The following is a 54,206-nucleotide window of genomic DNA, read 5'->3' as shown; positions in this document are numbered from 1 at the left end:
GGCTCACTGATCGCCGCCGACCATCTGCGCGAACGGGGCGGCAGCAGCATCAATATCGGCAGCGTCGCCAGCGACCTCGCCTTCCCGTTCCAGGGCATGTACTGCGCCAGCAAGCACGCGATCAAAGGATTCACCGACGCCTTTCGCATGGAACTGGTCCACGAGGGCGCGCCGATCTCGGTGACGCTGATCAAACCCACCTCCATCGACACGCCGCTGCCGCATCGCGCACGCAACTACATGGACCACGAGCCGATGCTGCCGCCGCCGGTCTATCGACCGGAAGAAGTCGCCAACGCCATCCTGCATGCCGCTGTCCACCCTGAGCCTGACATCGTCGTCGGCGGCAGCGGCAAGGCCCTGACCAGTCTCAAGGAGTTTGCGCCAAGCGCCTACGATCTTCTGGCACCGGCCATCATCGCCTTCCAGAAGCGCCGCGAGACACCGCGCAATCCATCCGGCGCGCTGCATGAACCGAGGCAGGACAGGGAGACGCACGGCGATCAGCCCGGCTACGTCCGCCGGACAAGCACCTACACGCGCGCGTCCCTCCATCCGGCCTCCACGGCCATCCGGCTCGGCCTCGGCCTCGCAGCGACCGCCTTCGTCGCCCGGCAGAACCGCCGCCGCGGGCGTCCGCTCTGATGGAGACCAGACCTGTTGCCAGCCCCGTCGGGCGCCTCTCGCCGTCCGTCGCATCGCGCCTCGTTCCGCGATCCACCATCGATCTGGATGACGGCCGGACGCTGGCCTACGCCGAAGCCGGGCAGGGACCGCCCCTCGTGATCATCCACGGGACGCTGATGTCCCTGGAGGATATGTGGCTCGGGCCGGTGCCGTATCTCGCCGAGCATTTCCGGGTCATCGCGGTCGACCGCCCAGGACATGGATTCAGCCGGCGCCAGGGCTACGCCGACGCCCATTCCTGGCGGCAGGCCGCCCTGATCCGCGACGGCGTGCAGGCATTGGGCCTGAAGCGGCCGGTCATCGTGGGCCATTCGTTCGGGGGCGCGGTGGCTCTCGCCTACGGCCTTCAATTTCCCGATGAGATCGCGGGCGTCGTCGCATTGGCGCCGATCTGCTTTCCCGAGCCGCGGCTGGAACACCTCATGTTCGGCCCTCGGGCGGCGCCCGGGGGCCGCATCGTCTCGGATCTCCTCGGACGTTCCGTCGACCCCGCATTGCTGCCGCTGCTCTGGAACATGATGTTCCTGCCGGGTGCGATGCCCCCCGGCTATGCCCAGGCCTATCCGTTCGGACTGGCGGGGAATGCGGAACAACTGGTCGCCGAGGGCGAGGATGCAGCGGGGCTGATGGCCGGCCTGACCCGGAGCGTTCTCGCCTACCACGCCTGCAAGGTTCCGGTCCGAATCCTTGGCGGCGATGCAGATATCGTCGTCAGCACACCGCTCCATGGATACCGGGTCGCCCAATGCATTCCGGGAGCCGTCTTCGAAGCGCTCCCGCGGACCGGTCACATGCTGCATCATCAGCATCCCGAGGCTGTCCTGCGCGCGGCCCGTGCGATCACCGGGGAGGTCGGCGAAAAACGCTGAGACAATTCGCCCGCCAGGCGAACTTGCTCAAACTTCGTCAACCCCAAGCCATTATTGCATCGCAGTAAGGCTTCAACCGCGCTGCAAAACGACGGCCTGGACGAACGACCCTCTCATCAATCCGCCGGCGGCTCAAAGACGGGCCTCGGGCGATCAGGCAAGGATCTCATCCCGTGAGCTTCACCGTCAGCGCGCGCGTCTCCGACCGTCGCTTCAGCTTTCACCACAGCTCGATCCTGAGCGCGGTGGATCAAGGCTGGTCGTTGATGGTGGCGGGAATGACGGAGGTGCTGATCACGGACGCCTCTGGACGGGCCCATTGCCCGCACAGCCTGCATCGACATCTGTTCGGCGGGCCTGGACCGGCGGCGGCCCCGGCCGTAACGAAACTCGCGGCCTGAGCCGCCGGCATCCTCGTATCGGCCGGCGTCTCCGTATCAGGTCGCGTCAGCGTTCGATGGTCTTGCCACCGAAGGTCGAGAACGATTCGTCGATGACGTCACGCTGGCCGGAATCGGCTTCGACCCGAACCTGAATCGCGCCGGTCAACGCCGGCTCGCCCTCGGTGTCGGCCTTGTTGCGGCCGTCCTCGAGATCGGCGCCGGCCTGCTCCGTACCGGCACTGTTGCGATCGCCCGCCGAGACCACCGTGATCGCTTTCCGATCGATGCCGTGCTCCTGAACGAGGTGCTCCACGCTCATCTCGGCATCGCGGCGCGTTTCAAAGTCGGCGGTGAAGATCGGCGGCATTCGGAGGCTCCGTGTGGGAAGGACGATGGCTGGTCCCTGTCAATCGAGCAGGATTGGCGACGTTCCGCTCACGGCTCATGCCGGCTCGATGTAGTGCGGGACGAACAGGGCGGTATTCGTCGTCACCGGACCCGCGCCCTCCCGGACGCATAGCCCAGCGGGTTCGTCACCGATGATCCAGGATCCGACGAGCGGCCGCCTCCCATCGAAGCTCGGGAGCGGCGCCAATGCCTGGAGGATATGGCCCTCCGCCCCGTAGGGACCTTCGGGCTGCGCAACCAGCGCTCCGTTCTCGAACATCAGGATGTTGCCGCCTTCCCGCGACAGGAGCGGCTTGCGGACGAAGCTGTCGCCCAGACAGGCTCGGGCAGGATCGGACTCGAAATAGGCCGGCAACAGGTTCGGGTGCTTCGGTTCGCGGGCGTAGAGGTGGGGGAGCAGACCCTTGTTCGACAGCACCGCTTTCCACGGGGGCTCCAGAAAGCGTGTCTCGGTCCTGCCCAATGCCGCCGCGAAGGTGTCTTGGAAGGCCCATTCCCACGGATACAGCTTGAACAACCGGCTGATGGGGAGACAGCGCCGATCGACGAAGCGGCAGCGCTCGTCGAGCCCGATATCTGCGAGGTCGAGGAATCTGCATGCCAAGCCCGCCTGCCGGGCACAATCCTCCAGATAGGCTACGGTCCCGCGGTCCTCGGCGGCATCCGCGAATGCGGCGAAGGCCAGGGTTCCGTCTCCGGGAAGGTCGCGAAAACGCGCGATCAGCCGCTCGTGCACCGAGTTGAACTGATCAGTGCCGGTCGGAAGGCGACCGCGGGCGAGGAGGTCTTCGAACCACAGCCACTGAAAGGCGCCGGTCTCGTAGAGGGCCGTGGGCGTGTCGGCGTTGTATTCGAGGAGCTTGGCCGGTCCGGTACCGTCATAGGACAGATCCAGGCGCCCATAGAGGGATGGATCTCCCCGGCGCCAGCTGTCGCGCACCACGTCCCAGGCGTATTCCGGAATCTGGAGTGACGCGAGGATGCGCGCGTCCTCGACCGCCGTATCGACGAAGTCCAGACTCAGGGCGTGCAGGTCCGCGCTCGCCGCCTCGATGTCCTGTTCGATCTCCGCGAGGGAGAAGGCATAGGCGTAGCTCTCGTCCCAATAAGGCGAATCGTTCAGGGTGTGGAAGTGAAAGCCGTTCCGCGCCGCGACGTCCCGCCAGTCCGGACGCTCGCCGATGGAGACGCGGCGCATCAGCCACCCCCGTGTAGCGCGGCTTCGGATTCGCCGCAGACCTCCCTGCCCGTGCCGCCGAAGCCTCCGAAGACGGCGCGCCGGACAGACGCAGCGGGCACCCGAGCGGCGCTGCTCGCCCCATCGGCAGCCGGATAGATCGGACATCCCCAACTTGTCCGGTAGCTCGACGTGGATACCAGCCCGAGGCTTCGCTGCGGATCGGCGTTGCGGAAGAGCGGCTGGGGTTCGAGTTTCTGTGCCGCCGTCAGACCGACCGCGTAGGCCGCCATCTGGGGGACGAACATGTCGCCGAGCGGTTGTGTCGCCGCATCCTGCCGGCGGCATTGTCCGACGCCGTGCTGCGCTTCGCATAGATCCAGGGTCCGATACGCCGGTGCCGCCGTTGCGTAGGTCTCGAGGGCTTTTGCGTAATCCGTTCGGCACTCCTCCGCTGTCCGGACCCGGCCCGCGCTGCAGGCCTCGGCGTTCGGATAGATCCGGATGTCCTCCATCCGCTGCGTCGGATCGATCCTCGCCAGGGCCACCGCTGCCGCGCCCGCACCCGCCAGGAGGATCAGCGTCACGGTCTCGGAGCGCTTGAGACCCCGGCTCTCTCCGGTGCTGTCCGTTTCGTCCTTCGAAGACATTCCCGTTCAGACCGCGTCTCGCGGCCAGCTCCTTACCGCTCCGTTCGGACGGCTGGATGAGGATGTGGTGATGAGCTTGACCGCCGGGAAGGCGTTGCGGCAAGCGATGCCCGAAATCGGCTCAGTAGGTCATCGCCGCAGCGTCGACGATGCCGCCCGCCAGGGATGTTGCCGCGAGCAGCGTGGCGCTCGCCGTCTCCCCGTCCTCGATGCGGCGGGACACATCGGGGAGGAGCAGTCGTGTGGCGAGATAGACCGCCACCTGCACGATCAGCGCCACCAGCCCCCAGACGATGCAGTCGAGGATCGACTGGGCATTGTGAATCGAGACAGCGAGCGGCAGCGTGTAGCCGACCAGACTGCCCCCGAGGGCGATCGCCGCTGCGAGATTGTTCTGACGGATCAGCGCCAGTTCGCGATGTCCCGTCGCTTGAAGATAGACGGCGAGATAGACGGCGATCAGCCCGAGAGAGACCGTCAGATAGGTCAGGAACGGACCGAGCCCCGCGATCGAACTCATGCGGCGCCCCCTCCGCGATCAGACCAGACGGCTCTGGACCATCGCGGCGCCGATGAAGCTCTCGAACAGCGGGTGCGGCTCGAAGGGCCGGGATTTCAGCTCCGGATGGAACTGCACACCGATGAACCACGGGTGCCCGACATGCTCGACGGTCTCAGGCAGGAGCCCGTCCGGCGAGAGGCCCGAGAAGCGCAACCCCTTGGCCTCCAGGCATTCGCGATAGGCCATGTTGACCTCGTAGCGGTGGCGATGGCGCTCGGAGATATCGGTGCTGCCGTAGATCTCGGCGATCTTCGAATCCGGGCGCAGGCTCGCCTGGTAGGCCCCGAGGCGCATGGTTCCACCGAGATCGCCGGCCGCGGCGCGACGCTCCAGCTCGTTGCCCTTCAGCCATTCGGTCAGGAGGCCGACCACCGGCTCGGTGGTCTCGCCGAACTCCGTCGAGTTGGCATCCACGACGCCGGCGAGCGAGCGGGCGGCCTCGATCACCGCCATCTGCATGCCGAAGCAGATGCCGAAATACGGGATCTTGCGCTCGCGGGCGTAGCGGGCCGCGCGGATCTTGCCCTCGGCACCGCGCTGACCGAAGCCGCCCGGCACCAGGATCCCGTGAATGCCTTCGAGGAACGGCGCGGGGTCTTCGCGCTCGAACACCTCGGCCTCGATCCATTCGAGGTTGACCTTGACCCGGTGAGCGATGCCGCCGTGGGTCAACGCCTCGGTGAGCGACTTGTAGGCGTCCTTAAGGCCTGTGTACTTGCCCACGATCGCGATGGAGACTTCCCCCTCGGGGTTCCTCACCCGCTCCGAAATCGTACGCCAGCGCGACAGATCGGGCTCGTCCTGCGACGGCAGGCTGAAATGCGCCAGCACCTCCCGGTCCAGCCCGGCCTCGCGGTAGGAGAGCGGCACGTCGTAGATCGAGGCGACGTCGCGCGCCTCGATCACGGCGGTCTCGCGCACGTTGCAGAACAGGCCGAGCTTGCGCCGCTCATCGGCGGGGATCGGGCGATCGCAGCGGCAGAGCAGCATGTCGGGCTGGATGCCGATGGAGCGCAGCTCCTTGACCGAGTGCTGCGTCGGCTTGGTCTTCAGCTCGCCGGCCGAGGGAATGTAGGGCAGCAGGGTCAGGTGCACGAAGGCCGTGGCCCCACGCGGCAATTCCTGACCGAGCTGTCGGATCGCCTCGAAGAAGGGCAGGCCCTCGATGTCGCCGACGGTACCGCCGATCTCCACCAGCACGAAGTCGAAAGCCTCGTTGCCTTCGAGGACGAAGGTCTTGATCGCGTTGGTGACGTGCGGGATCACCTGGATCGTCGCGCCGAGATAGTCTCCGCGCCGCTCCTTGGTGATGATGTCGAGGTAGATCCGCCCGGTGGTGATGTTATCGGCCCGCGTCGCCGGCAATCCGGTGAAGCGCTCGTAATGCCCGAGGTCGAGGTCCGTCTCGGCACCGTCGTCCGTGACGAAGACCTCGCCGTGCTGCGTCGGGCTCATCGTGCCCGGATCGACGTTCAGGTAGGGATCGAGCTTCCGCAGGCGGACCTTGTAGCCTCGCGCCTGCAGCAGAGCAGCGAGCGCTGCCGATGCGAGACCCTTACCGAGCGAGGAGACCACGCCGCCGGTGATGAATACGTACCGCGTCATGGGCCTCGGTCCATAAACAAGGGAGAACGATTCGCCAAACAACAAAAACGCCTATCCCCCGCGATGCGAGCGCATGCGCGTCGAGGACGTCGTCCGATCGGCATTCCAACGATGATCGGCGTCCAATCACTTGGACGCCGCATCTCTCAACGAACTGTGTTCTCGGCTGAACAAAAGGGGCTCAGCGAGCCCGTCGCGTTTCCGTTACGACCCAACGATGGATCGAAGCGCGCCCCGACGCTCGATCAGCGGGACTGCGGCGCCTGCGGCACGGCCGGTTGAGCCGGGGCCGTCTCGGGAACCTGGGCAGGGGTGCCGGGCTGAACAGGAGCCGTGGGCTGGGCACCGCCCTGGCCCCGCAGGGTGTCGAGCAGGTTGCCGGCGTTGGGCTGCGTCGCCGGCTGGCTCGTTCCGGTCCCTTCCAGGATCGACCGCGGCGCGGCACTCCGGTGAGATAGGATCGCCAGCGCCATGCTGGTGGTGAAGAACAGCGCCGCGAGAATTGCCGTCGCGCGCGTCAAGGCGTTGGCCTGACCGCGACCGGTCATGAACCCCGCAACGCCGCCGCTGCCGCCGCCGCCGAGTCCGAGACCGCCCTCGGAACGCTGGAGCAGGACCACGGCGATCAGGCCGAGGACGACGATGAGATGGATCGAGATCAGAACGGTCTGCATCGGGTTTCCGGAAGCTTCATCTCCCGCACGCCGATCGCCGGGGAAGCGGATCGAGCACGGGTGCACCACGGGCCGGAGAGTCCTGGCGCCGCCGACATATCCGCGGGGCCATACACCAGATGGCCCCGCGCGCCAACCGGACCCGTGTGCCGACGCGATCCCTGAAGGCCCTCAAGCCGGAGCCGAGCGCTTTCCGGACCGAGCCGAGCCGGGCCTACCGCGTTTTTCGATCGGAGTAGGGTCCGCCTCGCTCGAAGATGACGGGGCTTCGAAGCCAGACCATGGAGGATGAACGCGTTGGCCAAGGCTCGTTCGTACTTTCGAGGATTCCTGCTGGGCATCGTCGCGTCCGCGGCGTGTCTGGCCGCCCTGCCGATCCGAGCCGCCGACGCCCAGAGAGAGGTCGAAGCTGCTGTGGATGCCCTGACGCAGGCCATGCTCGCCGCCGATCGGACTGCGCTGAACGCGCTCGTTCTCGACGGACTGAGCTACGGCCACTCGAGCGGCGCCGTGCAGGACAAGGCCACCTTCGTCGAGGCACTCACCCGCCGGCGCTCCAGCTTCCCCGGCATCACGCTGGCGAATCGCACCGCCTCCGTCGTCGGGGAGAACGCGGTGGTCCGGCACGCCTTCGACGGCGAAACGATCGCGAACGGCAAGACCGTGCCCGTGCATATCGGGGTGCTTCAGGTCTGGCATCGGGACGGTGGAGGCTGGCGTCTGTTGGCACGGCAGGCGTTCAAGCTGTGAAGCGCACCGGGCGTCGCAGAAGTCAGTCCCGGCGGCGGTAGCGATAGCCGTACAGGCTCCGGGTGAACCCCAGCCCCGCATAGAGAGTGCGGGCCGGCAGATTCTCGGCGACCACCTGAAGACACGCACTGGTCGCGCCTCCCCGGCGCGCCCACGCCATCAGGGCCAGGATCAGGCTGCGCGCATGTCCCGCACGACGGTGAGCCGGATGGGTCGCCACGGACTCGAAGACGAGGATCCCCCGGTGCACGGCCCCATAGGCGACGGCGACCGTCCGGGCCCCTTCGACGCGCCGAGCGAATATTCTCGGCAGGATCAGGCACCCGACCGAGGTACGGTAGCACTTCCGGGCCACCTCCGACGTCACGCCCTCACAATCGCCGTGGGCCGCCAACCACGTCGTATCCGGTGTCTCGGTGAGGCAGACATCGCCGATATCTTGGGCCGTGCCCGGCGAAAGCTCCGCAAAGAGCGTGCAGGTTTCACCCTCGCGCCGGAATCCGAGACGGTCGAGGGCGAGATCCATGTCGGGGACGAGATCGGGCACGCGGACGATCAAGGGCTGGCCGAGGCTTCGATAGACGGCTTCGGCCTCAGCGACGACGGCAGCAGAATCGTCGCGCCAGCCGCGCAGGGGATTGAGCGAATTCGTCCGCCGCGTCGGGCCACCCGACGCGCGCAGGACCCAGCCCCCGAGAGCGATCTCCCGCGGCGAGGGCCGGGCGTTGCGGCAAGCCTCCTCGACGGCCCAGGCGCGATCCTCGTCCGACCGCCAGATCATCTCACCCGTCGCGTCATCCGCATGAAGCTCCACCCGCGAATCGTCGAAGGGGCGGGCGTCCGGTTTACCAACCGCAGATCAGCGCAGGTAGGCCCGGGCGATTCCGAGGAAGTCGTCGGCGACGAGGCTGGCGCCGCCCACGAGGGCACCGTCGACGTTCTCCACGGCCATCAGTTCGCGCGCGTTGCTGGGCTTGACCGAGCCGCCGTAGAGGATGCGCACCGCCTGCGCCTCGGCACCGATGAGCTGCCCCAGCATTTCACGCAGCGAAGCGTGAACCTCGGCGATGTCGGCCGGAGTCGGTGTCAGGCCGGTACCGATCGCCCAGACCGGCTCGTAAGCGATCACGGTGTCCTTGGCGGTGGCCCCCTTCGGCACGCCGATCGCGAGTTGCGCGCGCACGATATCGAGGGTCCGTCCCTCCTCGCGCTCCTCCTTCGTCTCGCCGACGCAGATGATGCCGCAGAGACCTGCGCGTCGGGCAGCGAGCGCCTTGGCATGGACGCCGTCATCGGTCTCGTGATGATAGGCGCGGCGCTCTGAATGACCGACGATGACGTAGGAAGCGCCGAGATCCGCCAACATTTCCGCCGAGATGCTACCGGTGAAGGCGCCGTTCGGCTTGGCGTGCAGATTCTGGCCACCGATGGCGATGGGCGAGCCGTAGGCCGCAGCGACGCACGAGGCGATCAGGGTTGAGGGTGGGCAGATCAGGACGTCGACCGTCTCGAGCAGGTCGGCGGTCAGGCCATTGCGGACGGCCTCAACCACGGAGACCGAGCTGCGCAGCCCGTTCATCTTCCAGTTGCCCGCAACCAGCGGCCGTCGCCCCGACTTCGTCATCCCGTTCCTCGCTGATATGGCTTCGCTTCGCGGTTGAGCCGGCCCTAACAGAGCCTCGGGGGCCGCGCAAACTGCGAACGCCCTTTGCGGTGACAGCCCGGATGGTCTATCGCGGGCGACTTTCCCAGGAATGACAGGCGCCCCCGGGCGCCTACGCGACGGGTACCCGGACGTTCGATGCTGCAGAACATGCGCAAGGCCAGCCAGCACTGGCTCGGCAAGATCATCCTCACGGTGGTCTTCACCTTCCTGATCGCCGGCGTGGCGATCTTCGGCGTCGAGGAATTCTTCCGCGCGGGCTCGTCCACCAGCGTGGCCACCGTCGGTCGGGCGCAGATCTCGGCCGAGACCGTGCGCAGCGCCTATCAGAACCAGCTTCAGCGCTATCAGAGCCAGACCCGCCGCACGCTGACTCCGGACCAGGCTCGGGCCCTCGGCATCGACCGGCAGGTGCTGGCGCAGCTCGTCAGCGAGGCTTCCCTCGACCAGCAGACCGTCGCCCTCGGACTGAGCATCCCCGACGCGGCCGTTCTGCGCGCGATCCAGGAGGAGAAGAGCTTCCAGGGCGCCGACGGCAAGTTCGATCCCGCGCTGTTCAACCAGACGCTCCAGCGCGCCGGCATCAACGAGGCGACCTTCGTGCGCGAGCAGCGCGCCGTCGCCGCCCGCCTGCAACTCGCCGAGGCAGTCGCGGCCGATCTGCACGTCCCCGAGGCCCTGCGCGAGGCGGTGCACCGCTACACCACGGAGCGCCGTTCGGTGGCCCTGTTGATGCTGCCGCCATCCGTGGCCGGCGACATCCCGGCGCCGTCGGAGGAGGCGGTGAAGGCGTATTACGAAGAGAATAAGTCGGCCTTCCGCGCTCCGGAAGCTCGTGCCGTCACCCTTCTGGTCCTCGATCCGCAAGCGATGGCCAAGCCGGAGAGCGTGACCGCCGAGGACATCGCCAAGCGCTACGACACCGAGAAGAGCCGCTACGGCACGCCGGAACGCCGCACGATCCAGCAGATCGTCTTCCCGGACCAGGCTGCGGCCGAGGCGGCCCGCAAGGCGGTCGAGGCGGGCGAGAAGCCGTTCGAAGCGGTGGCCGCCGAGACCGGCGCCGATCCGAAGAACCTTTCCCTCGGCACCCTGTCGAAGGCCGAGCTGTTCGATCCCGCCGTGGCCGACACCGCCTTCGGCCTGCCGCTGAACACGGTGAGCGCACCGGTGAAGGGTCGCTTCGGCACCGTTCTCCTGCGCGTCACCGCTGTACAACCTGAGACGGTGAAGCCGCTGGCCGACGTCTCGGCTGATATCGCCAGGACAATCGCTCTGGAGCGGGCCAACAGCGGCATCGACGCGACGCATGACGCGATCGAGGACCAGCGCGCAAATTCGAAGCCTCTGGCCGACATCGCGAAGGAGCGGGACCTTCCGCTGAAGACCATTCCGGCCGTCACCGCACAGGGCCTCGATCCTGCGGGTAAGACCGTCGAAGGCATCCCGGACCGGGATACCACCCTGACAGCCTTGTTCCGGGCCGAGATGGGCGGCGACAACGAGCCCCTGCGCACCAAGACCGGCGGATACGTCTGGTATGACGTGACCGGCGTCGACCGAGCGCACGACAAGCCCCTTGATGAGGTCCGCGAAGAGGTCGTCAGCCGCTGGCGCGCCGCTGAGGTCCAGAGCCGCCTCGTGGCGAAAGCGAAGGAATTGTCGGCGCGCCTCGACAAGGGCGAGACCGTCGAAGCCGTGGCGGTGGATGCCGGACTGAATGTCCAGACCCTGACAGACCTGGCCCGCAACCAGGCGCAGGGCGACCTGACGGCCGAGGTGGTCAATCGTGTCTTCGCCACGGCCGTCGACAAGTCGGCCTCGGCCGAGGCCGGTGAGAGCCGCGCTCTCTTCAAGGTCACCGCCGCGACGATGCCGGCCTTCGTGCCAGGCTCATCGGAGGACGATGCGATCACCAAGCGCTTTCAGCCGACGATCGCCGACGACGTCCTCGGCGAGTACATCGGCGACGTGCAGACCTCGGTGGGCGTGACCATAAACCAGGCGGCCTTCCGTCGGGCTATCGGCGGTGGCGAGTACTGATTTGGCGATGACCCAGGTGTCTGACTCCCAGGATTCCGCCTTCACGGCCTTCGCGGACGCATATGGTGCTGGCCGTCCCGCACTCCTGAGCATCACCCTGGTGGCGGACCTCGAGACCCCGGTCGCCGCTTTCCTGAAGCTGCGCGCGCAGCACGCCGGGACGGCCTTCCTGCTCGAATCTGTCGAGGGTGGGGTGGTGCGTGGGCGCTATTCGATGATCGGCCTGGACCCCGACCTGGCGTGGCGCTGTCGGAACGGACGGGCTGAGATCGCCCGAGGGCCCGATCTCTCCGAGTTCGTCACGGAGGATGACGCCCCCCTCGCAAGCCTGCGCAACCTGATCGCCGAGAGCGCCATCGGTGCGGAGGGTGACACCGATGTGTTGCCGCCCATGGCAGCCGGCCTATTCGGCTATCTTGGCTACGACATGGTCCGCGCCATGGAGAATCTCGGCGCGCCGAATCCCGATCCGGTCGGCGTGCCGGACGCGATCCTGGTGCGTCCACGCATCATGGTCGTCTTCGACTCGGTCCGAGATCTGATCACGGTGGTCGGCCCGGTGCGCCCGGCGCCGGGCACCGGCGCTCGCACTGCCTATGAGACGACGCTCGCCCGACTGGAACGGGTCGCCGAAGTTCTCGAAGGCCCCCTCCCCGTCGAGGCACGCATTGACCCGCGAGCCATCGCGCATCCCGAACCGGTCTCGAATACGACACCCGAGGCATACCTGGCGATGGTGGCCCGGGCCAAGGAATACATCGTCGCCGGCGACGTATTCCAGGTCGTGCTGTCGCAGCGTTTCGAGGCGCCCTTCACCCTGCCGGCGCTGGCCCTCTATCGCTCTCTGCGCCGGACAAATCCCGCCCCGTTCCTGTGCTACCTCGATTTCGAGGATTTCCAGCTCGTCTGCTCCTCGCCGGAGATCTTGGTGCGGGTGCGGGACGGCCGCGTCACCATCCGGCCGATCGCCGGCACGCGCCGGCGCGGCGCGACGCCGGCCGAGGACAAGGCCTTGGCGGAAGAGCTGCTCGCCGATCCGAAGGAGCGTTCCGAGCACCTCATGCTGCTCGATCTCGGGCGCAACGACGTCGGGCGGGTAGCACGCATCGGCAGCGTCACGGTGACGGGCTCGTTCTTCCTCGAATACTACAGCCAGGTCATGCACATCGTCTCGAACGTCGAGGGCGACCTCGACCCGAAGCATGACGCACTGGCGGCACTGGCTGCCGGGTTTCCGGCCGGCACCGTCTCGGGAGCGCCGAAGGTGCGCGCCATGGAGATCATCGACGAGCTGGAGCGCGAGAAGCGCGGCCCCTATGGCGGCTGCATCGGTTATTTCGGCGCACGCGGCGAGATGGATACCTGCATCGTGCTCCGCACGGCCCTGGTGAAGGACGGTCGCATGCACGTCCAGGCCGGAGCCGGTATCGTCTACGATTCAGACCCGACGTCCGAACAGCAGGAATGCGTCAACAAGGCCAAGGCGCTGTTCCGGGCCGCCGAGGACGCCGTGCTGTTCGCCAGCCGCGCGCGCCGGGGGCAGTAGCGCTCGGCACGGGCATGTGTTGACCCCTCGAAGGAGTCCGGTCAAACCGCTCGCATGCCTGCGCGTGAGCCGCCCATGTCCGACGTCCTCGTCATCGACAACTACGATTCCTTCACCTGGAATCTCGTCCACCTGATCGGCCCCCTGTGCGGCTCGATCGACGTGGTGCGCAACGATGCGATCACCACCGAGGAGATCCGGGCGCGCCGGCCGGACGCCGTGGTGCTCTCGCCCGGCCCCTGTTCTCCCAACGAGGCTGGCATCTGCCTCGACGTCGTCAGGGATCTGTCGGCCGAGATCCCGATCTTCGGGGTCTGTCTTGGCCTGCAGGCCATCGGTCAGGCCTTCGGCGGCGATGTCGTGCGGGCCCCGACGCCGATGCATGGTAAGGTTTCGAGCATCCAGCACCGCGCCTCCGGTATCTTCCGCGGCCTCAACGGGCCCTTCGATGCCACCCGCTATCATTCCCTCGTCGTCGAGCGTGGCGGCTGTCCGACCGATCTCACCGTCACGGCGGAAGCCGACGGCCTGATCATGGGGCTTCAGCATACCCAACGGCCCGTGCACGGCGTGCAGTTCCACCCCGAGAGCATCCTCTCGCATCACGGCTCGCAGATCCTTCGGAATTTCCTCGACATTGCGGCGGCGTGGAACGCGGCGCGTGACAAGGGACGCGACGGCGTGCATTGACGGGACACGTCGTCCCTCAGGAATAATCCCGGCCTCAGCACCGGAATGCCGCGTCCGAGCTCCATGGAATCCTTCAAGCCCCTCCTCGCGAAGGTCGCCATGGGTGCGAGCCTCACGCGCGACGAGGCCCGCCGGGCCTTCGACGATCTCCTCTCGGGAGAGGTGACGCCCGTCCAGGCCAGCGCCTTTCTCGTCGCCCTGAAGGTCCGCGGCGAGGCACCGGACGAGATCGTCGGTGCCGTGGAGGCCATGCGTGCGCGGATGCTGCCGGTGCGCAGCGTCCCGGGCGCCGTCGACGTGGTCGGCACCGGCGGCGATCACTCGGGCAGCTACAACGTCTCGACCCTGGCCGCGATCATCACCGCCGCCTGCGGCGTGCCGGTGGCCAAGCACGGCAATCGGGCCGCCACCTCGCGCTCGGGCGCCGCGGACGTCCTCGCGGCACTCGGCGTACGCATCGGGCTCGCCCCCGACGAGTTGAGCCTGTGTCTGGCCGAGGTGGGATTGTGCTTCATGTTCGCGCAGACGCACCATGCCGCCATGCGCCACGTGGCCCCGGTGCGCGCGGAACTGCCGACACGGACGATCTTCAACATGCTCGGCCCGCTGGCCAATCCGGCCAGCGTGCGACGCCAGCTCTTCGGGGTCTCCTCCCCGGCCTGGGCCGAGCCGCTGACGGGCGTGCTGGCCGAACTCGGCAGCGATCGGGTCTGGACCGTACATGGCAGCGACGGCCTCGACGAGATCACCGTGACCGGTCCCACCGCCGTGGTGGCGCTTGAGGGAGGCCGGGTCTCCCACTTCACCATTGATCCACGCGAGGTCGGCCTCCCGCTCCATAGCCTGGACGACCTGCGGGGCGGCGACCCGACGCACAACGCCGTCGCCCTGGCGCAGGTGCTGGACGGTGCCCGCAACGCCTATCGCGACATCGCCGTGCTGAATGCCGGCGCCGCGCTCGTGGTGGCCGAGGCTGCACACTCCCTTTCCGAAGGCGTTGCGCGGGCCGGCGAGGCCCTCGACAGCGGCGCTGCGCGCGCCACACTCAAGACCCTGGTCCGTCTCTCGAACCTTCGCTCGAACGCCTGAAAGTCCGTCATGTCCGAGCCCAAGTCCGAGTCCAAGTCCGAGGCCATGTCCAAACCCGGTTCCGAGCTCCGGCCCGGCCCGGTTTCCGAGATCGCTCCCGCCGAGCGCAAGGACGTGCTGGCCCGCATCGAGACCTACAAGCGGCGCGAGATCGCCGAGGCGAAGCTGCGAGTCCCGCAGACCAAGCTCGAGAAGCGCATCGCCAACGTCTCGCTCCCCCGCGGCTTCGCAGACGCCATCGCCAGGCATATCGCCCAGAAGCGACCGGCCCTCATCGCCGAGGTGAAGAAGGCCTCCCCCTCGAAAGGCTTGATCCGCGCCGACTTCGACCCGGCCGTCCTCGCCGCCGCCTATGAGGCCGGCGGCGCGACATGCCTGTCGGTGCTGACCGATACGCCCTCATTCCAAGGCAAGCCCGAGTATCTCACCGACGCACGCGCTGCCTGCTCGCTGCCGGTCCTGCGCAAGGACTTCCTGTTCGAGCCCTATCAGGTCTTCGAGGCGCGCGCCTGGGGAGCCGACTGCATCCTCGTGATCATGGCCTGCCTCGACGACGAGGAAGCCGCCGCCCTCGTGGAGACCGCGCACGATCTCGGCATGGACGTTCTCGTCGAAGTGCATGATTCCGAGGAACTGGCGCGCGCGCTCCCCCTCGGTACGCGACTGGTGGGCATCAACAACCGCAACCTCAAAACCTTCGAGGTCTCGTTCGAAACCGCGATCCGCCTCGCCGAGGGTGTGCCGGCCGACCGGATCGCGGTGGCCGAGAGCGGCATCGCCGGGCATGCCGACGTGGTCCGCCTCGCGGAAAACGGTCTGGATACCATCCTGGTCGGCGAGAGCCTGATGCGCGAGGCCGACGTCACAGCGGCCACCCGACGCCTGCTCTTCGGCGACGCGAAGGCCTGAGGACGCCGATGGCCGAGCTCACCCATCTCGACGCCTCCGGCGCGGCCAACATGGTCGATGTCTCGGAGAAGGAGGCCACCGCTCGCACGGCACGAGCCACCGGTTCGGTGGTGATGCTGCCCGAGACCCTGCGCTTGATCCGTGAGGGCGACGCCAAGAAGGGCGATGTCATCGGCACCGCGCGACTGGCCGGGATCATGGCGTGCAAGCGCACGCATGAACTCATCCCCCTCTGCCACCCTCTGCTGCTCTCGAAGGTCCGCGTCGACTGCGAGCCCGATGACAGCCTGCCGGGCCTACGGGTGACGGCGGAGGTGAGGGTGCTCGGGCCGACCGGCGTCGAGATGGAAGCGCTGACCGCCGTCTCGGTCGCCTGCCTGACGATCTACGACATGGTGAAGGCAGCCGATCGCGGCATGCGCATCGAGGGCATCCGGCTGCTCGCCAAGGATGGCGGGCGTTCCGGCGCCTATCACGCCGAGGATCACGCTTGAGCGGCACGCCTCCGAGAGGAAAGGGAGCCGGGAGCATGATCCCGGTCGCCGAGGCGCTGGCGCGGGTGCTCGCCTCCATCCCGGGTCCGGTCGAGTCCGAGACCGTTCCCATCGCGCAGGCCGCCGGACGCACGCTCGCGGCCGACCTGTTCGCGACCCGTACGCAGCCGCCCTTCGCCGCATCGGCCATGGACGGTTACGCCGTCCGCAGTGTCGACCTCGCCGAGGCCCCTGCCAGCCTGCGGATCATCGGCACCAGCTCGGCCGGCCACGGCTTCGCCGGTACGGTGGAACGCGGCGCAGCGGTGCGGATCTTCACCGGCGCGCCCGTGCCGGAGGGGGCCGATGCGATCCTGATCCAGGAGAACGCAGAAGCGACGCCGGAGGCCGTCATCGGACGCGAGCCCGTGCCCGCTGGGCGGTTCATCCGCCCGAGCGGCCTCGACTTTCGAACCGACGATCGTTTGCTTGCCGCCGGCGATCGCCTGGATTCGCGTCGGATCGCGTTGGCGGCGGCCGGAGGCCACGGCATCCTCCCGGTCCGGCGGCGTCCGCGCGTGGCGATCCTCGCCACCGGGGACGAGTTGGTCACGCCGGGCGAACCGGCGCGGTGGGACCAGATCGTCGCCTCGAACGGGCTCGCGATGGGAGCCCTGGTGCAGGAAGCCGGCGCCGAGGCGATCGATCTCGGAATCGCCGGAGATACGCTCGCTGCCCTCGACGAGGCGATCCTGCGCGCGGTGTCGGCCGAGGCCGATCTGCTGATCACACTCGGGGGCGCCTCCGTCGGCGACCATGACTTCGTGCAATCCGCACTGCGGACGCGTGGCCTGGAGCTCGGCTTCTGGCGCGTCGCCCTCCGGCCCGGGAAGCCCCTGATGCACGGGCGCCTCGGTCGGATGGCCGTCCTCGGCCTTCCCGGAAATCCCGTGGCCTCGGTGGTCTGCGGCCTGCTGTTCGTGGTTCCGGCGATCCGCGCGCTCCTCGGCGATCCGCACGCGTCCGCCGACCTGTCCGAACCGGCCATCCTCGGCTGTGACCTTGCGGAGAACGATCTGCGCCAGGATTACCTCCGGTCTCGGATCGCGACGTCGCCGGACCGACTCCCGGTGGTGCATCCCGAAAATCGGCAGGATTCCTCGATGCTCTTCATCCTGGGTTCGGCCGAGGCGCTGCTGATCCGTGCTCCGTACGCGCCGGCCGCCAGGGCGGGCGAACCCTGCCGCATCCTGCGCCTCGACCGACGCCTGCTCTGAGAGCCGAGAGCGGCAAGACGGCTCAGCGCAGGTAGGTGACGCTGTAGAGCGTGCGGCGGAGAGACTCTTCGTCGACCCAGACCCGCCCGTTCTCACAGGCCTCGCGCATGCCCGGGCGCATGCGGGCGCAGTACTCCCCAGTGTTGTCCTGAACCCGGTACTCGCAGCGACCACCGATCTTTCGGCGACCGATGACCGGGCTGGCGTGGTCCGCGTGGAGATCCGGGTCCTTCGGATCGCGATCTTCCAGGAGGTACCAGCTGTAGCCGATGGTCGGGACACGGCCATGGTCGAGGGCGTAGTCGATCATCGACAGGATGCGGCCGATCGCGCGCGGGCCGGGCGGCGTGCCCGAGTCCCGCATCTCGACGAACTCGGCCTGATTGGCGGCGACCCGGTAGGACACCGGCAGAAGCGGCACCGGCAGGGGCTTCCGTCGGCAGCGCGCCTCGACATGGGCGATCCAGCCCGCATTGAAGGTATCGGTCTGCGGGTGGCGCAGGTGCGGGACCGTTCCGGCCAGGCTGCGAAAACTCATCCGGCCAGGCGCGAGACGGCTCCGGTAGCGCAGGCGCCGCAACGTCGGGTTGACGTAGCGATAGCCATCGTTGGAGGGCAGGTCGCGATCCTCGCAGAGGCCACCGATGTTGTAGAGCAGGGCCGCCGTATCCTCCTCGCCGCCCTCGATCTTGTCGAAGTACGGCAGCAGCTTCGGGTTTCCGAGACTGGACATCTCGGCGGCGTTGCGGCTCCAGGCGATGTCGGCCCGCCAGGTCGGATGCGCCGCCAGGTGCTCGCGCAGGGCCGGAATCCCGGTCAGGCGCTCCGGGTCCGCGAAGTAATATTTCGTCGCGACGTCGAGCGGTGCGATCTGGCGTCCGAGCCGATGCGAGATCATGTCGGCAGTGGCGTAGGCGAAGCAGATCGCGCTCTCGCCCTGGTTCAGCGGCATCTCGCGCGGCGACGGCGACAGGGCGACATCGCGCGTCCCCTCGTGCTCCTCGAAGGGAATGCTGGTTTCGACCGGCCCGCAGGTGGAATTGCGGACGTAGGTCGGGTGCAGAGGCAGGATGCGGAGATCGAACTGCGCATGGACCGGGACCGCGCCGCACGCGAGCGACCCGAGCACGACCGTCGCCGGAATTGCTCCGCGCAGGCCCTGTCCCCCACGCATCGGTCAGTCCTTTCGGCGCAAGCGGCTCGCGAAGAAGCCGTCCAGTCCGCCGCGCAGATCCGGCGTCGGACCATTGAGGTGCGCGGGCAGCGTCCGCAGGTCGCCGGCGGCGTCGATGAGGTCCGCTAAGCCGCCGACTTCACGGGCCTGGACGGGCATGCGCTCGAAATCCGGATTGCGGGTAAGGAAAGTCGCGACCTGATACTCGCCCTCCTCTCGCTCCAGGGAGCAGGTGCAGTAGACGAGGCGGCCGCCCCGCCGCACCAGCGCGGCGGCCTTGTCGAACAGGCGCTTCTGCAGACCGATCAAGCGACTGATATCGCTCTCCGTCTTGGTCCAGGCCACGTCGGGATGCCGACGCAGGGTGCCGGTGGCCGAGCACGGCGCATCGAGGAGGACCGCGTCGAACGCGGATTCGTCGGGCAGCGCCAGCGCATCGCCCACGCGGATCTCCACCTCCAGTCCGAGGCGGGCGAAGTTCTGCGAGAGGCGTTCCAGGCGCGGGCTCGACCGGTCGACGGCCAGCACCGCGGCACCGGCCGCCGCGAGTTGCGCGGTCTTTCCGCCCGGGGCGGCACAGAGGTCGGCGACGCGCTCGCCCGGGCGGACGTCGAGGAGTCTGGCGGGCAGGGCCGCGGCGGCGTCCTGCACCCACCACTGACCCTCGGCATAGCCCGGCAGGTCGGCGACGGCGGCATGGACATCGTGCAGGCGTACGCTCCCGGTCGGGAGGGCCACGCCGCCGAGGCGCTCGGCCCATTCGGCGGCCGCACCGCGCACGGTGAGGTCGAGGGCCGCCCCCTGGAGATGGGCCGCCGCGATGGCACGGGCCGTGTCCTCGCCATAGGCGGCGCGCCAGCGGCGGGCGAGCCAGTCCGGCGTGTTGTCGGCCAACGGGTCGCCGGGATCGGCCACGATCGCGTCGCGCTCGCGCACGATCCGACGCAGGACCGCGTTCACGAGGCCAGAGAGGTGCTGGAGTTGCGGATCGGCCTTGGCGAGGCGCACGCCGAGGTCGACGGCCGCATGGTCGGGCACGTTGAGGTCGAGGATCTGCACGGCCCCGGTGGCCAGGAGCGCCACGAGGCGGGGCTGGTCCTCGGGAAGCCCCTGCGACATCCGGGCTGCGAGCACCCGGCGCAGGAAGCCGAGGCGCCGGAAGGTGGCGGTGGCGATGGCCCGGGCGAGGCCGGCATCGGCGGCGTCGAGGCCGGCGTTGCGGCTCGCCTGCGCCAGGGCGTCCTCGAGGGCGAAGCCGCGGGTCTTGCCGATGAGGTCGGCCACCGCGCCGTGGGCGACCTGGCGCGCCGCGAGACCCGCGACGCTGCGGTCGATCGGCGCCGTCGGCGCATCCGTGTTGCGGCGTGTCGCCATGAATGCCACTTCCTAAGCCAGGGGCCCGTTCGCGACGGGCCAATCCCCGATTGCCCTTCCACCCGCAAGACCGAGATGCAAGCCATGACCAGCCCGGAACCGACGGAAATCGTTGCGGAAGCGGCACCGACCGAGCGGCGGGCCCTGACACCGGAGGCGGCACGGGCGCTGGCGGAGGCGGCCGAGCGGCGGGCGGCGATCGATGCGCGGGCGGCGGAGATCGCGGCCCAGCGGGAGCGCCAGGGCCGGGGCGGGCTGGAGCCGGTGCGCTACGACGACTGGGAGATCAAGGGCATCGCCGTCGACTTCTGACGGCGTTTCGCCGCCGGAACGGCGGCGATTCCCTCTCGTTGTTCCGGCCACCGACACAATGGCAGGGAGACGGACGATGGCCATCAAGGTTTCGAGCAAGAATGCGGGCGCCGATGCGCATGGCGAGGTCGCCCTGGCGCGCGGCCAGACCATCGCGATGCGGATGTGGCGCGACGAATCCCCCAGTGCGGACAAGCCCTTGGCGAAGAGCCCCTACGAGACGGTCGGCTACGTGATCGCCGGCCGGGCGGAGCTGATCGTCGAGGGCGAGACGGTGCTGCTCGAGCCCGGCGATTCCTGGCTGGTGCCGGAGGGCGCCGAGCACACCTACCGCATTCTCGAGGCCTTCACGGCGGTCGAGGCGACGACGCCGCCGGCGCGCTGAACGGCCCTGGAATACCCGCGCGGTCGCGTCGAGGTCGCGCGGGTCGGGAGGCTATCGGGTGACGTAGACCTGCGTCCCCACCGAGACGCGTTCGTAGAGGTCGGCGATGTCCTGATTGTACATCCGGATGCAGCCGTAGGACGCGTAGGTACCGATGGAGTTCGGCCGGTTGGTGCCGTGGATGGCGTACTCGCCGCCGGCCAGGGTCATCGCCGCGACCCCCATCGGGTTCGAGGGCGAGCCCCCGGCGATCACGGCGGGCAGGCGCGGGTTGTCGCGCTTGACCTCGCGCGGGGGCGACCAGGCCGGCTCCACGTACTTGCCGTCGATCTGGGTGGCGCCGCTCCACTGCTTGCCGGGCTTGCCCACCGCGACGGGGTAGCGGATCGCGGTGCCGTCGCCGTTGACGAGGTAGAGCCGGCGCTCGGCGGTGCGCACGATGATCGAGCCCGGGCTGACGCCGTCGTGGAAGGCCACGACCTCCCGCGCCTGGACCGGGGCGCCGAGAAGCGCGGCACCCAGGAGACCCGCACCCAGGGCGGCGCCCGCCATCGCCACCACCCGCTGACCGTACCCGACCATGACCCGAACCTCCGAAAGCGTGACCGTTTGCCCGATCATCAATCGCGGAGGCGGGTTCTCGTTCCGGTAAAGCGAAGTGCTGGCGCCGGGGTAATACCCGGCAATCCTCCGGCGCGGTAAAGCAGGGCGGCCGGAACCCGATCGAATCCTCGGTTTCGACTTACGACTTCGTTGACCTTACCGGTTTGCACAAGGTCAACGCTCGATCAGCGCCATGCCGCTGCCGAGGCGCTGCTGCCAGCCGTGGCGCACGAGTTCCGGGTCCTCGTGCTCCTCCACGGGAAAGCCGACGCAGAGATAAGCGACCAGGCTCCAGGCACAGGGCACCTCCAGGGTCTCGCAGACCGTGCCGGGCTCGAGAATCGAGACCCAGCCGACCCCGAGCCCGTGGGCGCGGGCGGCGAGCCAGAAGGTCTGGACCGCGGTGACCACGGAGTAGCGTAGCATCTCCGGCATGGTGGCGCGCCCGAGGCCGTGCCCGGTGGCGGTGGCCTCGTCGCAGAACACAGCGAGATGGACCGGGGCTTCGCGCAGGCCGGCGAGCTTCAGGCGGACATAGGCCTCGCGCTGGTCGGCGGCGTAGGCCTCGGCGGCGGCGGCGTTGCAGCGCTCGAAGCTGGCGACGACCGCGGCGCGGCGGGCCGGCTCGGCGACCCGGACGAAGCGCCAGGGCTGGCTGTTGCCCACCGAGGGGCTGAAGCTCGCCAGATCGAGGCAGCGGCGCAGCAGCGCCTCGTCGACCGGGTCGGTCCGGAACCGGCGCACGTCGCGGCGCCAGGCGAACAGGGTCGCGAGCGTCTGGCGAAACTCGGCATCGAAGCTGACCACGACCCGTCCCCGGCGAAGAAGACCCCCTTCATAGACGGAGTTTCTCCGCGCGGCTGTCTTTTTGGAAACGGGCCGGCCCGGGGGCCAAAAAAAGGGCCGCACTCCGAAGAGGCGGCCTGAAGTCCTTGGGTCTCGAAACCTCTGGGATGTCGGTGCCGCCGATCCGGGCGCCGGCCGAAGAGCTGGGGAGCCGGTGTGATCGGACGCCGCGCCGGGACGGAACCGACGAAGTTTCGGCCACAGGTGTCGCGCCTCATCAAGGCCGACGCTGGGCCTGATGGCGGCGAAATCATGGTGATGTGTTTCGCGGCCGGGGCGCGAATCGCCGCCCTTGCGGCGGTGAAAGCCCGGCACCATGATGGAGGATCAGTCCGGAACAGGAGTGACGATGAGCGAGAGAACCGGTGCCGATCCGCGAGGGCCCGAGGCGGCTGCCCGGGTCATTCCCTTCCCGACTGCGCCGGTCCCGCCCCAGATCGCCTTCGACCGCGCGGAGCTGCGCGTGCTGTTCAACCTCTATGGGCGGATGGTCTCGCAGGGCGAGTGGCGGGACTACGCCCTCGATTTCCGGCGGGACAAGGCGGTGTTCTCGATCTACCGGCGCAGCTCGGAAATGCCGCTCTACCGGGTGGAGAAGGACCCGAAGCTGGCCCGGCGCCAAGGCGCCTACGCGGTGGTGGCGGCCTCGGGCCTGGTGATGAAGCGCGGCACCGACCTCGCCCGTGTGCTGGCCGTGCTGGAGCCACCGCTCCGGGCGGTGTGACGGGGACTCGCGACGCGACGGTGCCGGCGGCTCCGTCGGACAGCAGGATTCGGCTAGCCGGGGACGCGGACGAGACGCCCGGGTACAGCACCCCGTCATCCCGGGGCCGCGCAGCGGAACCCGGGACCCGGACGCGCAGGTCGTACCCAACCCGGCGACGTCGGCGGCTCTGGATTGCTCGCCCGAGGCGCTCCGAACCGATGGCGGGTTTCGCTTGCGACCGATCGGCCTCGCGCGAACGAGCCTCGACGGCGCACCGCCCAGCAAAAAGGCCCCGGCGGTGTCCCGCCGGGGCCTTCTTCGATTGTCCAGCTGGCCGGTTCGCTCAGCGGCGGTCGCCGAGGAGCGAGAGCAGCATCTGGAACATGTTGATGAAGTCCAGGTACAGGGTCAGGGCGCCGTTCACCGACAGCTTGGCCGCGCCCTCGGCATCGGCGCCGCTGTAGAGGAACATCTCCTTGAGCTTCTGCGTGTCGTAGGCGGTGAGGCCCGCGAAGATCAGCACGCCGATCACCGAGATCGCGAACTGAAGCGCCGAAGAGGCGAGGAAGATGTTCACCAGCGAGGCGATGATCAGGCCGATCAGGCCCATCACCAGGAACGAGCCCATGCCCGACAGGCTGCGCTTGGTGCTGTAGCCGTAGAGGCTGAGACCGCCGAAGGTCGCCGCCGTGATGAAGAACACCCGCACCACGCTCGCGCCCGTAAAGACGAGGAGGAGCGAGGACATCGAGGCGCCCATCACCGCCGCGAAGGCGAAGAAGGTCAGGCGCGCCGAGGCCGCGGACATCCGGTCCATCCGCATCGAGAAGATGAAGATGAAGGCGAGCGGCGCCAGCATCACGACCCACTTGAGCGGGCTGGTGTAGAGCAGCTGGCCGAACGGCGTCAGGGCGACGCGGCCGGTCGCCGTCTGGGCGACGGCGGCCATGTTGAGGCCGAGCGCCACGAGACCGGAGATCCCGAGGCCGATGACCATGTTGTTGTAGACGCCGAGCATGAAGGTACGCAGGCCCTGGTCGATCTCGACCTGGCTGCCGGCATACCCGGTCGGCTGGGCGCCGTACCGGAAGGGGCTGTTATCGAATGCCATGGGAGTTTCCCTTGGAAGCTCTCTCAGCGTGTGATTTCGGAATGAGGCTCACGCACAGGACCTCTTGGCGCCAAGCGACGCCTCGTGAGCAAATATGTTCGGTCACGCTGCCCCGCACAAGGGGCCGGCCAAGGCTGAAACGCCTGAATCGCACCGGGCTTTGCTGGTATTTTGTTCGGGTCGGACGGGATTAAAACGCCGCCTGACCATGCGAGACTTTCATCGCGCAGGATTAACCAAGTCGGTGCCGCCGCTCCACCCGCGATGCGGCGACACGCCGTCGCCGGCCGGCGGGCGGAAAGCCGCGCGGGCACCGTCGCCCAGGATGGCTCGCCCCGCGCCGAACCGTGACCTGGTCAGGCCGCGACCTTGTCGAGGCAGCACTTCTTGAACTTCTTGCCGCTGCCGCAGGGGCACGGGTCGTTGCGGCCGACATGCTTGAGCGGGTTCACGACCGGCTGGCCGAAGCCCTCCGCCGCCCAGGCGAGGTCCGTCAGGGGGTCGTCGAGGATGCCGAAGCGCTCGGGGTTGAAGCGGGCGGGATCGCGGTGCCTCACCGTCTCGCGCAGGGCTTCGGGGAACCAGGTCGGATCGCTGTTCGTCGGGGTGAGGCGGCCATCCTTGCGGGCGGCGACGACGCGGGGCTCCAGCTCGGGAAAGCCCATGAGGGCGATCGCCTCCTCCCAGCCCGCCCAGGCCGGATCGACCTCCACGGCGGCCCGCTTGTCGTCGAAGCGGACCAGCAGGTCGTGGACCTGGTCGCGCGGAATGCGCCCGACCTCGCTCAGGTAGGCCACGGCGGCGAAGGCCTCGTTCCGCACGATGGAATCGACGGTGCTGTCCAGCAGCATGGTGAAGACCGGCTCGACGTCGCCGTCGAAGACGCTGATCAGGACCTTGGTCAGGGTCGTGGTCATCACGTCGCCGAGGAGGGTGTCGAGCGTGTCCCCGTCCGCGTGGAGCAGCCGGATCAGCGGCCGGTAGGCCCGGGTGTCCTGGGCGGCGGCGAGGATGTGCAGGCCCCAGAACAGCAGTTCGGCCTCGGCCTCCGTCAGGCCCGGCGCCCGGGATGACCGATCCAGGACGTCGAGCACCGCGTCGGCGATGCGGTCCGGCTCCGCCAGCGCCGCGCGCATCTCGGGCACCGGCAGATACGGGGCGGCCGAGAGCGCGGCGACGAGATCCGGATCGAGCATCGTTGGCCTGTCCTGTCAGGAGGAGGGAGGTTTCAGGAGCGGAGCGTCGCCCCGGTCTTGCGTGCGACCTCGGCGACGATCCGGGCGCTGACTGCCTCGATCTCCGCATCGGTGAGGGTGTGGTCCACCGGCTGGAGCCGGACCGCGATCGCCACCGACTTCGAGCCCTCCGGAATGCCGACGCCCTCGTAGACGTCGAACACGTCGATGCCGGTGACGAGCTTGCGCTCGGCGGCCTGGGCGGCCTTCACCACGTCGCCGGCCGCGACGTCGCGGCCGACCACGAAGGCGAAATCGCGGGAGATCGGCTGGAAGTCCGACAGAGCGAGATTCGGCTTAACCTTGGTGGCACGGTATTTCGGAAGCGGCACCGCGTCGAGGGTGATCTCGAAGGCGACGAGCTGGCCCTTGAGGTCGAGGGCCTTCATCACGCGCGGATGCACCTCGCCGAACGATCCGACCGGGTTCTTCGGGCCGAACTGCAGGGTGCCGGAGCGGCCCGGATGCAGCCAGTCCGGCCCGCCGGCCACGACCTGCAGGCCGCCGGTGGGGATGCCCAGAGCCGCCAGGAGCGCCAGGGCGTCGGCCTTGGCATCGAAGGCGTCGACCGTCGCGGTGCGCCCGTCCCAGTGGCGGCCGGCGCCGGCCTGGGTGGCGGTGCCGCGGCGGATGGCGGCCGCCCGGATGGTCTGCCCCTCGGGCTGGTCGGTGGCGAAGCACTGGCCGACCTCGAACAGGGCGACGTCGGGGCTGCCGCGGTCGGCGTTGCGCTGGGCGGCGCGCAGCAGGCCGGGCACCAGGCTCGGGCGCATGTCGGAGAGATCGGCGGCGATGGGGTTCGCCAGCGCCAGGTCGGCCCCGCCGCCGCCGAACAGCACGGCGTCGTCGTGGGGGATGAACGACCAGGTCACGGCCTCGACGAGACCGCGGCTGGCCAGCGCCCGCTTGGCGAGGCGGGTGCGCTTCTGCATCACGGTCAGCACCGGCTTGCCCACAGCCGCCTCGATGCGCGGCAGGGGCTTGGGCTCGATGCGGTCGAGCCCGGCGATGCGCACGATCTCCTCGACGAGGTCGGCCTTGCCCTCGACGTCCGGGCGCCAGGAGGGGGTGAGCACCTTCACCCGGTCGCCGGAGCCGGCGACGTGGAAGCCGAGGGCCTCCAGGGTGACCTTCATCTCGGCGCGGGACAGCTCGATGCCGGCGAGCCGCCGGGTCTCGGTCCAGGGGAAGTCGATGACCCGCTCGGTCTGGGGCGGCTCGCCGACGATCACGGGCTGGCTCGGGCTGCCGCCGCAGATCTCGAGGACGAGGCGGGTGGCGAGGTCGAGGCCCGGCAGGGTGAAAGCCGGGTCGACGCCGCGCTCGAAGCGGTAGCGCGCATCGGTGATGACGCCGAGGCGGCGGCCGGACTGGGCGATGTTCACCGGGTCCCACAGGGCCGCTTCGATGAGCACGTCGGTGGTCGCCGCGTCGCAGCCCGAGGCCTCGCCGCCGATGATGCCGCCGATGGATTCGACGCCGTTGTCGTCGGCGATGACCACGGTGTCGCCGGTCAGCGCGTAGGTCTTGCCGTCGAGGGCCTTCAGGGACTCGCCGTCGCGGGCGCGCCGGACCACGAGGCCGCCCGCCACCTTGGCGGCGTCGAAGACGTGGAGCGGCCGGCCGCGGTCGAAGGTCAGGTAGTTGGTGATGTCGACGAGCGCGTTGATCGGGCGCAGGCCGAGTGCCCGCAGGCGCGCCTGCATCCAGTCCGGCGAGGGGCCGTTCTTCACGCCGCGCACGAGGCGCAGGGTGAAGTAGGGGCAGAGGCCCGCGTCGGGCGCTTCGAAATCGAGGGTGACGGGCACCGGGCAGTCGCCCTCCCCGCGCACCGGCGGCAGCGGCGGCCGCTTGAGGTCGCCGAGGCCGGTCGCAGCGAGATCGCGGGCGATGCCGTGGATGGCGGTGCAGTCCGGCCGGTTCGGGGTCAGGTTGATCTCCACCACCGGGTCGTCGAGCTTGGCGTAGAGCGCGTAGGGCTGGCCCGTGGGCGCGTCCTCGGCCAGGTCGAGGATGCCGCTCGCTTCCTCGCCGAGGCCGAGCTCGGCGCCCGAGCACAGCATGCCGAGGCTCTCGACGCCCCGGATGGTGCCCACCGCCAGGGTCTTGTCGAGGCCGGGCACGTAGGTGCCGGGGGGCGCGAACACCGTCTTCATCCCGGCCCGGGCGTTGGGCGCGCCGCACACCACCTGCACCGGCTGCCCGGTGCCGGCATCCACCGTGCAGACGCGCAGGCGGTCGGCGTTGGGGTGCGGCTCGGCGGTGAGCACGTGGGCGACCACGAAGGGCTTCAGGCTCGCGGCCTTGTCCTCGATGCCTTCGACCTCGAGCCCGATCCGCGTCAGGGTCTCGGCCACGGTGTCGAGGGACGCCTCGGTGTCGAGGTGGTCCTTGAGCCAGGAGAGGGTGAGTTTCATCGGATCGGCTTCTCGGCTCAGATCTGTCGGGGCTTGGCGATGAGAAGGATGGCGAGTTCGAGGCGTTGCGGTTTGTCGAGGTCTTCGATCAGCGCGACCGTCTGCCTAGCGGAGGCGAGGATCGTCTGCGTCCGCTCCAGCGTGACGGGAAGCGCGGGCGAGGCGTAATCGGCCGCATGTCGGTCGTCCTGAAGCTTGGTGAAGGCGGCTCCGATCGCGAGAGCCGTGGACCCGATCCGTTCCGCCGCCTTGCCCGCCAAGCGCGTCTTGGCCGATCCGTGATCCACGGAGCGATAGATCGGATCGTGCGTGCCCGTCCGGCTCCAGCCGACTAGTTCATCGGCGCAGAGATAACAGAGGGCGTGGAACACGGCGTAGTAAGCCGTGCTGACGGCCCGGCGCATCGCCGCCTTCCTGACGTTCCGCGTGCCCGACGCGAGCGCGAGGCCGTCCGCGACCTCAAGGAGATTGTAGACCAGAGGGTTACCCAGCTTCGGCATCACTCGGTCTCGGTCGCGTCGCCGGGCGGCAGATCGTCCTCCGGTCCGGAGAAGCTGAGATAGGGAAAACGCTCTTCGCCGTTGGCCAGGAGCCGGCTCCGCAGCAGCCCCATCGCCCTGACCGCGGGGCGCTCGACGGCGGGCACGTCCGAAGGCCGGAAATGGGCGACGATCGCCAGCGCGTCGTCGCCGGCGTGATCCACATAAGGGCGCACCTCCGCTCGGTCGAACCCGAACGGACCCAGTGCTTCGGTCAGGGCCCTGTTGACGATGGCTTCGATGTCCGTCGCGGTCATGATTGGGGTCTCCCCGATCCTCTAGCCCGTCAGCCCGGCCACCAGGCTCGGGATGTCGAGGGGCCGGAAGCCGTAATGGTCGAGCCAGCGCACGTCCGCCTCGAAGAACGGGCGCAGGTCCGGCATGCCGTATTTCAGCATGGCGATCCGGTCGATGCCGACGCCGAAGGCGAAGCCCTGGACGCTGTCGGGGTCGAGGCCGCAATTGCGCAGCACGTTGGGGTGGACCATGCCGCAGCCGAGGATCTCGAGCCAGTCGGTGCCCTCGCCGAAGCGGATCTCGCCGCCCTTGCGCGAGCACTGGATGTCCACCTCCGCCGAGGGTTCGGTGAAGGGGAAGAACGAGGGCCGGAAGCGCATCTTCACCGCCTCGACCTCGAAGAAGGTCCGGCAGAACTCCTCCAGCACCCATTTCAGGTTGGCGATGTTGGCGGCCTTGTCGATCACCAGGCCCTCGACCTGGTGGAACATCGGCGTGTGGGTCTGGTCGGAATCGTGCCGGTAGGTCCGGCCCGGGCAGATCACCCGGATCGGCGGCTGCTGCGACCGCATCGTCCGGATCTGCACCGGCGAAGTGTGGGTGCGCAGCACCTTGCGCTGGCCGTTGCGGTCGGGGGCCAGGAAGAAGGTGTCGTGCATCTCGCGGGCCGGGTGGCCGGGCGGGAAGTTGAGGGCCGTGAAGTTGTAGTCGTCGGTCTCGATGTCCGGCCCCTCGGCCACCGAGAAGCCCATATCGGCGAAGATCGCGGTGATCTCGTCCATGACCTGACTGATCGGGTGGACGCGGCCGCGCACCTCCGGCGCCTCGCGCACCGGCAGGGTCACGTCGATGCGCTCGGCCGCCAGGCGGGCGGCCAGCGCCGCCTCCGCCAGGGCGTCCCGCCGCGCCGTGAGCGCGCCCTGGACCCGGTCGCGCAGGCCGTTGATCAGGGGGCCGCGCGCCTTGCGCTCGTCGGGGGTCATCGCCCCGAGGGTCTTCAGGAGTTCGGAGACCGACCCCTTCTTGCCGAGCGCCGAGACGCGCACGGCGTCGAGGGCGGCCTCGTCGGCGGCGTCCGCGACCTGACGGAGCAGGTCGCCTTCGAGGGTGTCGAGATCGGTCATCGGTTCAACTCACCGGCTGCGGCGCCGACCCGCACGGGGCCGGGCGGGCTCGATCGGCATCGGGGCAACGGAATCGGGGCAACGGCCCGGGGCGAGGGTTTTCCCGGTCCCCGGCCGCAACGCAAGCGGTCGGGGGTCGAAAACCCGCGGCGGCGGCCCGAAAGACGAAAGGCGCGGCTCCCCGGGGGCGCCGCGCCTTTCGTGAAGAACAGCGCTCGGCTCGGGCGAGCCGGGCTCGCCTCAGGCCGCCTTGATTCAGGCCGCCTTGGCAGCCGGGAGGGCGGCCTTGGCCAGCTCGACCACGGCGGCGAACGAGGCGGGCTCGTGGATGGCGAGCTCGGAGAGGGCCTTGCGGTCCACCTCGATGCCGGACTTCGACAGGCCGTTGATGAAGCGCGAATAGGTCAGGCCATGCTCGCGGACAGCAGCGTTGAGGCGCTGGATCCAGAGGGCGCGGAACGTGCGCTTCTTGTTCTTCCGATCGCGGTAGGCATACTGCATGCCCTTCTCGACCGCCTGCTTGGCGATCCGGATCGTGTTCTTGCGGCGGCCGTAATAACCACGGGCGGCCTTGAGGACTTTCTTGTGCTTCGCGTGACTGGTCACGCCGCGCTTGACGCGGGCCATGGGAATTCTCCTGGATTACGAAAAAAGCAGTGTCGGCGTCGTGAAGGCTTACCGGCTGTTGGGCAGGAAGTACTTCTTCACGTTGGCAGCATCGCCCTCGAACAGGGTCGTGGTGCCGCGCAGGTTGCGGATCTGCTTCGTCGTCCGCTTGATCATCCCGTGGCGCTTGCCGGCCTGGGCATACATGACCTTGCCGGTGCCGGTGATCTTGAAGCGCTTCTTGGCGCCCGACTTGGTTTTCAGCTTGGGCATTTGGCTCTCCTGAACGCGCAGCGGCTCCGATCCGGATGGATCGAAGAGATGCGCTCGGTTGATGCTTCTGATGGAGCAGCACGAACCGCCACGGCAGCCCGATCGGCCGGGCGGTTCAACGCGAGGGGGCTATGACAGAAAAGCGACGCGGTTTCAATGGCGCCCCGGCGGCGAGGGATCGGCCGCCGTCGGGCGCGCCGGATGGCCCCGGAAATTCCCGGCCGAATGCGCCCCGGGATTGCTTGACAGCCCCCGGCACTGAACCTACACCCCCGACACCGCCGGAAACGGGGCGGGACGTCAAGCGGGCGTAGCTCAGTCGGTTAGAGTGCCGGCCTGTCACGCCGGAGGTCGCGGGTTCGAGTCCCGTCGCCCGCGCCACGTCACTTCTTCCCCGAATATTGGATGCGGGCGTAGCTCAGTCGGTTAGAGTGCCGGCCTGTCACGCCGGAGGTCGCGGGTTCGAGTCCCGTCGCCCGCGCCATCGCGTCCCACGCGCGCTCACCTCGTCTTCCCCCGTCCTTGCCCTACCCTCCTTCGAGGATCGTGCCGGAGGGCGACGGATGTCGGGTGTCTTCTTCCTCTACTTCACCTCCTGCCTCGCCCGCGCGCCGGATACCTGCGAATCGCGCAGGCTCGCCCTCGACGTCGAGGACGCCCCGGCCTGCCTGCACGTGGCCCAGCCGCAGCTGGCGCAGTGGATCGGCACCCACCCGGAATTCCGCATCACGGCCTGGCGCTGCGGCGCCCCGCCCCGGGATCGCGGCACCCGGATCTGACGGAGGCCCGTGGCCGGCGGGACACAGGGCCGGTGCCGGTTGCAGACCCCGGGGCCGGGCGCCGCGTTTTCGCCGCATCGGCCACGGAGGCGGAGGGCTCACAGGCCCACCCCGAGACCCCTCCGCACCGATGCGCCCCTCCCGCACCGCCCCGCCGCGCCCGTCCCTCCGCCTCGGCGCCGGCGCCCTCGCCCTCTCCGTCCTGCTGGCTCTGGCCGGATGCGGCACGCCGACCCTCCTCGCCCCCGACCAGCCGACCAGCGTCGTCATCCTCGACGAGCAGGCGGCCGCCGCCGCGATCTCGCGCTACCGGGCGCAGCACGGCCTCGGCCCGGTGGTGATCGATACGACCCTGATCCGTGCCGCCTCCTACCAGGCCGCCTCGAACGCCAAGGCCGGGCGCCTCAGCCACGAGATCGGCGGCACCTTCGATTCGCGCATGGCCCAGGCGGGCTACGGCCGTACCTACGCCGCCGAGAACCTCAGCGCCGGCTCGGCCACCTTCGACGAGGTGCTGGCCCGCTGGAAGGCCTCGACCGAGCACAACCGGAACATGCTGATCCCGCAGTTGCGGCGCATCGGCATCGCCCGGGTCGACGCCCCCGGCACGCGCTACAAGCGCTACTGGGCCCTGGTCATGGCCGGCGGCTGAACTCCGGCATCCTCGGCAGAAACGCGCGCACCGCCCCGGCGCCATCGCCCGGGACGCCTCGACCGATCGGCCGGAGAGCGCCGTGCCTCACAGCGCCCCGGAGCCGGTCGCGAGCGCCGCCGCGTCGCGGGGCTGCGTCCGCTCCTGCGCGCCCTGGAACAGGCGCTCGCTGGTGAGCTTGAGGAAGTAGAAGCCGAATTCCGGGTTCTGGTAATAGAGCTGCTTGACCTCCGAATAGGAGATCCGCAGGGCCTGTCCGGCCTCGATGCAGGTCAGCGAGGCGGTCCGGGTGTTGCCCGGCGAGAGCAGGCCGAGTTCGCCCACGACCCCGCCGGCCCGCACCTCGATCCCGTATTCGGGAATCCGGAAGGCGCCGCTTTCCACGTAGAACATCTCGCCGGCCGGATCGCCCTTGCGGAACACGGTCTGCCCCGCCTTGAACCGGGTCGCGGTGCCGAAGGGCCGGAGCCAGTCGAGGGAGAGGTCGCCCTCGGCCGCCGCCTCGACCTGGCGCACGAGCCGGACCATCTGCCAGAGGCGGAAGGCGTTGAAGGGAATCTGGATCGCCTCGGTGAGGACGACCGGCCAGCTCCCGATCAGCATGCCGTAGGTGATGACGGCCGCGCTGGCCACGAGGGCGATGATCCGCAGCGGGATCATGGTGGTCATCGCCGAGGCCGTGATGGTGAGCGCCGTGCCGAGATAACCGATGGCCTCGACCCAATCGATGCCCGGGATCATCGCGCCGTCCCTCGCCCCGTCTCAGGCCCGCGCATCGTCGGCATCCGCCTCGGCGAGACCGTCCTGCAGGGAGCGGATGATCGTGCGCATCTCGGGCACCATCGCGACCGCCTTGGCGATGCGCTGCGCCTCCTCCCGCGTCATCGCGCCCGTCGCCGCCCGGGCGCCGGCATCCTCCTGGAAATAGGTCCAGGCCACGGCCAGCCCCTCCCCGTCCTCCACGCAGAAGCTGCCCTCCCGCTCGACCACGATCCAGGGCGGCGGGAAACCGCGGGCCGGCCTCGGGTGGGTCTCGCCGTCATCCGCCACGGGTCACCTCTGCGTCGGGGAGGGATCGCGGCCGCCATACGGGTCGGCAGCCGACAAACATCAACGGGATCAGATGCTTAGAACGATCCGGGAAGATCCTGTCTAGCATCCGGGCCGGGCGCTGGAAAGCCCCGGCGGCCCGGGCCGCCCGGCCGGACGCCTCCGGGCCGGAGGCGTCCGGCCGGAGTCTCACCGCCCCCCAGGATCGTGTGGCCCGGCAGGCCCCGGATTTGCAGAGCGTGGCCGGTCCTTTCCGCGCCGCCCGATCCCGTCCGGCCCGCAGCCGACCGCCGAGGCGCGTCGGGGCGGCAGCCGGCACGGCCTCGGAGGTATCCGATCCACCTCAGACATGTCACGAGCGCTGGTGTATGTCCTGCGACCGGGCGGCCGCTTGCCGCCTCTGGAGACGAACGGTTGATTTCCCTCGCGAAGCGCATGGTCCGGAATGAATTTTCCATCGTCATGGTCGGACAGGTCGTCCAACTGGTCTTGACGTTCGGAACATCGCTCATCATCGCCCGGATGATCGGTGCCGACGGTTATGGTCTGATCAATCTGGCCCGAAGTATCGCCATGGTCCCGGCGATGATCGCGCCCCTCGGTCTCGACATCGCCCTGCTGAAGTTCTGCGGGCGAAGCGATTCCGGCGATCCGACCGTCCGGACGGTGGTTCGTCAACTGAGGACGACGGCCGCGTTACTGAACATCGTCGTGATGCTGGCCGTCGTCGCCGCCGCGATGGGCTCGCTGTTCGTGACATCCTTCGGTCATCCCGGCCTCGATACGATCATGCTGGTGACGATCCTGACGATCCCCTTCGCCGGCGACCTCAGCATCCTCGGCGCCCTCTACAAGGCGCGGGGCGAACCCGCCCGCTACGCGATCTTCTATTATATCGGCCAGTCGGTGCTGCGGGTGCTGATGATCGGTCCGGTGCTGCTGCTCTGGCCCACCACCCTGGCCGTCGCCTTCGTCAACACGGCGCAGGTCCTGCTGACGCACGGCCTCTGCTTCATCGACGAGCGGCGGCGGCACGGGCAGGCGCCGATTCCCGGCGCCGTGGTGGACCGGGCGGTGGTCCGGGCCGAGTATTGGCGCGTCTCGCGCGAGGCCGTCTGGATGTGCGCCTCGCTCGTCGTCTACGGGACGATGCGCCTCGCCGACATCCTCGTCCTCGGCATCTATGCCGACGCGGCGAGCATCGGCGAGTATGCGGCGCTCTCCACGGTCTCGCAGCTGATCGTGTTCTGGTCCGTCGCCGGGAGCCAGACGCTGGGGCCGCGCATCGCGAATTTCTATCACCAAGGCGACCTGGAGAGCCTGAAGCGGGAGCTGAGCCGCTACATCCGCCACGCCTCGATCATCTCGAGCTTTATGTTCGCCGGCCTCGCCGTGTTCGGCGACCGCCTGGACCTGATCTTCGGGAAGGCCTTCCACTTCGACCCGGTGGTGTGCTTCATGCTGCCCCTGGCCTTCCTCCTCAGCGCCACCCTGGCCCCAATGGGCTACGCCCTCTCGATGACCGGGCATCATCGCCAGGAGAACGCGATCCTGGCCAGCGGCGCGGCGGTACTCGTCATCGCCCTGCTGGTGCTGGTGCCGCGCTACGGGCAGGTCGGGGCGGCGGGCTCGGTGGTGGTCGCCTTCGGCCTCGTGAACGTGGTGCGCTTCGTCTACACTGCGCGCCTCCACGGCTTCATCCCGGGCCGGGCCGCCGACCTCCTGCCCCCCTTCGTCGGCCTCGCCCTCGCCTACGCGGCGCGACAGTTCGGCGATCTGTTCGGCGGCCATGATTTCCCGACGACGATCGGTTCCTCGCTCCTGTTCGTGCTGCTCTATCTCGCCGTCTACCGCGCGGAGCTTCCGCTCGCGCGGTTCAAGAGGCGGCAGGGCTGAGGGGGGACCCGAAGCAAGCGCGGCCGGAAGATCGGGACAAGGTGGGGGCGATCTGGTGGGCGGTGACGGGCTCGAACCGCCGACCCTCTCCGTGTAAAGGAGACGCTCTACCAACTGAGCTAACCGCCCGACCCGCTGCCCTGCGTCTCGCGGGGCGCGACGCTTCGTAACGGAAGCGCGGGAGGGGGCGCAACCCCCTCCCCCAGCGGGGCCTCCGAGCCCGGGCACGAAAAAGGCCCCGGCGGGTGCGCCGGGGCCTCGTCTCGGGTCAGGGTCGCGACGCCTCTAGTGGGCGATGACCGCCGCGGAATCGTCCTCGGCGATGACCGGGCGCACCGGCGGGGCCGGCTCCTCCCACTCGATCGGCTCGGGGACGCGGACCAGGGCGTGCTGGAGCACCTGGTCCATCCGCGAGACGGGGATGATCTCCATCCCGTTCTTCACGCTGTCGGGCACCTCGGCGATGTCCTTGGCGTTCTCCTCGGGGATGAGGACCGTCTTAATGCCGCCGCGCAGCGCGGCGAGCAGCTTCTCCTTCAAGCCGCCGATCGGGAGCACGCGGCCCCGCAGGGTGACCTCGCCCGTCATCGCCACGTCGCGGCGCACCGGGATGCCCGTCAGCGTCGAGATGATCGCGGTCGCCATGCCGATGCCGGCGGAGGGACCGTCCTTCGGGGTCGCCCCCTCCGGAACGTGGACGTGGATGTCCCGGCGGTCGAACAGCGGCGGCTCGATGCCGAAATCGACGGCCCGCGAGCGGACGTAGCTCGCCGCAGCGGAGATCGACTCCTTCATCACGTCGCGCAGGTTGCCCGTGACCGTCATCTTGCCCTTGCCGGGCATCATGACGCCCTCGATCGTCAGCAGCTCGCCGCCGACCTCGGTCCAGGCCAGACCCGTGACCACGCCGACCTGATCCTCCTCGTCGATCTCGCCGTAGCGGAACTTCGGCGGCCCGAGGAAGACCGGCAGGTTCTCCTCGGTGACGGCGACGGCCTTCACCTTGGTGATGAGGATCTCCTTCACCGCCTTGCGGATCAGGTTCGAGATCTCACGCTCCAGGTTGCGGACGCCCGCCTCCCGCGTGTAGCGGCGGATGAGCATCAGCAGGCCGGAATCGTCGACCTGCCACTCCTTGGCGTCGAGACCGTGCTTCTTCACGGCGCCCGGGATCAGGTGCTTGCGCGCGATCTCGAGCTTCTCTTCCTCGGTGTAGCCGGCGATGCGGATCACCTCCATGCGGTCCATCAGGGGCGCAGGGATGTTCAGCGTGTTGGCGGTGGTGACGAACATCACGTTCGAGAGGTCGTAATCCACCTCCAGGTAGTGGTCGTTGAACGTGGCGTTCTGCTCCGGGTCGAGCACCTCCAGCAGGGCGGCCGACGGGTCGCCCCGGAAGTCCATGCCCATCTTGTCGATCTCGTCGAGCAGGATGAGCGGGTTGGAGGTCTTCGCCTTGCGCATCGACTGGACGATCTTGCCCGGCATCGAGCCGATATAGGTCCGGCGGTGACCGCGGATCTCGGCCTCGTCGCGCACGCCGCCCAGCGACATGCGCACGAACTCACGACCCGTCGCCTTGGCGATGGACTTGCCGAGCGAGGTCTTGCCGACGCCGGGGGGACCGACGAGGCACAGGATCGGGCCCGTGAGCTTGTTCGCACGCTGCTGCACGGCGAGGTACTCGACGATCCGCTCCTTCACCTTGTCGAGGCCGAAATGGTCCTCGTCGAGCATGACCTGGGCGCCGAGGAGATCCTTCTTGATCTTCGAGCGCTTGCCCCACGGGATGCCGAGCATCCAGTCGAGGTAGTTGCGCACCACGGTCGCCTCGGCCGACATCGGCGACATCTGGCGCAGCTTCTTGAGCTCCGCCACCGCCTTGTCGCGGGCTTCCTTGGTGAACTTGGTCTTCTCGATCTTCTCCTCGAGTTCGGCGAGCTCGTCCTTGCCGTCCTCGGAATCGCCGAGCTCCTTCTGGATCGCCTTCATCTGCTCGTTGAGGTAGTACTCGCGCTGGGTCTTCTCCATCTGCCGCTTGACGCGGGTCCGGATGCGCTTCTCCACCTGGAGCACGGAGATCTCGCTCTCCATCAGCGACAGCACGCGCTCGAGGCGCTGTGCCACCGTGGGGATCTCGAGGATCGCCTGCTTGTCGGCGATCTTGACCGCGAGGTGCGAGCCGACGGTGTCGGCGAGCTTCGAGGGCTCGTCGATCTGGGTCACCGCGGAGACGACCTCGGGGGAGATCTTCTTGTTGAGCTTCACGTAATTCTCGAACTCGGCGATGACCGAGCGCGCGAGGGCTTCCGCCTCGACGCTGTCACCGAGCTCGTCCGTGAGGGTCTCGGCCTCGGCCTCGTAGTAGGTGTCGGACTTGGTGAAGCGCGAGATCTTGGCGCGGCCGGCGCCCTCGACCAGCACCTTCACGGTGCCGTCGGGCAGCTTCAGCAGCTGCAGCACGCTGGCCAGGGTGCCGATCTTGTAGATCGCGTCCGTCGAGGGATCGTCCTCGCTGGCGTTGATCTGCGTCGCCAGCAGAATGTGCCGGTCGGTGCGGACCGCCTCTTCGAGGGCGCGGATCGACTTCTCGCGGCCGACGAAGAGCGGCACGATGATGTGCGGGAACACGACGATGTCGCGCAGGGGAAGGACGGCGTAGGAGCCCGTCGAGCCCGGAACGACGGGCTGGCGCGATTTCGATTGGGTCATATCGGACTTCCTCATGATGGACGCCGGGCAGTCGCTCCTCCTCCGGAGCAAGCATCCTGCCAGGGGCCGACCGGGCCGCGAGGGGGTCGGAAGTGTCTTGGGAGACTGTCTTGGGAACGGTCTTGAACGATGCGGCTGGTGGCGGGACACCGCACCTCAGGGGGTGAGCGTGCGGCCATCGCGCTGAGGGTTCAGATGGAAATCGGGGCGGATGTTTTCAAGCATCCGCCCCGAGGCACCACCCAGACCTGACGAGACCCGGACCGGGCCTCAGGCGCTGACGCTGGCCGGGGCTTCCTTGTTGCGGTCGCCGTGGATGTAGAGCGGCCGGGCCTTGCCCTCGACCACCTCGGGACCGATCACCACCTGCTCGACGGACTCGAGGCCCGGCAGGTCGTACATCGTCTCCAGCAGGATGGTCTCCAGGATGGAGCGCAGGCCGCGGGCGCCGGTCTTCCGCTCGATCGCCTTGCGGGCGACCATGGAGAGCGCCTCCTCCTGGAAGGTGAGGTCGACGTTCTCCATCTCGAACAGGCGCTGGTACTGCTTGACCAGGGCGTTCTTGGGCTCCTGCAGGATCCGCTTGAGGGCGGTCTCGTCGAGGTCCTCGAGGGTCGCCAGCACGGGCAGGCGGCCGACGAACTCGGGGATGAGGCCGAACTTCAGCAGGTCCTCGGGCTCGACGTTGCGGAAGATCTCGCCGGTGCGGCGGTCGTCCGGGGCCTGCACGGTCGCGCCGAAGCCGATCGAGGTGCCCTTGCCGCGCGCCGAGATGATCCGCTCCAGGCCCGCGAAGGCGCCGCCGCAGATGAACAGGATGTTGGTGGTGTCGACCTGCAGGAATTCCTGCTGCGGGTGCTTGCGGCCGCCCTGCGGAGGCACGGAGGCGACGGTGCCCTCCATGATCTTCAGCAGCGCCTGCTGCACGCCCTCGCCCGAGACGTCGCGGGTGATCGACGGGTTGTCGGACTTGCGCGAGATCTTGTCGATCTCGTCGATGTAGACGATGCCGCGCTGCGCCCGCTCGACGTTGTAGTCGGAGGCCTGGAGCAGCTTGAGGATGATGTTCTCGACATCCTCGCCGACATAGCCGGCCTCGGTGAGGGTCGTGGCGTCCGCCATGGTGAACGGCACGTCGAGGATGCGGGCCAGGGTCTGGGCCAGCAGCGTCTTGCCGGAGCCGGTGGGCCCGATCAGCATGATGTTCGACTTCGCCAGCTCGACGTCGTTGTGCTTCGAGGCGTGGGCGAGGCGCTTGTAGTGGTTGTGGACCGCGACCGAGAGAACCTTCTTCGCGAAGTCCTGGCCGATGACGTAGTCATCGAGGACCCGGCGGATCTCCTTCGGGGTCGGCACCCCATCGCGCGACTTCACCAGGGAGGACTTCGATTCCTCGCGGATGATGTCCATGCACAGTTCGACACACTCGTCGCAGATGAACACCGTCGGGCCCGCGATCAGCTTGCGGACCTCGTGCTGGCTCTTGCCGCAAAACGAGCAGTACAGCGTGCTCTTCGAGTCGTTGCCGCCAGTCTTGCTCATATCGGTCTCCGTTCGCGGGCATGGCGCCGGTCCGGGGCGCACACGCATCCTTCGAATTTAATGGCGTCCGCCTAAAGAAACAGTCACCTGCGCGCATCTGCCGGCTTCGATCAGACTGGCGATGCAAGCACGCGACCGCGACGGGATCAAGGCGGGCCTGGAAAAAGCGCTCCGCCTCGAAACGACGCGCCGGGCCGGACGGCCCGGCGGTTCCGGTCGGGTTCAGGCGGCGGCGGGCTCGGGCCGCTTCTGGATCACCTCGTCGATGAGCCCGAACTCCTTGGCGGCATCGGCCGTCATGAAGTTGTCGCGCTCGAGCGCCTGGACGATGGTGTCGTAGTCGCGGCCGGTGTGCTTCACGTAGATCTCGTTGAGGCGCTTCTTCAGGGCCTCGATCTCGCGGGCATGGATCAAGATGTCGGTGGCCTGGCCCTGGAAGCCGCCGGAGGGCTGATGCACCATGATCCGGGCGTTCGGCAGGGCGAAGCGGTGGCCGGGCTCGCCGGCGGTGAGGAGCAGCGAGCCCATCGACGCGGCCTGGCCGACGCAGAGCGTGGTCACGGGGCAGCGGATGAACTGCATGGTGTCGTAGATCGACAGGCCGGAGGTCACGACGCCGCCCGGCGAATTGATGTAGAAGGAGATTTCCTTCTTGGGGTTCTCGGCCTCGAGGAACAGCAGCTGCGCGACGATCAGCGACGCGCCGTAATCCTCGACCGGGCCGGTGAGGAAGATGATGCGCTCGCGCAGCAGGCGCGAGTAGATGTCGAAGGCACGCTCACCGCGGCTCGACTGCTCGACCACCATGGGCACGAGCGCGCTGTTATAATAGTCGACCGGATCTCTCATCATCACGTGCCCCAGCTACAAGGGGTCCGGCCGCGCCGCGAATCGGGCGCGCACCGGACGTTTCAGCGAACTACGGCGATGGTGAACATCGCCTTACTCTCGAGCCCGCCGCCCTCGTGGGAGCAGCCGGGCTCAGTCGGCCTTGGCGACGGCGGGCAGGCCCTCGTCGGTGCCGGTCGAGGCCGACTCGTTGGTCTCGCCCTTCGTCTCGGACTTGCCCTCGGCGTCGTCCTCGTCGGCGAACAGCGCCTCCTTCGAGACCGGCTCTTCGGTGAGCTTCACCTGCCCGAGCACGTGGTCGACGACCTTCTCCTCGAAGATCGGCGCACGAAGCTCGGCGAGCGCCTGGGCGTTCTTACGATAGAAGTCCCAGACCTGCTGCTCCTGGCCGGGATACTGCCGCACCCGGGCGATCAGCGCCTGGTTCACCTCATCGTCCGAGACCTTGATATCGGCCGTCTCACCGACCTGTGCAAGCACCAAGCCGAGGCGGACGCGACGCTCGGCGATTTTGCGGTACTCGGCGGTCGCCTTCTCCTCGGTGGTGCCCTCGTCCTCGAAGGTCTTCTCGCGGGTCTTCAGGTCCTGCTCGACCTGGGCCCAGACCGCGGCGAACTCCTGGTGGACCAGGCTCGGGGGCAGCTCGAAGGCGTATTTGGTGTCGAGGGCGTCGAGCAGGTCCTTCTTGAGCTTGCGGCGGGACTGCGCCTCGAAGTCGCTGCCGATGGCGGTCGAGACCGCCTCCTTGAGCTTCTCCAGGGATTCCATGCCGAAGGTCTTGGCGAGCTCGTCGTCGATCTTGGTCTCGCCCGGCGCCTGGATCGCCGTGACGGTCACGTCGAACTCGGCATCCTTGCCGGCGAGGTGGGCGGCGCCGTAGGCCTCCGGGAAGGTCGACTTGACGACGCGCTTGTCACCGACCTTGGCGCCGACGAGCTGGTCCTCGAAGCCGGGGATGAACGAGCCGGAGCCGAGCTCCAGGTCGATGCCCTCGCCCGTCCCGCCCTCGAACTCGGTGCCGTCGATGCGGCCGACGAAATCGATCGTGACGCGGTCGCCGGTCTCGGCGGCGGCACCCTCCTCGCGGGGCGCGAAGGCGCGGTTGGAGGACGCCATGCGGGTGATGGCCTCGTCGACCTCCTCGTCGGAGGGCTTGGCCACCTGCTTGGTCAGGCTGACGTCGGACAGGTCGACGAGCTCGAAGGTCGGCAGCACCTCGAGGGCGACGTTGAAGGAGACGTCGTCCTTGGCGTCGAGGGCGCGCTCGACGATCGACTTCTCTCCGGGGAACTCGATCTTGGGCTCGAGGGCGAGCTTGAGGTTGTTCTCGGAGACGATCTTCTGGTTCGCCTCGTTGACGGCGTTCTGCAGCACGTCGGCCATGACCGAGCGGCCATAGAGCTTGCGCAGGTGCGCGACCGGCACCTTGCCGGGACGGAAGCCCTTGATCTGGGCCTTGTCCTTGAGGGTCGACAGCTCGCTGGTCAGCCGCTCCTCGAGCTCGTTCGCGGCGAGCAGGACCTGAAACTCGCGCTTCAGTCCCTGGGAGAGTGTCTCGGTCACCTGCATGGTCGTCTTTCCGCTGTCGTCCGTGTGATCGCGCAAATTCGGTTGGTTCCTCGCGGCCCGCCCCTGCGGGCCCCACGAGGTCGGCGCCGGATTCATGCGCCGCCGGGGGCCGGCTGCCTGCGGCGGGCCGACCGGCCATCGCATGGAGCCAATCCGTTCCCGACGGCGATGGACTGGTGCGGGCGGAGGGGCTCGAACCCCCACGTCTTGCGACACTGGAACCTAAATCCAGCGCGTCTACCAGTTCCGCCACGCCCGCAAGCGCCAACGCCCGGCGCGCTTTCCGCCGCCAGAGCGGGGTCCTATAGCACGCGCGCCACGGGCCGCAGCAAAAAAATCGGCGCCCCGCCGCGGATCGTTCCGGGCCGGCGCGGCCGGTCCGGACGCCGATTTGGCGTCCGTCGAATCCGCATTCTACAAGCGGCGCCCGGACGCCTGCGCGCCCGGTCCCGTCCTTCCCCGACGCCGAGGTTCCATGCCGCAAGGTCCCTTGCCGAACACCCGATCGCTCGGCCCGAACGAGCCCGTCTCGGCCTCGCGCCGCGCCCTCCTCGCCGGTGTCGCGGCCCTGGCTCTCCTGCCGCGCCGTGCCTTCGCACAGGGCACGAAGGCACCGCCGGCCGCCTCCGCTCCCCCGGCCGCTCCCGCCGCGGCAGGCGCGACCGCGTCAGGCCCCGCCGCGACAGGTCCCGCCCGCACCCTGACGGCGGCCCCCGGCACGCTGCGCCTCAGGCCGCAGCCCGCCGCCCCGACCCCGGTCTGGTGCTTCGACAGCCGGACGGCGCCCCCGGTGGTGCGGATCCGTCTCGGCGAGACGGCACGGCTGAAGGTCGAGAACAGGACGGACAAGCCCCTCAGCCTGCACTGGCACGGGGTGCGCAACCAGAACCCCATGGACGGCGTCGGCGGCGTCACCCAGGCGCCGATCGCCCCGGGGGCCGACTTCACCTACGCCTTCGTGCCGCCGGATGCCGGCACCTTCCTGATTCGTCCCCTGGTGGTCGGCGGATCGAGCGAGCCCTCGGGCCGCGGCCTCGCCGGCACCCTGGTGGTCGAGGAAGCCAAGCCCCCGGCGGTGGACCAGGACCTGACCCTGCTGATGCAGGACTGGCGGCTCGACGAGGCGAACGCGCTGCTGCCCTTCGGCCAGCCGATCTTCGCCGCGAGCTCCGGGCGCCTCGGCAGCCTCGTGACCCTGAACGGCGTGCCGGTGCCGGCCCCGATCACCGTCCGGCCCGGCAGCCGCCTGCGCTTGCGCCTCGGCAACGCCTGCAATGCCCGCGGCACCCGCATCCGCTTCGACGGCGTGAAGGTCTACGTGCTGGCGGTGGACGGCCAGCCCACCGACACCTTCGAGCCCCTGCGGGCCACCCTGCCCTTCCCGCCCGGCACCCGCTACGACCTGATGCTCGACATGCCGACCGAGGCCGGCGCCACGGGTACGATCACGGCGCTGATCGGCAACGGCATCGCGCTCGCCACCCTGGGACTCAGCGGCGAATCCGCCGCGCCGCCGCGGCCGCCGATCGCCAAGATCGGCGACAACCCGCTGCTACCGGCCGAGGTGAAGCTCCAGAACGCCGTCCGGCGCGACATCACCCTCACGGGCGGAGCCCGGCTCGACAAGGACAAGCCCGCCGCCGAGCCGGTCTATACCGGCGACCCGAACCGGATCTGGTCGGTGAACGGCGCGCCCGGCACGGCCGGAATGGCGCCGCTGTTCTCGGTGAAGCGCGGCCAGGTGGTGGTGCTGGCGATCCGGAACGAGACCGCCTTCCCGCAGTCGCTGCACCTGCACGGCCACGTCTTCCGCCTGCTCCACCCCCTCGACGACGGCTGGGAGCCCTACTGGCTCGACACCTTCCAGCTCCTTGAAGGCCGCACGGCGCGGATCGCCTTCAAGGCCGACAATCCGGGACGCTGGCTCCTCAGCTCCACGGTGCTGGAGCGCTTCGACACCGGGCTCTGGACCCTGTTCGAGGTGACCTAGACCCCGAGCAGCGCCCCCAGCACCTCCGGCATCATCTCCGGCAGATCCTCGGCGATCAGGCCGGGCCCGTGGCGCAGGCCGGCATCGCCGTGGAGCCAGACCGCCGCGGCGGCGGCCTCGAAGGGGTCCATGCCCTGGGCGAGCAGGCCGGCGACGAGGCCCGCGAGGACGTCACCGGACCCGGCGGTGCCGAGATAGGGCGTGCCGTGATCGTTGATCGCGGCCCGGCCGTCGGGGGCAGCGACGACCGTGTCGGCGCCCTTCAGGATCACGACAGCCCCGGCCAGGGCGGCGGCGCGCCGGGCGCGCTCCAGCTTGCCCACCTCCGGGTCGCTGGCGTCGGTGCCCTCGAACAGGCGGGCGAACTCGCCCTCGTGCGGGGTCAGCACCGCGGCGGAGGCGCCGTCGGAAAGGTGCGCCGCCAGGAGGCGGGCCTGGCCCTTGAAGCTCGTCAGCGCATCGGCATCGAGCACGAGGGCGCGTCCGGCCGCGGCGGCCACCGCCACGAGATCGCGGGTGGCGGCGCCGACGCCGAGGCCCGGCCCGGCCAGGACCACGTTCAGGCGCTCGTCGACGAGAAGGTCGTCGAGGTCGTCGGCGCTGTCGCAGGCGCGCAGCATGATCGCGGTGCAGTGGGCGGCGTTCTCCGCCAGGGCCGAACTCGGCGAGACCAGGGTGACGAGGCCGGCGCCGACCCGGAGCGCGGCGCGCGCCGCCATCCGGGCGGCCCCCGTGCGGGTGGCGGGGCCGGACAGGACGAGGGCGTGGCCGCGGGTGTACTTGTGGCTCGCGGCGCTCAACCGCGGGAAGGCGGCGTTCCAGAGGTCCGGCCCGTTGCGCCAGAGCGGCGCATCCCCGGCGAGGCCCGCCTCCAGCGCGTCCGCGCCGGTGCCGATCTCGGCGACGTGCAGGGTACCGCAATGGGCGCGCCCGGGCTGGAGCAGATGTCCGGGCTTCAGGGCCACGAAGGTGACGGTCTCGGTCGCCCGGACCGCCACGCCGCGCACCGCGCCCGTATCCCCGTCGATGCCGCTCGGCACGTCGACCGCCAGCACCGGACGGGCGGCCCGCCCGAGCCGGTCCACCAGGGCCGCGACCGCGCCGTCGAGATCGCGCGCGAGGCCTGCGCCGAACAGAGCGTCGACCACGAGGCCGTAGGCGGCGAGGTCGCCGATCGCCGAGAGCTCGAGGACCGGCCCGCTCCAGCCCCTGGCCGCCTCCGCCGCATCCCCGGACAGTCCCTCGGCCGGCACCAGCCCGGCGAGATCGACGGGATGGCCGGCCTCGACGAGGCGGCGGGCGGCCACGTAGCCGTCGCCGCCGTTGTTGCCCGGCCCGCACAGGACGAGGATGCGCGCGCCCGCCCCGGCCAGCGCGCGGGCGCGCTCCGCCACGGCGGCCCCGGCCCGCTCCATCAGGGCGATTCCGGGCGTTCCGCCCGCGATGGCGGTGGTATCGACCCGGCGCATCGCCTCGACCTTGAGCAGACGCAGGGTGGTCATCGGGGTTTCCTCTGGTGATTCACGCGGGGCTGCCCGTTGGAGGCTCACGAAACGGCGTCACGTCCGCCATTCGCCCAAACGATTTGCTGTGCGTGCATATTCGTTGTGCAGTTTTCCAGCCCGACGCGACAAATCGGCGTGGCGAAGGCCGGACGGCGATGATACCAACGATGGATCAAGCAGCATCGAGGTCAGGCCCGCCCGGCATGAAGAAGATCGAAGCGATCATCAAGCCTTTCAAACTGGACGAGGTGAAGGAAGCCCTTCAGGAGGTCGGCCTCCAGGGTATCACCGTGATCGAGGCGAAGGGCTTCGGGCGCCAGAAGGGCCACACCGAGCTCTACCGGGGCGCCGAATATGTCGTCGACTTCCTGCCCAAGGTGAAGCTCGAGATCGTGCTGTCGGACGCGCTGGTGGAGGGCGCCGTGGAGGCGATCCGCAAGTCGGCCCAGACCGGGCGCATCGGCGACGGCAAGATCTTCGTCTCGACCATCGAGGAAGCGATCCGCATCCGCACCGGCGAGACCGGCACCGACGCGATCTGAGGCTCCGGGCCTGGATCCGACGGATCCGCGCGCACGACCGGCGTGACGGCCTGGTGGGGATGGCCCCCTCGGCCCGGAGCCGGCGTCGTTTCCCGGTCCGTGCCCTTCCGGAGTTCCTTCCACCCCGCGGTACGCGCCGGATCGCGACCCGGGATGCGGCTGCCCGCGCGCGGCGTGACGGCGCCACGATGTCCTCAACGGCCTCCCGAGCCGGTCGAGCGGGCCGAAAGACAGATCTAAGTTTCTGTTTTTGCGTCTGTTCTCGCGGCCGTCCGCTGTCGGAGCCTGCGAAATTGCGCTGGCCCGGACGCTCCACCTGCGCTAAACGCTCGACGCCCAAGACGCTCGACGGCTAACACCCTTCCGCTCTGCGGCGCGCCGGTGCACGCTGCGGCAAAACCACGGCCGCAACGGGCCGAGACATGAAGGAGACCCCCAAGGATGGCCAAGACTGCAGCCGACGTCCTGAAGGAAATCAAGGACAACGACGTCAAGTACGTCGACCTTCGGTTCACCGATCCGCGCGGTAAGTGGCAGCACGTCACGTTCGACGTCTCGCTGATCGACGACGACATGTTCTCCGAAGGCACGATGTTCGACGGCTCGTCGATCGCCGGCTGGAAGGCCATCAACGAATCCGACATGCTGCTGATGCCGGACCCGGCCACCGCCTGCATGGACCCGTTCTTCTCCGCCTCGACCATGTCGATCGTCTGCGACGTGCTCGAGCCCTCCACGGGCGCGCCCTACAGCCGCGACCCGCGCGGCACCGCCAAGCTGGCCGAGGCCTTCCTCAAGTCCACCGGCATCGGCGACACCATCTATGTCGGCCCGGAGGCCGAGTTCTTCGTGTTCGACGACGTCAAGTTCGGCGCCGACCCCTACCACACCGGATTCCAGCTCGATTCGACCGAGTTGCCGACCAACGGCTTCACCGACTACGAGGGCGGCAACCTCGGCCACCGCGTCGCCACCAAGGGCGGCTACTTCCCGGTGCCGCCGCAGGATTCGGCGCAGGACATGCGCGGCGAGATGCTGGCCGCTATGCAGTCCATGGGCGTGAAGGTCGAGAAGCACCACCACGAGGTCGCCTCGGCCCAGCACGAGCTCGGCATGAAGTTCGACACCCTGACGCTGCTCGCCGACCACATGCAGATCTACAAGTACTGCATCCATCAGGTCGCCCAGAGCTACGGCAAGACCGCGACGTTCATGCCGAAGCCCGTCTACGGCGACAACGGCTCGGGCATGCACGTGCACCAGTCGATCTGGAAGGACGGCAAGCCGCTCTTCGCCGGCGACAAGTACGCCGACCTCAGCCAGGAGTGCCTCTGGTACATCGGCGGCATCATCCGGCACGCCAAGGCGCTCAACGCCTTCACCAACCCGTCGACCAATTCCTACAAGCGCCTGGTGCCCGGCTACGAGGCCCCCGTGCTGCTCGCCTACTCGGCGCGCAACCGCTCGGCCTCCTGCCGCATCCCGTGGACGACGAACCCGAAGGCCAAGCGCGTCGAGGTCCGCTTCCCCGACCCGATGGCGAACCCCTACCTCGCCTTCTCGGCCCTGCTGATGGCCGGCCTCGACGGCATCATCAACAAGATCGATCCGGGCGCGGCCATGGACAAGGATCTCTACGACCTGCCGCCGCGCGAGCTGAAGAAGATCCCCACCGTCTGCGGCTCGCTCCGTGAGGCGCTGCAGAACCTCGACCGCGATCGCGCCTTCCTCAAGGCCGGCAACGTCTTCACCGACGACCAGATCGATTCCTTCATCGAACTGAAGATGACGGAGGTCATGCGCTACGAGATGACCCCGCACCCGGTCGAGTTCACGATGTATTACTCGCTCTGAGAGCGACCGAGCCGGGCGTCAGGCCCGGCTCCCCGGACGACGGCGCAACGCCGGGGCCTCGCGAGGGGCTCCGGCGTTGCGCGTTTCCGGCGACCGGCCCTGATCCGGGACCGGGCGGTTCGGCGTCCTCTGCCGCCGGCCACACTGGGGCCGACGGAACCATGATCCTGCCGACGGGCTTGCCGCCCCGACGTGACGGCCGGGACCCGAGATGCAGACGCACGACGAACCTCACCGATCCCGGCGGAGCGACCGCGTGGAACGCGCCAACGCCCTGGTGCAGACCCTGGCGATCCTCGCGGCCGGCGCCTGGGCCGTCTACACCTTCATCTACGAGGCGCGGATCAAGCCGGCCCTGGAGCCACCCGCCGTCTCGGTGACGACGAGCCTCGTACGGGCGGGCGAGCGCGACGGGCACGTGGCCATCCGCTCCACCGTGACGCGCAAGAACGTTGGCCAGACCGGCGTGCGCGTGCTCGGCCTCGTCTACAACGTCACCGGGGTACGGGTGCGCTTCGACGCGGAGTCCAACCCGAAGACCGACGGCGGACCGACACGCGCGGATCGCACCACCACGGCGCGCGCCTACGGCTTCGCGGGTCCCGGCACGGCGATCCTGCGCGAGGGCCGGCTCTTCGCCGGCGCCACCGAGACGGGGAGCGAGCCCTCCGATCTGAACCCCGGCGAATCCGTCTCCCGAGACCTCATCGTCTATGCCGATCGCGACCGGTTCGACTTCGTCCGCTTCGAGGTCGGCCTCGCCTACACCAAGGGCGACGAGCCCGCGGTTCTCCTGACCTTCGAGACGGTACCGGACGGCACCCTCGCGCTGAAGCCCAGGGCCGATTGCCGGGCGGAGCCGCAGACCTGCGAGCGGGTGAAGACCACCGATTTCGGCACGGAATTCTCGCTCTGGTGAGGGTACGCAACGCGACGATACCGAACCAGCGGCAACCAGGGATGGCTCGACGGATCGGACGCCCCGAACGGCCGGGTGCCTCGTCACGCAAACTTGCGCAAGATATCTCCGCACCCCGCGATCCGAACTCGGACTTTCGCGACGCATTGGCGTAAGCAGGCTGGAAAGGCCGCCGCCCCCGCGAGACGGCCTGCACGATCGTGCGAGGAGTGAAACGCCATGCGGATGTCCCGCCGCACCGCCGGCCTGAGCGCCGGCCTGTTCCTCGTGGCCCTGGCCGGGCCCGGCAGCGCCTGGGCCGCGGCGGGCGACGACGTCGCCGAGCGCGAGGCCCGCTGGGCGGACCTGCGCCAGTCGATCTTCGGCGACCGCACGGTCGAGACCGCACGGCCCCTGGTGAAGATGGACCTGCCGGATCGCGCGAGCGACGCGTCCCTCGTGCCCCTCACCCTGACGATCGCCGACAAGGACCGGATCAAGGGCCTCTACCTCGTCATCGACGACAACCCGGCGCCACTGGCCGCGCACTTCACCTTCGGCCCCGCCGCCGATCCCGAGGCGCTGAAGCTGCGCATCCGGGTCAACACCTACACCAACATCCACGCGGTCGCCGAGACCCAGGACGGCACGCTGGTACAGACCACCCAGTTCGTGAAGGCCTCCGGCGGCTGCTCGGCCCCGATGGGCATGACCGACGCGGAGGCGATGCAGGGCATGGGCGACATGCGCCTGAAGTTCGCCGACGCGAGCCCGGGCAAGCCCATCGCCGCGACCCTGATGATCCGCCACCCGAACTTCACCGGGCTGCAGATGAACCAGGTCAGCCGCGAGTACACGCCCGCCCGCTACATCAACCGGATCAGCGTGGCGCGGGGCGACAAGAACGTCTTCGTCATGGACGGCGACATCTCGATCTCGGCCAATCCGGTGATCAACTTCGCCATCCTGCCCGAGGGCGAGGGCCGGGTCACGGTGGTGACGCAGGACAACCAGGGCGGCCGCTGGGAGCACAGCTTCGATGCGCCGGCCGCCAGCCACTGAGCGCCTGCGCCGCGCCGCGGCGGTCCTCCTCGCGACGTCGGTCCTCGCCGCGGCCGCCCCGGCCGTTTCGCCGGTGGACGTGCCCGAGCCCGCCGGCCTCTGGGAGGGCGCGCTCCAGGGCTACACGCCGAAGACCCTGGCGGGCGCCACGGTCGTGGACGAACCCGCCCTCGACGCCCTAATCGCGGGCGGGTCGACCGTGCTGATCGACGTGTCAGAGGCCGACCCGACGCCGCCGAACCCGCCGGCCGGGCGCCTGTGGCGGCCGATCCACCGGACCATCCCGGACAGCACCTGGCTGCCCGGGGCCGGCTCCGGCACCCTTTCGGCGTCGGACCGGGCCGCGCTCGCCAACCGGATCGCGGCCCTGACGCAGGGGGATCGCGGCCGGGCGATCGTCACCTACTGCCACCCGGATTGCTGGGGAAGCTGGAACCTCGGCAAACGCCTCGTCGGTCTCGGCTACCGGAACGTCCACTGGTATCCGGAGGGCATCGAGGGCTGGCAGGAGCGACACGACACGGCGGCGCTCCGCCCCGACGACACCTGGACACGACGCGCCGGACATAGCGCCGGGCCCTGAAGCCCGATTCCCACCAAGCCGAGGCAAGGCCTTCCATGCTGTACCGCCGCTCGCTCCTCGCCCTCCTGGCTTTCGCGCCCTTCGCCCTCGCGCCCTTCGCCCTCGCGCCCTTCGCCCTGGCGGGCCCGGCCCGCGCCGCCGAAAGCGTGCCCTACACCCAAGAGGCCTTCGCGGCGGCGCAGAAGGCGGGCAAGCCGATCCTCGTGGAGGTGAGCGCGCCCTGGTGCCCGATCTGCAAGACCCAGAAGCCGATCCTGGCCAAGCTCGCCGAGCAGCCCCGCTTCAAGGACCTTGTCATCTTCGACGTCGATTTCGACACCCGGAAGGACGTGCTCAGGCAGTTCAACGCCCGCATGCAGAGCACGCTGATCGCCTTCAAGGGCGAGACCGAGACCGGCCGCTCCGTGGGCGAGACCCAGCCCGAATGGATCGAGGGCCTCGTCGAGAAGACCCTCTAGGGCGATCCCGTGGGCACGAGCCTGGGACTGGCCTTCCTCGCCGGGCTGCTGTCGGTGCTCTCGCCCTGCGTGCTGCCGCTGCTGCCGCTGGTCCTCGGCGCCGCGGCCTCCGAGCACCGCCTCGGCCCCCTGGCGCTGGCCGCGGGCCTCGCCCTCTCCTTCGTGGCGATCGGCCTGTTCGTGGCCACGATCGGCTTCGGCCTCGGGCTCGACACCGGCCTGTTCCGGATGGGTGCCGCCATCCTGATGATTCTGCTCGGCCTCGTGCTGATGCTGCCCGCGGCCCAGACACGGCTCGCCGTCGCCGCCGGCCCCGTGAGCAACTGGACGGAATCCCGCTTCGGGGGCCTCTCCACCGCCGGCCTGTCGGGACAGTTCGGCGTCGGCCTCCTGCTCGGCGCGGTCTGGAGCCCCTGCGTCGGGCCGACCCTCGGCGCCGCCTCGCTCCTCGCTTCGCAGGGACGCGACCTTGGCGCGGTCGCCCTCACCATGGTGCTGTTCGGCCTCGGCGCGGCCCTTCCCCTCGTCATCCTCGGAACCCTGTCGCGGGCGACGCTCGTCGGCTGGCGCGACCGGATGATGGGCCTCGGCAAGGGCCTCAAGGCGGCCCTGGGCCTCGTCCTCGCCCTGACCGGCCTCGCGATCCTGCTCGGGATCGACAAGGCCCTGGAGACCGCCCTCGTCGAGGCCTCCCCCGACTGGCTCACCCGGCTGACGACGCGGTTCTGAGGGCGCAGCCTGCCAGGCGGCGGGCTTGGAGGCCGCCGGCACCCGGCGTAACCAGGGCGGGCATCCCACGGAGGTCGTCCCATGTCCCTCGTCGTTCCCGTCATCCTCGGCTCCGTCCGCTCCGACCGTCAGGGCCTGCGCGCCGCCCGCTTCGTCATCCGCGAGCTGGAGAGCCGCGGCATCGAGGCGCCGCTGGTCGACCCGGCCGAGCTGAAACTCCCCCTCCTCGACCGGATGTACAAAGAATACCCGAAGGGCGAGGCGCCGGCCGTCCTCGAAGACCTGGCGACGCTGTACCGGCGCTCGGACGCCTTCCTCGTCGTCTCGGCCGAGTACAACCATTCGATCCCGCCCGCTCTCTCGAACACCCTCGACCATTTCCTGGAGGAGTATTCCTGGCGGCCCTCCGGCATCGTGTGCTACTCGGCCGGCCAGTACGGCGGCGTGCGCGCGGCGATGCAGCTCCGGGCGATGCTGGCCGAACTCGGCGCGTCGAGCATCCCCTCGCTCCTGCCGATCCCCCGCATCGGCAAGGCCCTCGACGAAGCCGGCGCGGCCCAGGACGACTGGCTGCCGAAGGCCGCCAAACGGTTCCTCGACGAGCTGGTCTGGTACGCGGAGGCCCTGCAGGCCCGGCGGGCGACGGGAACGCCCTACTGAGCCAGGCCGCGGCCCGATCTGGCGCGAGGCTTGCCCCTCGGTGCGGACCGATCCCTCGCGCCGAGCGCCCTTCATGTCCGAGACCGCCACGGAACTTCGCACGCTCCTCGCCAACCTCGTGCGGGCCGCCCTGATGTCCGACGACCGGGCCAGCGCCCTCTGGCGCGAGGCCGCCCGGCAGGGTCAGGCGAAGCTCGCCGCGGAACCGGGCGGAACCGAAGGCCTCAATATCGAAGGCTTCTGGACCCTCGGGGTGCGCGAGGCCGAGGCCCCCGAGTACCGCGAGGCCGAGGCGCAGGTGGAATTCGGCTTCCCGGCCGTGTGCCCGTTCACCCTGGCTGAACTCACGACGCGCGACTTCGACGTGGACGCAGCCGTGGAGCGCCTGCGCAAGTCCGCCGCCACCGGCTGAACCATGTTGAGGGCCGGGCCGGCGCCGTTGCCGGGGCGGCGTCCGGCGCCCATGTTAGGGAACAGTCGCCGGGCCGCGCTCCCGCCCCCGGCGAGACACGTCCTTCACGCGTATGGCCTCGCGCCCGCGCAGCGAGCCGGATCCCTTGGCAAAACGCATCAACCCCAATCCCGGCGCCGCCGGCCTTCCCTCCCGCGAGCAGATCCTCGCCTTCATCGCCGCCTCCACCGAGACGGTGGGCAAGCGCGAGATCGCGGCGGCCTTCAACATCAAGGGCGCCGACCGCATCGGCCTCAAGCGCATCCTGAAGGAGATCGAGGAGGACGGCGCCATCGCCCGCGGACGCGGGGGGCTGGCGCCGTCCGGCCGGCTGCCGCCGGTGGTGCTCGCCGACATCACCGCCCGGGACCGCGACGGCGAGTTCCTGGCGAGCCCGGCCGAATGGGATGTCGGCAACGGCGCCGCCCCGAAGATCACCGTCGCCACGCCGCGCGGCGGCAAGCGCCCGGGCCAGCCGGCGCCGGGCATCGGCGACCGCGTGCTGATGCGGGTCGAGGCCAGCGCCGGCGAGCCGGGCCGCTACACCGGCCGCGTCATCAAGGTCTTGGGCAAGAACAAGTCCGACATCATCGGCGTCTTCCGCGCCGGCCCCGAGGGCGGGCGCATCATCCCCGTCGAGAAGCGGGCGCAGGGGCGCGAGGTCGCGATTCCCGCCGGCGAGGAGGGGGAGGCCCGCGACGGCGACCTCGTCAGCGTCACCCTCCAGCGCGAGAGCCGCTTCGGCCTGCCCCAGGGCCGGGTGCGCGAGCGCCTGGGCTCGCTGGGCTCGGAGAAGGCGGTCAGCCTGATCGCCCTGCATCTCCACCACATCCCCCACGTCTTCTCCGCCGCCACCCTGGCGGAGGCCGACGCCGTGGTGCCGGTGGGCCTCGACGGGCGCCAAGACGGGCGCCAAGGCGAGCGAGAAGACTGGCGCGACGCGCCGCTCCTGACCATCGACCCGCCGGACGCCAAGGACCACGACGACGCCGTGATGGCGATCCCCGATCCCGATCCGGCCAATCCCGGCGGGTTCGTCGTCACCGTGGCCATCGCCGACGTCGCCGCCTACGTGCGGCCCGGCTCGGCCCTCGACCGCGAGGCGCTCCTGCGCGGCAACTCGGTCTACTTCCCTGACCGGGTGGTGCCGATGCTGCCGGAGCGGATCTCCAACGACCTCTGCTCCCTGCGCGAGGCCGAGGACCGTCCGGCCCTGGCCCTGCGCATGGTGATCGACGCCGAGGGCGCCAAGCGCCGGCACAGCTTTCACCGCGTGATGATGCGCTCGCGGGCCAAGCTGAGCTACGCCCAGGCCCAGGCCGCCATCGACGGCTTCGCCGACGACGTCACCGCTCCCCTGCTCGAACCCGTGCTGCGCCCCCTCTGGGCCGCCTACAACGCCCTGCGCCGGGCCCGCGACGCGCGTGGACCGCTGGCCCTGGACCTGCCCGAGCGCAAGGTGCTGCTCAACGCGGACGGGGCGGTCGACCGCGTGGTGGTGCCGGCCCGCCTCGATGCGCACCGGCTCATCGAGGAGTTCATGATCCAGGCCAACGTCGCGGCGGCCGAGACCCTGGAACAGGCGCGCCAGCCCCTGATCTACCGGGTGCACGACGAGCCGGCCCTGGAGAAGATGCGGGCGCTCGGCGAAGTGCTCGCCTCCATCGGCATCAAGCTGCCGAAGGAGGGCATCCTGCGCCCGGCCCTGTTCAACCGCATCCTCGCCAGCGTGGCGGAGACCGAGCATGCGGTCTTCATCAACGAGGTCGTGCTGCGTTCGCAGGCGCAGGCGGTCTATGCCGCGCAGAACCTCGGGCATTTCGGCCTCAATCTCCGGCGCTACGCGCACTTCACCTCGCCGATCCGCCGCTACGCCGACCTCATCGTGCACCGGGCCCTGATCTCCGCCTGCCGCCTCGGTGCGGACGGCCTGTCCTCGGAGATGTCCGTAGCGGCGCTGGACCAGATCGGCGAGCAGATCTCGGCGGCCGAGCGCCGGGCCATGGCGGCCGAGCGCGAGACCATCGA

The 54,206-nt window shown here is 69.3% G+C and carries 55 protein-coding genes and 4 tRNA genes (2 of these 59 only partly in view); 30 read left to right on the top strand and 29 right to left on the bottom strand.

The window, feature by feature from the left end; all coding sequences use genetic code 11:
* The 3 genes from ACXJY8_RS00335 to ACXJY8_RS00325 form a co-directional block, all read left to right on the top strand.
* On the top strand, nucleotides 1-645 hold the 3' portion of the coding sequence (locus ACXJY8_RS00335; RefSeq protein ID WP_463780242.1) for an SDR family oxidoreductase. It extends 369 nt beyond the left edge of the window; 645 of the gene's 1,014 nt are visible here — the last part of the coding sequence; the start codon falls outside the window, past its left edge; the stop codon is at nucleotides 643-645.
* Nucleotides 645-1,556 (top strand): alpha/beta fold hydrolase, encoded by a 912-nt coding sequence (locus ACXJY8_RS00330; protein WP_463774746.1) that lies wholly within the window; start codon nucleotides 645-647, stop codon nucleotides 1,554-1,556. The genes ACXJY8_RS00335 and ACXJY8_RS00330 overlap by 1 nt, the downstream gene beginning before the upstream one ends.
* A 173-nt stretch (nucleotides 1,557-1,729) precedes the next feature.
* Nucleotides 1,730-1,957, top strand: a complete 228-nt coding sequence (locus ACXJY8_RS00325; protein WP_463774743.1) for a hypothetical protein — start codon at nucleotides 1,730-1,732, stop codon at nucleotides 1,955-1,957.
* A gap of 46 nt (nucleotides 1,958-2,003) precedes the next feature.
* Here the strand turns inward: ACXJY8_RS00325 and ACXJY8_RS00320 are convergent, their stop codons facing one another.
* The 6 genes from ACXJY8_RS00320 to secG form a co-directional block, all read right to left on the bottom strand.
* The gene (locus ACXJY8_RS00320; RefSeq protein WP_463774740.1) at nucleotides 2,004-2,306 is read right to left on the bottom strand and encodes a hypothetical protein; all 303 of its coding nucleotides are present in this window, start codon (nucleotides 2,304-2,306) and stop codon (nucleotides 2,004-2,006) included.
* 75 nt (nucleotides 2,307-2,381) lie between these two features.
* Nucleotides 2,382-3,545 (bottom strand): glutathionylspermidine synthase family protein, encoded by a 1,164-nt coding sequence (locus tag ACXJY8_RS00315; RefSeq protein ID WP_463774736.1) that lies wholly within the window; start codon nucleotides 3,543-3,545, stop codon nucleotides 2,382-2,384.
* Nucleotides 3,545-4,174 (bottom strand): DUF1190 domain-containing protein, encoded by a 630-nt coding sequence (locus tag ACXJY8_RS00310; protein WP_463774732.1) that lies wholly within the window; start codon nucleotides 4,172-4,174, stop codon nucleotides 3,545-3,547. Before ACXJY8_RS00310 ends, ACXJY8_RS00315 begins: the two co-directional genes overlap by 1 nt.
* A 121-nt stretch (nucleotides 4,175-4,295) precedes the next feature.
* A complete protein-coding gene (locus ACXJY8_RS00305; protein WP_463774728.1) occupies nucleotides 4,296-4,694 on the bottom strand; it encodes a DUF350 domain-containing protein in 399 nt (132 codons plus the stop codon).
* A gap of 18 nt (nucleotides 4,695-4,712) precedes the next feature.
* Nucleotides 4,713-6,341, bottom strand: a complete 1,629-nt coding sequence (pyrG, locus tag ACXJY8_RS00300) for a CTP synthase (protein WP_463774724.1) — start codon at nucleotides 6,339-6,341, stop codon at nucleotides 4,713-4,715.
* Between the two features lie 245 nt (nucleotides 6,342-6,586).
* Complete coding sequence (gene secG, locus ACXJY8_RS00295) at nucleotides 6,587-7,015, bottom strand: preprotein translocase subunit SecG (RefSeq protein ID WP_463774722.1); 429 nt, start codon at nucleotides 7,013-7,015, stop codon at nucleotides 6,587-6,589.
* 288 nt (nucleotides 7,016-7,303) lie between these two features.
* On the opposite strand from secG, the gene ACXJY8_RS00290 reads away from it, so the two are divergent.
* Complete coding sequence (locus ACXJY8_RS00290) at nucleotides 7,304-7,765, top strand: nuclear transport factor 2 family protein (RefSeq protein ID WP_463774719.1); 462 nt, start codon at nucleotides 7,304-7,306, stop codon at nucleotides 7,763-7,765.
* A 22-nt stretch (nucleotides 7,766-7,787) separates the two neighbouring features.
* Here ACXJY8_RS00290 and ACXJY8_RS00285 read toward each other — a convergent pair whose 3' ends face one another.
* On the bottom strand, nucleotides 7,788-8,579 hold the full coding sequence (locus tag ACXJY8_RS00285; RefSeq protein ID WP_463774717.1) for a GNAT family N-acetyltransferase: 792 nt from the start codon (nucleotides 8,577-8,579) through the stop codon (nucleotides 7,788-7,790).
* A 45-nt stretch (nucleotides 8,580-8,624) separates the two neighbouring features.
* Nucleotides 8,625-9,389 (bottom strand): triose-phosphate isomerase, encoded by a 765-nt coding sequence (gene tpiA, locus ACXJY8_RS00280; protein ID WP_463774715.1) that lies wholly within the window; start codon nucleotides 9,387-9,389, stop codon nucleotides 8,625-8,627.
* 177 nt (nucleotides 9,390-9,566) lie between these two features.
* Here tpiA and ACXJY8_RS00275 point away from each other — a divergent pair, with 177 nt between their 5' ends.
* The 7 genes from ACXJY8_RS00275 to ACXJY8_RS00245 all read left to right on the top strand — a co-directional run bounded on the left by ACXJY8_RS00275 (nucleotide 9,567) and on the right by ACXJY8_RS00245 (nucleotide 17,455).
* The gene (locus ACXJY8_RS00275; protein WP_463774712.1) at nucleotides 9,567-11,471 is read left to right on the top strand and encodes a peptidylprolyl isomerase; all 1,905 of its coding nucleotides are present in this window, start codon (nucleotides 9,567-9,569) and stop codon (nucleotides 11,469-11,471) included.
* Nucleotides 11,472-11,478: 7 nt separating this feature from the next.
* Nucleotides 11,479-13,017: an anthranilate synthase component I gene (gene trpE, locus ACXJY8_RS00270; RefSeq protein ID WP_463774708.1), complete on the top strand. Its 1,539-nt coding sequence runs from the start codon at nucleotides 11,479-11,481 to the stop codon at nucleotides 13,015-13,017.
* Nucleotides 13,018-13,092: 75 nt separating this feature from the next.
* The gene (locus ACXJY8_RS00265) at nucleotides 13,093-13,707 is read left to right on the top strand and encodes an anthranilate synthase component II (RefSeq protein WP_463774704.1); all 615 of its coding nucleotides are present in this window, start codon (nucleotides 13,093-13,095) and stop codon (nucleotides 13,705-13,707) included.
* A gap of 63 nt (nucleotides 13,708-13,770) precedes the next feature.
* Nucleotides 13,771-14,796 carry an anthranilate phosphoribosyltransferase gene (gene trpD, locus ACXJY8_RS00260; protein WP_463774699.1) on the top strand — a complete coding sequence of 342 codons (1,026 nt, stop codon included), beginning with the start codon at nucleotides 13,771-13,773 and terminating at the stop codon, nucleotides 14,794-14,796.
* A 45-nt stretch (nucleotides 14,797-14,841) separates the two neighbouring features.
* Entirely contained in the window at nucleotides 14,842-15,705 is an 864-nt protein-coding gene (gene trpC, locus ACXJY8_RS00255) for an indole-3-glycerol phosphate synthase TrpC (RefSeq protein ID WP_463780241.1), read from the top strand.
* Nucleotides 15,706-15,713: 8 nt separating this feature from the next.
* On the top strand, nucleotides 15,714-16,199 hold the full coding sequence (gene moaC / locus ACXJY8_RS00250; RefSeq protein WP_463774695.1) for a cyclic pyranopterin monophosphate synthase MoaC: 486 nt from the start codon (nucleotides 15,714-15,716) through the stop codon (nucleotides 16,197-16,199).
* A gap of 35 nt (nucleotides 16,200-16,234) precedes the next feature.
* Nucleotides 16,235-17,455: a molybdopterin molybdotransferase MoeA gene (locus tag ACXJY8_RS00245; protein WP_463774691.1), complete on the top strand. Its 1,221-nt coding sequence runs from the start codon at nucleotides 16,235-16,237 to the stop codon at nucleotides 17,453-17,455.
* A 22-nt stretch (nucleotides 17,456-17,477) separates the two neighbouring features.
* Here ACXJY8_RS00245 and ACXJY8_RS00240 read toward each other — a convergent pair whose 3' ends face one another.
* Complete coding sequence (locus ACXJY8_RS00240; RefSeq protein ID WP_463774687.1) at nucleotides 17,478-18,629, bottom strand: hypothetical protein; 1,152 nt, start codon at nucleotides 18,627-18,629, stop codon at nucleotides 17,478-17,480.
* A 3-nt stretch (nucleotides 18,630-18,632) separates the two neighbouring features.
* Nucleotides 18,633-20,003, bottom strand: a complete 1,371-nt coding sequence (locus ACXJY8_RS00235) for an RsmB/NOP family class I SAM-dependent RNA methyltransferase (RefSeq protein ID WP_463774683.1) — start codon at nucleotides 20,001-20,003, stop codon at nucleotides 18,633-18,635.
* Nucleotides 20,004-20,087: 84 nt separating this feature from the next.
* Here ACXJY8_RS00235 and ACXJY8_RS00230 point away from each other — a divergent pair, with 84 nt between their 5' ends.
* Nucleotides 20,088-20,315 (top strand): DUF1674 domain-containing protein, encoded by a 228-nt coding sequence (locus ACXJY8_RS00230; RefSeq protein WP_463774681.1) that lies wholly within the window; start codon nucleotides 20,088-20,090, stop codon nucleotides 20,313-20,315.
* 76 nt (nucleotides 20,316-20,391) lie between these two features.
* Nucleotides 20,392-20,700, top strand: coding sequence for a cupin domain-containing protein (locus ACXJY8_RS00225; RefSeq protein WP_463774679.1), 309 nt, complete (start codon nucleotides 20,392-20,394; stop codon nucleotides 20,698-20,700).
* Between the two features lie 51 nt (nucleotides 20,701-20,751).
* Here the strand turns inward: ACXJY8_RS00225 and ACXJY8_RS00220 are convergent, their stop codons facing one another.
* Together ACXJY8_RS00220 and bluB are read right to left on the bottom strand one after the other, a co-directional pair.
* Nucleotides 20,752-21,282, bottom strand: coding sequence for a L,D-transpeptidase (locus ACXJY8_RS00220; RefSeq protein WP_463774676.1), 531 nt, complete (start codon nucleotides 21,280-21,282; stop codon nucleotides 20,752-20,754).
* Between the two features lie 195 nt (nucleotides 21,283-21,477).
* Nucleotides 21,478-22,110, bottom strand: coding sequence for a 5,6-dimethylbenzimidazole synthase (gene bluB / locus ACXJY8_RS00215; protein ID WP_463774673.1), 633 nt, complete (start codon nucleotides 22,108-22,110; stop codon nucleotides 21,478-21,480).
* Between the two features lie 388 nt (nucleotides 22,111-22,498).
* Between bluB and ACXJY8_RS00210 the strand changes: the two genes are divergently transcribed.
* The gene (locus tag ACXJY8_RS00210; RefSeq protein WP_463774670.1) at nucleotides 22,499-22,873 is read left to right on the top strand and encodes a DUF2794 domain-containing protein; all 375 of its coding nucleotides are present in this window, start codon (nucleotides 22,499-22,501) and stop codon (nucleotides 22,871-22,873) included.
* Between the two features lie 325 nt (nucleotides 22,874-23,198).
* On the opposite strand, the gene ACXJY8_RS00205 is transcribed toward ACXJY8_RS00210, so the two are convergent.
* From ACXJY8_RS00205 to rpmI, 8 genes are all read right to left on the bottom strand, one after another.
* On the bottom strand, nucleotides 23,199-23,966 hold the full coding sequence (locus ACXJY8_RS00205) for a Bax inhibitor-1/YccA family protein (RefSeq protein WP_463774667.1): 768 nt from the start codon (nucleotides 23,964-23,966) through the stop codon (nucleotides 23,199-23,201).
* A gap of 356 nt (nucleotides 23,967-24,322) precedes the next feature.
* Entirely contained in the window at nucleotides 24,323-25,162 is an 840-nt protein-coding gene (locus ACXJY8_RS00200) for a DUF1186 domain-containing protein (protein ID WP_463774663.1), read from the bottom strand.
* A gap of 32 nt (nucleotides 25,163-25,194) precedes the next feature.
* Complete coding sequence (pheT, locus tag ACXJY8_RS00195; protein ID WP_463774657.1) at nucleotides 25,195-27,618, bottom strand: phenylalanine--tRNA ligase subunit beta; 2,424 nt, start codon at nucleotides 27,616-27,618, stop codon at nucleotides 25,195-25,197.
* A 17-nt stretch (nucleotides 27,619-27,635) separates the two neighbouring features.
* A complete protein-coding gene (locus ACXJY8_RS00190) occupies nucleotides 27,636-28,121 on the bottom strand; it encodes a hypothetical protein (RefSeq protein ID WP_463774655.1) in 486 nt (161 codons plus the stop codon).
* Nucleotides 28,118-28,414: a hypothetical protein gene (locus tag ACXJY8_RS00185; protein WP_463774653.1), complete on the bottom strand. Its 297-nt coding sequence runs from the start codon at nucleotides 28,412-28,414 to the stop codon at nucleotides 28,118-28,120. The genes ACXJY8_RS00190 and ACXJY8_RS00185 overlap by 4 nt, the downstream gene beginning before the upstream one ends.
* Before the next feature lie 21 nt (nucleotides 28,415-28,435).
* Nucleotides 28,436-29,518, bottom strand: coding sequence for a phenylalanine--tRNA ligase subunit alpha (gene pheS / locus ACXJY8_RS00180; RefSeq protein WP_463774651.1), 1,083 nt, complete (start codon nucleotides 29,516-29,518; stop codon nucleotides 28,436-28,438).
* 255 nt (nucleotides 29,519-29,773) lie between these two features.
* On the bottom strand, nucleotides 29,774-30,145 hold the full coding sequence (gene rplT / locus ACXJY8_RS00175; protein WP_055955353.1) for a 50S ribosomal protein L20: 372 nt from the start codon (nucleotides 30,143-30,145) through the stop codon (nucleotides 29,774-29,776).
* 48 nt (nucleotides 30,146-30,193) lie between these two features.
* Complete coding sequence (gene rpmI / locus ACXJY8_RS00170; RefSeq protein WP_018044555.1) at nucleotides 30,194-30,397, bottom strand: 50S ribosomal protein L35; 204 nt, start codon at nucleotides 30,395-30,397, stop codon at nucleotides 30,194-30,196.
* Between the two features lie 304 nt (nucleotides 30,398-30,701).
* Here rpmI and ACXJY8_RS00165 point away from each other — a divergent pair.
* The 4 genes from ACXJY8_RS00165 to ACXJY8_RS00150 all read left to right on the top strand — a co-directional run bounded on the left by ACXJY8_RS00165 (nucleotide 30,702) and on the right by ACXJY8_RS00150 (nucleotide 31,828).
* Nucleotides 30,702-30,778, top strand: a tRNA-Asp gene (locus ACXJY8_RS00165).
* Between the two features lie 26 nt (nucleotides 30,779-30,804).
* A tRNA-Asp gene (locus ACXJY8_RS00160) sits at nucleotides 30,805-30,881 on the top strand.
* A 79-nt stretch (nucleotides 30,882-30,960) separates the two neighbouring features.
* Nucleotides 30,961-31,176, top strand: a complete 216-nt coding sequence (locus tag ACXJY8_RS00155; RefSeq protein WP_463774641.1) for a hypothetical protein — start codon at nucleotides 30,961-30,963, stop codon at nucleotides 31,174-31,176.
* Between the two features lie 130 nt (nucleotides 31,177-31,306).
* Complete coding sequence (locus ACXJY8_RS00150) at nucleotides 31,307-31,828, top strand: CAP domain-containing protein (RefSeq protein WP_463774637.1); 522 nt, start codon at nucleotides 31,307-31,309, stop codon at nucleotides 31,826-31,828.
* A gap of 87 nt (nucleotides 31,829-31,915) precedes the next feature.
* Here the strand turns inward: ACXJY8_RS00150 and ACXJY8_RS00145 are convergent, their stop codons facing one another.
* Together ACXJY8_RS00145 and ACXJY8_RS00140 are read right to left on the bottom strand one after the other, a co-directional pair.
* Complete coding sequence (locus tag ACXJY8_RS00145; protein WP_463780240.1) at nucleotides 31,916-32,557, bottom strand: cyclic nucleotide-binding domain-containing protein; 642 nt, start codon at nucleotides 32,555-32,557, stop codon at nucleotides 31,916-31,918.
* 33 nt (nucleotides 32,558-32,590) lie between these two features.
* Nucleotides 32,591-32,878 (bottom strand): hypothetical protein, encoded by a 288-nt coding sequence (locus ACXJY8_RS00140; protein ID WP_463774635.1) that lies wholly within the window; start codon nucleotides 32,876-32,878, stop codon nucleotides 32,591-32,593.
* Between the two features lie 435 nt (nucleotides 32,879-33,313).
* On the opposite strand from ACXJY8_RS00140, the gene ACXJY8_RS00135 reads away from it, so the two are divergent.
* Nucleotides 33,314-34,774 (top strand): oligosaccharide flippase family protein, encoded by a 1,461-nt coding sequence (locus ACXJY8_RS00135; RefSeq protein ID WP_463774632.1) that lies wholly within the window; start codon nucleotides 33,314-33,316, stop codon nucleotides 34,772-34,774.
* 53 nt (nucleotides 34,775-34,827) lie between these two features.
* Here ACXJY8_RS00135 and ACXJY8_RS00130 read toward each other — a convergent pair.
* The 6 genes from ACXJY8_RS00130 to ACXJY8_RS00105 form a co-directional block, all read right to left on the bottom strand.
* A tRNA-Val gene (locus ACXJY8_RS00130) sits at nucleotides 34,828-34,903 on the bottom strand.
* 156 nt (nucleotides 34,904-35,059) lie between these two features.
* Nucleotides 35,060-37,486 carry an endopeptidase La gene (lon, locus tag ACXJY8_RS00125; RefSeq protein ID WP_463774628.1) on the bottom strand — a complete coding sequence of 809 codons (2,427 nt, stop codon included), beginning with the start codon at nucleotides 37,484-37,486 and terminating at the stop codon, nucleotides 35,060-35,062.
* 270 nt (nucleotides 37,487-37,756) lie between these two features.
* Entirely contained in the window at nucleotides 37,757-39,028 is a 1,272-nt protein-coding gene (gene clpX, locus ACXJY8_RS00120) for an ATP-dependent Clp protease ATP-binding subunit ClpX (RefSeq protein WP_055955375.1), read from the bottom strand.
* A 222-nt stretch (nucleotides 39,029-39,250) separates the two neighbouring features.
* Nucleotides 39,251-39,877 carry an ATP-dependent Clp protease proteolytic subunit gene (locus ACXJY8_RS00115; RefSeq protein ID WP_026176059.1) on the bottom strand — a complete coding sequence of 209 codons (627 nt, stop codon included), beginning with the start codon at nucleotides 39,875-39,877 and terminating at the stop codon, nucleotides 39,251-39,253.
* Nucleotides 39,878-40,009: 132 nt separating this feature from the next.
* A complete protein-coding gene (gene tig / locus ACXJY8_RS00110) occupies nucleotides 40,010-41,446 on the bottom strand; it encodes a trigger factor (protein ID WP_463774624.1) in 1,437 nt (478 codons plus the stop codon).
* A 174-nt stretch (nucleotides 41,447-41,620) separates the two neighbouring features.
* Nucleotides 41,621-41,705 (bottom strand) — tRNA-Leu (locus ACXJY8_RS00105).
* 216 nt (nucleotides 41,706-41,921) lie between these two features.
* On the opposite strand from ACXJY8_RS00105, the gene ACXJY8_RS00100 reads away from it, so the two are divergent.
* The gene (locus ACXJY8_RS00100; RefSeq protein WP_463774620.1) at nucleotides 41,922-43,436 is read left to right on the top strand and encodes a multicopper oxidase family protein; all 1,515 of its coding nucleotides are present in this window, start codon (nucleotides 41,922-41,924) and stop codon (nucleotides 43,434-43,436) included.
* On the opposite strand, the gene ACXJY8_RS00095 is transcribed toward ACXJY8_RS00100, so the two are convergent.
* Nucleotides 43,433-44,938 carry an NAD(P)H-hydrate dehydratase gene (locus ACXJY8_RS00095; RefSeq protein WP_463774616.1) on the bottom strand — a complete coding sequence of 502 codons (1,506 nt, stop codon included), beginning with the start codon at nucleotides 44,936-44,938 and terminating at the stop codon, nucleotides 43,433-43,435. The genes ACXJY8_RS00100 and ACXJY8_RS00095 overlap by 4 nt on opposite strands.
* 206 nt (nucleotides 44,939-45,144) lie before the next feature.
* On the opposite strand from ACXJY8_RS00095, the gene ACXJY8_RS00090 reads away from it, so the two are divergent.
* From ACXJY8_RS00090 to rnr, 10 genes are all read left to right on the top strand, one after another.
* A complete protein-coding gene (locus ACXJY8_RS00090) occupies nucleotides 45,145-45,483 on the top strand; it encodes a P-II family nitrogen regulator (RefSeq protein ID WP_003600526.1) in 339 nt (112 codons plus the stop codon).
* Nucleotides 45,484-45,924: 441 nt separating this feature from the next.
* On the top strand, nucleotides 45,925-47,337 hold the full coding sequence (glnA, locus tag ACXJY8_RS00085; protein ID WP_463774608.1) for a type I glutamate--ammonia ligase: 1,413 nt from the start codon (nucleotides 45,925-45,927) through the stop codon (nucleotides 47,335-47,337).
* 256 nt (nucleotides 47,338-47,593) lie between these two features.
* Nucleotides 47,594-48,256 (top strand): hypothetical protein, encoded by a 663-nt coding sequence (locus ACXJY8_RS00080; RefSeq protein ID WP_463774607.1) that lies wholly within the window; start codon nucleotides 47,594-47,596, stop codon nucleotides 48,254-48,256.
* A 225-nt stretch (nucleotides 48,257-48,481) separates the two neighbouring features.
* Complete coding sequence (locus ACXJY8_RS00075; RefSeq protein WP_463780237.1) at nucleotides 48,482-49,297, top strand: quinoprotein dehydrogenase-associated SoxYZ-like carrier; 816 nt, start codon at nucleotides 48,482-48,484, stop codon at nucleotides 49,295-49,297.
* Nucleotides 49,275-49,880: a rhodanese-like domain-containing protein gene (locus tag ACXJY8_RS00070; RefSeq protein ID WP_463774605.1), complete on the top strand. Its 606-nt coding sequence runs from the start codon at nucleotides 49,275-49,277 to the stop codon at nucleotides 49,878-49,880. Before ACXJY8_RS00075 ends, ACXJY8_RS00070 begins: the two co-directional genes overlap by 23 nt.
* A gap of 35 nt (nucleotides 49,881-49,915) precedes the next feature.
* Nucleotides 49,916-50,338, top strand: coding sequence for a thioredoxin family protein (locus tag ACXJY8_RS00065; RefSeq protein ID WP_463774602.1), 423 nt, complete (start codon nucleotides 49,916-49,918; stop codon nucleotides 50,336-50,338).
* 9 nt (nucleotides 50,339-50,347) lie between these two features.
* Complete coding sequence (locus tag ACXJY8_RS00060) at nucleotides 50,348-51,067, top strand: cytochrome c biogenesis CcdA family protein (protein WP_463774599.1); 720 nt, start codon at nucleotides 50,348-50,350, stop codon at nucleotides 51,065-51,067.
* An 81-nt stretch (nucleotides 51,068-51,148) separates the two neighbouring features.
* Nucleotides 51,149-51,727, top strand: a complete 579-nt coding sequence (locus tag ACXJY8_RS00055; protein ID WP_463774595.1) for an NADPH-dependent FMN reductase — start codon at nucleotides 51,149-51,151, stop codon at nucleotides 51,725-51,727.
* A 73-nt stretch (nucleotides 51,728-51,800) separates the two neighbouring features.
* Entirely contained in the window at nucleotides 51,801-52,139 is a 339-nt protein-coding gene (locus ACXJY8_RS00050; RefSeq protein ID WP_463774593.1) for a hypothetical protein, read from the top strand.
* A 145-nt stretch (nucleotides 52,140-52,284) separates the two neighbouring features.
* Nucleotides 52,285-54,206, top strand: partial view of a ribonuclease R gene (gene rnr, locus ACXJY8_RS00045; protein WP_463774591.1) — the 5' portion only. 412 nt of this gene lie beyond the right edge of the window; 1,922 of the gene's 2,334 nt are visible here — the first part of the coding sequence; the start codon lies at nucleotides 52,285-52,287; its stop codon lies off the right edge, out of view.

Source organism: Methylobacterium sp. TK31 (genome assembly GCF_055361545.1).
This window is presented reverse-complemented; position numbering and strand designations above follow the sequence as displayed.

What these genes read in the sequence shown, in the direction of transcription:
- ACXJY8_RS00225 (WP_463774679.1), top strand. Translation starts at nt 20,392, where the DNA reads ATGGCCATCAAGGTTTCGAGCAAGAATGCGGGCGCCGATGCGCATGGC.
- ACXJY8_RS00065 (WP_463774602.1), top strand. Translation starts at nt 49,916, where the DNA reads ATGCTGTACCGCCGCTCGCTCCTCGCCCTCCTGGCTTTCGCGCCCTTC.
- ACXJY8_RS00305 (WP_463774728.1), bottom strand. Translation starts at nt 4,694, where the DNA reads ATGAGTTCGATCGCGGGGCTCGGTCCGTTCCTGACCTATCTGACGGTC.
- ACXJY8_RS00095 (WP_463774616.1), bottom strand. Translation starts at nt 44,938, where the DNA reads ATGACCACCCTGCGTCTGCTCAAGGTCGAGGCGATGCGCCGGGTCGAT.
- ACXJY8_RS00150 (WP_463774637.1), top strand. Translation starts at nt 31,307, where the DNA reads ATGCGCCCCTCCCGCACCGCCCCGCCGCGCCCGTCCCTCCGCCTCGGC.
- ACXJY8_RS00240 (WP_463774687.1), bottom strand. Translation starts at nt 18,629, where the DNA reads ATGCGTGGGGGACAGGGCCTGCGCGGAGCAATTCCGGCGACGGTCGTG.
- trpE (WP_463774708.1), top strand. Translation starts at nt 11,479, where the DNA reads ATGACCCAGGTGTCTGACTCCCAGGATTCCGCCTTCACGGCCTTCGCG.
- ACXJY8_RS00235 (WP_463774683.1), bottom strand. Translation starts at nt 20,003, where the DNA reads ATGGCGACACGCCGCAACACGGATGCGCCGACGGCGCCGATCGACCGC.
- ACXJY8_RS00290 (WP_463774719.1), top strand. Translation starts at nt 7,304, where the DNA reads ATGAACGCGTTGGCCAAGGCTCGTTCGTACTTTCGAGGATTCCTGCTG.
- ACXJY8_RS00090 (WP_003600526.1), top strand. Translation starts at nt 45,145, where the DNA reads ATGAAGAAGATCGAAGCGATCATCAAGCCTTTCAAACTGGACGAGGTG.
- ACXJY8_RS00275 (WP_463774712.1), top strand. Translation starts at nt 9,567, where the DNA reads ATGCTGCAGAACATGCGCAAGGCCAGCCAGCACTGGCTCGGCAAGATC.
- ACXJY8_RS00245 (WP_463774691.1), top strand. Translation starts at nt 16,235, where the DNA reads ATGATCCCGGTCGCCGAGGCGCTGGCGCGGGTGCTCGCCTCCATCCCG.
- tpiA (WP_463774715.1), bottom strand. Translation starts at nt 9,389, where the DNA reads ATGACGAAGTCGGGGCGACGGCCGCTGGTTGCGGGCAACTGGAAGATG.
- ACXJY8_RS00100 (WP_463774620.1), top strand. Translation starts at nt 41,922, where the DNA reads ATGCCGCAAGGTCCCTTGCCGAACACCCGATCGCTCGGCCCGAACGAG.
- trpD (WP_463774699.1), top strand. Translation starts at nt 13,771, where the DNA reads ATGGAATCCTTCAAGCCCCTCCTCGCGAAGGTCGCCATGGGTGCGAGC.
- pyrG (WP_463774724.1), bottom strand. Translation starts at nt 6,341, where the DNA reads ATGACGCGGTACGTATTCATCACCGGCGGCGTGGTCTCCTCGCTCGGT.
- ACXJY8_RS00200 (WP_463774663.1), bottom strand. Translation starts at nt 25,162, where the DNA reads ATGCTCGATCCGGATCTCGTCGCCGCGCTCTCGGCCGCCCCGTATCTG.
- lon (WP_463774628.1), bottom strand. Translation starts at nt 37,486, where the DNA reads ATGACCCAATCGAAATCGCGCCAGCCCGTCGTTCCGGGCTCGACGGGC.
- ACXJY8_RS00210 (WP_463774670.1), top strand. Translation starts at nt 22,499, where the DNA reads ATGAGCGAGAGAACCGGTGCCGATCCGCGAGGGCCCGAGGCGGCTGCC.
- moaC (WP_463774695.1), top strand. Translation starts at nt 15,714, where the DNA reads ATGGCCGAGCTCACCCATCTCGACGCCTCCGGCGCGGCCAACATGGTC.
- ACXJY8_RS00155 (WP_463774641.1), top strand. Translation starts at nt 30,961, where the DNA reads ATGTCGGGTGTCTTCTTCCTCTACTTCACCTCCTGCCTCGCCCGCGCG.
- pheS (WP_463774651.1), bottom strand. Translation starts at nt 29,518, where the DNA reads ATGACCGATCTCGACACCCTCGAAGGCGACCTGCTCCGTCAGGTCGCG.
- ACXJY8_RS00050 (WP_463774593.1), top strand. Translation starts at nt 51,801, where the DNA reads ATGTCCGAGACCGCCACGGAACTTCGCACGCTCCTCGCCAACCTCGTG.
- pheT (WP_463774657.1), bottom strand. Translation starts at nt 27,618, where the DNA reads ATGAAACTCACCCTCTCCTGGCTCAAGGACCACCTCGACACCGAGGCG.
- ACXJY8_RS00205 (WP_463774667.1), bottom strand. Translation starts at nt 23,966, where the DNA reads ATGGCATTCGATAACAGCCCCTTCCGGTACGGCGCCCAGCCGACCGGG.
- ACXJY8_RS00115 (WP_026176059.1), bottom strand. Translation starts at nt 39,877, where the DNA reads ATGAGAGATCCGGTCGACTATTATAACAGCGCGCTCGTGCCCATGGTG.
- ACXJY8_RS00230 (WP_463774681.1), top strand. Translation starts at nt 20,088, where the DNA reads ATGACCAGCCCGGAACCGACGGAAATCGTTGCGGAAGCGGCACCGACC.
- secG (WP_463774722.1), bottom strand. Translation starts at nt 7,015, where the DNA reads ATGCAGACCGTTCTGATCTCGATCCATCTCATCGTCGTCCTCGGCCTG.
- ACXJY8_RS00070 (WP_463774605.1), top strand. Translation starts at nt 49,275, where the DNA reads ATGCGCCGGCCGCCAGCCACTGAGCGCCTGCGCCGCGCCGCGGCGGTC.
- rpmI (WP_018044555.1), bottom strand. Translation starts at nt 30,397, where the DNA reads ATGCCCAAGCTGAAAACCAAGTCGGGCGCCAAGAAGCGCTTCAAGATC.
- ACXJY8_RS00075 (WP_463780237.1), top strand. Translation starts at nt 48,482, where the DNA reads ATGTCCCGCCGCACCGCCGGCCTGAGCGCCGGCCTGTTCCTCGTGGCC.
- rplT (WP_055955353.1), bottom strand. Translation starts at nt 30,145, where the DNA reads ATGGCCCGCGTCAAGCGCGGCGTGACCAGTCACGCGAAGCACAAGAAA.
- glnA (WP_463774608.1), top strand. Translation starts at nt 45,925, where the DNA reads ATGGCCAAGACTGCAGCCGACGTCCTGAAGGAAATCAAGGACAACGAC.
- ACXJY8_RS00330 (WP_463774746.1), top strand. Translation starts at nt 645, where the DNA reads ATGGAGACCAGACCTGTTGCCAGCCCCGTCGGGCGCCTCTCGCCGTCC.
- ACXJY8_RS00265 (WP_463774704.1), top strand. Translation starts at nt 13,093, where the DNA reads ATGTCCGACGTCCTCGTCATCGACAACTACGATTCCTTCACCTGGAAT.
- ACXJY8_RS00315 (WP_463774736.1), bottom strand. Translation starts at nt 3,545, where the DNA reads ATGCGCCGCGTCTCCATCGGCGAGCGTCCGGACTGGCGGGACGTCGCG.
- clpX (WP_055955375.1), bottom strand. Translation starts at nt 39,028, where the DNA reads ATGAGCAAGACTGGCGGCAACGACTCGAAGAGCACGCTGTACTGCTCG.
- ACXJY8_RS00220 (WP_463774676.1), bottom strand. Translation starts at nt 21,282, where the DNA reads ATGGTCGGGTACGGTCAGCGGGTGGTGGCGATGGCGGGCGCCGCCCTG.
- ACXJY8_RS00055 (WP_463774595.1), top strand. Translation starts at nt 51,149, where the DNA reads ATGTCCCTCGTCGTTCCCGTCATCCTCGGCTCCGTCCGCTCCGACCGT.
- tig (WP_463774624.1), bottom strand. Translation starts at nt 41,446, where the DNA reads ATGCAGGTGACCGAGACACTCTCCCAGGGACTGAAGCGCGAGTTTCAG.
- ACXJY8_RS00185 (WP_463774653.1), bottom strand. Translation starts at nt 28,414, where the DNA reads ATGACCGCGACGGACATCGAAGCCATCGTCAACAGGGCCCTGACCGAA.
- ACXJY8_RS00310 (WP_463774732.1), bottom strand. Translation starts at nt 4,174, where the DNA reads ATGTCTTCGAAGGACGAAACGGACAGCACCGGAGAGAGCCGGGGTCTC.
- ACXJY8_RS00135 (WP_463774632.1), top strand. Translation starts at nt 33,314, where the DNA reads ATGGTCCGGAATGAATTTTCCATCGTCATGGTCGGACAGGTCGTCCAA.
- ACXJY8_RS00320 (WP_463774740.1), bottom strand. Translation starts at nt 2,306, where the DNA reads ATGCCGCCGATCTTCACCGCCGACTTTGAAACGCGCCGCGATGCCGAG.
- trpC (WP_463780241.1), top strand. Translation starts at nt 14,842, where the DNA reads ATGTCCAAACCCGGTTCCGAGCTCCGGCCCGGCCCGGTTTCCGAGATC.